The organism is Christiangramia portivictoriae DSM 23547, assembly GCF_000423045.1.
Taxonomy (GTDB): Bacteria; Bacteroidota; Bacteroidia; order Flavobacteriales; family Flavobacteriaceae; genus Christiangramia; species Christiangramia portivictoriae.
Map to the genome: position 1 here is coordinate 644,111 of NZ_KE383971.1, position 57,671 is coordinate 701,781.

The window sequence follows — 57,671 nt, forward strand, 5'->3', positions numbered from 1 at the left end:
CACTACAAGTTTTCCGGTCATAGCATACAGATGTTACAGTAATTAAAACGAAGTGAAAAGTATATAAATAACTGAAAAACAATTAACTAGTAAACCTGATTTTACAATGACCAATGATTTAACCGAAAACCTGTTTTCTTTGATCAAATCTTTATCTGCTTCAGAAAAAAGACAGTTTTCACTTTATGTTGGAAGAATTGGGGTGAATTCAGATTCAAAATTTCTGAATTTATACAAAGTGATTTCCAGGCAGAAAAAATATAATGAGGCTGAAATTCTTCAGAATACCAGCATTACCAAGCTGCAGCTATCCAATGTAAAAACACATCTCTATAAGCAGCTTTTGATTTCACTCAGGCTCAATCCTGCACACCAGAGTATTCCGGTTCAGATTCGTGAACAACTGGATTTCGCCTATATTCTGTATCATAAAGGACTATATAAGCAGAGTTTAAAATTGCTGGATAAAGTGAAGTCGCTGGCGCTGAATTTCGAGGAAAAAAACCTGGCTTACGAAGTGCTGGAACTTGAAAAGATCATAGAGTCACAGTACATCACGAGGAGTATGAATAACAGGGCTGAGATCCTTATTCGGGAAACCCGGGAGATAAGTGCACTTAACTCCTTATGGGGAGATCTTTCCAATCTCTCCCTCGAGCTTTATGCGATATTCCTGAAGCAGGGTTATTGCCGAACAGAAGAGGAGGCCATAGCTATCAAAAAATTTTTTAAAAATCAGCTTCCGGAATATACCATTTCGGCATTAGGGTTCAGAGAAAAATTATGGGTGTACAAATCTCATTTATGGTATAGTTTTCTAATTCAGGACTTTTTGGGCTGTTACCGGTATTCCATGAAATGGAAGGAGCTTTTTGTGGAATATGATCAAATGATCACCGTGCATCCCGTTTCCTACCTCAAAGGCAATCATTATCTGCTGGAATCCCTGTTTTATTTGAATCATACAGATCTTTTCGAAAAGACCCTGATACAGCTGGAAAGTTCATTAAGAGATGCGCAGATCCCGCACAATGATAACATAGCTGCACTATCCTTTCTATATGTGTATTCCAATAAACTGAACTTAAGGTTTATGAAAGGCGAATTTGGAAATAACCAGGAGCTGGTCAAAAAAATTACAGATAAGATCGCCAAATTCAAAGGCAGGCTTGATGAGCATCATGTCATGGTATTTTATTATAAAATCGCCTGTTTGTATTTTGGTGATGGAGATCACAAAAAGTGTATCGCATTTCTCAAGAAGATCATCTCCAATAAATCACTGGCCATGAGGGAGGATCTTATGTGCTTTTCCCGAATTCTCAATCTGGTAGCGCATTATGAGGCCGGGCTCGATTATCATCTGGATCATCTGATCAAGTCAACCTATAAATTCCTTATCAGAATGGACGATCTGCACGAAGTTCAGAAGGAAATGATCAAATTTTTGAGAAAGCTACCCGATGTTTCACCATTGGATATCAGGGATGAATTTAAAAAATTGCATGCTGTACTCAAAGTTTTCGAGCAGCATCCCTATGAAAGAAGGGCTTTTTTATACCTTGACATCATAAGCTGGCTGGAAAGTAATATTGAGAATGTTCCGGTTCAAACGATCATTCAGCAGAAAACAGCCGCATCCTCACGTTAATTCCAACTATGAGTTCACCAAAATCTGGTAATATTTCGAATATTCTTATGCTCAACCTGGCCGTGCTGCTTATTAGTACATCAGGAGCCTTAGGTCGTTACATCACTCTGGATCCCATAATCACCATTTTCTACCGCTGTGTGCTGGCCGCTATGATTTTTTATGGCTACTGTAAGTGGCAGGGCATAAGCCTGAAGATTAGCTCCAAAAAAGATAAACTTAAAGTGATTTCTGGCGGAGTTCTCATGGGGGCACACTGGGTGACCTATTTCTATTCCCTTCAATATTCCAGCGTAGCCATAGCTTTGTTATCTTTATTCACATACCCGGTAATCACTGCATTTCTGGAGCCACTATTGTTTAAAATCCGATTTAATAAGATTCATGTAGGTCTGGGTTTTTTAGTGTTGTTCGGGGTGTATTTTCTAAGTCCCGATTTCGATCTTCAGAATAACTCATTCATCGCTGTACTCTTCGGAATAGCATCTGCTGTGTTTTATGCTCTTCGGAATTTGCTAATGAAAAAGGAGATCGAGCGTTATGATGGTTCCACATTGATGTTCTACCAGATCTTGGTGGTCGCTTTAGTGCTATCTCCCGCACTGTTTTATTCTGAAATTGCCAATATCCTGGAACAGTGGAAACCACTTCTTACGCTGGCCTTACTCACAACCTGTATTGGGCATACCTTGTTTCTGAAGAGTTTTAAAAATTTCAGTATTACGGCCGCCAGTATTATGAGTAGCATACAGCCTGTTTATGGCATCGCGCTCGGTGCTATCTTTCTAAATGAAATACCATCAGCAAAAACCATGATTGGTGGTTCATTGATCATAGGTGCCGTGATTGTGGAAAGCCTGAGTTCTTTGAGAACTTCAAAGAAATAACAGCGCATAAAAAAGCCACCAATAAAGGTGGCTTCGATATGACTTGGTTGCAGTTAGTTTAAAACTTCTTTGAAAGTATCTCCCTGTCTAATGTCTCCGGTTCTGTATCCTCGCATGAACCAGGATTTACGTTGCTCTGAAGTTCCATGCGTAAACGAATCTGGATTCACCCGTCCACTGGTTCGTTTCTGGATGGCGTCATCACCCACAGCGTTTGCTGCACTTAGTGCTTCCTCGATATCTCCTTCACTCAAATACTGCTGATTCTCCTTGGTCCAAACACCTGCATAAAAGTCGGCTTGGAGCTCAAGTGCTACAGATAATTCATTAGCTTCGGTCTGACTTGATTGTCGCTGGAGATTTCGAACTTTTCCGGCCGTTCCCATTAAATGTTGGACATGGTGACCTACTTCATGAGCCATTACATAGGCAACTGCGTAGTCACCACCTTTGGCACCAAATCTTTGTCTCAATTGATCGAAGAAGGTAAGGTCCATATAGATTTTCTGATCTGCAGGACAGTAAAAAGGGCCGCTGGCAGAGGATGCACCACCGCAGGCAGTTTGAACAGCATCACTAAAAAGAACCAGACCTGGTTCCTGGTAATTTATATTATTCTCGGCAAAAATATCATTCCATACATCTTCAGTATCAGCAAGAACGGTAGCAACAAAGTCACCCATCTCCTTTTCTTCCGCAGTAAGTTCACGCGATTCAGTCTGGGAACTGCCAGAACCTTCCAGTTGTTGTAAAACTGAAACATCGCCATCACTTAGAATAAATTGAGCGATCACGAAAATAACACCAATAATTCCTCCACCGGCAATTAATTTACCTTTACCTGAGGAACCTCTGCGATCCTCTACATTCCCGCTTTGTCTACGACCTTGCCATTTCATATTTAGATATTTTGGTTAAAAATAGTAAAAAGGCAGAATGTAAATTCTAATTATATCATAATTGCATCCCAGATGGGATCTTTTGGGGGAGGAGCGGTGATGTGGATTTCTTCTTTTTTTACAGGATGGATAAACCTCAATTCTCTTGAATGAAGATGTATGCTTGCATCGCGGTTACTCCTGTCAAATCCATATTTAAGATCTCCTTTTATAGGACATCCAATGGCCGATAACTGGCTCCTGATTTGATGATGTCTGCCGGTATGAAGGTCGATTTCCAGAACATAGTACCTGTCAAGTTCTTTGATTAGTTGGTAGTCAAGGATCGCCTTTTTCGAGTCTGGAACTTCATTCTTATGAGCATAGGATTTATTCTGCTTGGAGTTCCTTTTCATGAAGTGAATAAGTTCACCACTTTGTTTTGGCGGTTTCTCCTTAACCACGGCCCAATAGGTTTTTTTCGCGTCTTTATTCTGAAATAATTTATTAAGTCTTGGCAGCGCTTTTGATGTCTTCGAAAACAATACGATCCCGCTGGTAGGCCTGTCGAGCCTGTGTACCACGCCTAGATACACATTTCCTGGTTTATTATATTTTTCCTTGATATAACTTTTCACCACTTCAGAAAGCGGTTTGTCCCCGGTTTTATCTCCCTGAACAATATCGCCTGGTCTTTTGTTAACGATAATGATATGATTATCCTCATGCAGCACCTGCAGATTGTCCTTCGTGGAAATAATTTTATCTGAAGCCAAAATTTAAATATTGTTGAAAACGTAAAAGCTCAATTGATGGTTCTGGATTAGTACTGTTCCTCATCTGAAGGGAATGCACTGCTTTTTACATCATCTCTGTAATTTTGAAAAGCTTTGGTCATTTCTCCGTGAAGATCTGCATAACGTCTTAAAAATCTTGGATTGAATTCGTGAGTCATACCAAGCATATCATGCACAACGAGTACCTGCCCATCTACGCCATTACCAGCTCCAATACCAATGACCGGGATGGTAAGACTTGCGGCAACTTCTTTGGCCAGTTTAGCAGGCACTTTCTCCAGAACAATAGCAAAACAACCTATTTTTTCAAGCATCAGGGCATCAGCCTTTAGTTTTTCTGCTTCCTGCTCTTCTTTTGCACGAACTGTATATGTTCCAAATTTATAGATGGATTGTGGTGTAAGTCCAAGATGTCCCATGACCGGAATTCCCGCATGCATAATCCTTTTGATACTCTCCTTCACCTCTTTTCCTCCTTCAAGCTTAACGGCATGACCACCGCTTTCCTTCATGATCCGGATAGCAGATCTTAAAGCTTCCTTAGGATCACTCTGGTAACTTCCGAAGGGTAAATCAACGACTACAAGAGCGCGATTGATTGCTCTTACAACACTGGTAGCGTGATAGATCATCTGGTCCAGTGTAATTGGAAGTGTGGTTTCATGACCTGCCATGACATTACTTGCAGAATCACCTACCAAAATCACGTCTATACCGGCGCCATCCACGATCTGAGCCATAGTGAAATCGTATGCTGTAAGCATGCTGATCTTCTCACCGTTCGACTTCATATCTACCAGTGATTTTGTTGTAATTCTTTTGTACTGTTTTTTGGCAACCGACATTCGTGTAAAATTTAATTTCAGTAAAAGTAGTAAATTCGTAGAGCACTGTCAATATAACCAGCCTTATGAAAAATTTTATCTTCTTCGCATGTCTAATATTTTGTTTACATATCCAGGCACAATCTGATGATCCAAAACAACTTGTAGTAGATTTTTTCGAGGCGTTTCATGAGCAGGATACTGTAAAGCTTCAAGCTCTCGCTACTGAATCGCTTCAGTTGAAATCTGTAAGTGCTGATTCTGAAGGTGAAACAACGATAAGTACTACTGCTTACCCGGAATTTATAAAAAACATCGCCTCCATTCCGAAGCAAATGGATTTTGAAGAAAAAATATTAGATTATAAAGTAGAAGAAAACGGACTGCTGGCAACCGTAACCACACCTTATATTTTCTATTACAACGGGAATAAATCACACTGCGGCACAAATGTCTTCAATTTAGCGAAGATCGATGGAAGCTGGAAGATCCTGTTCTTAATGGATTCCCGAAGCAGAGAGGAGTGCGATTAAATATCCTTCACACACCGAAAACCAGTATGCTCCAGGCCAGTATCTGGCACCGAACTCATTCTTGCTGAGACACGATAGCCACTGCAATAACTTTCAGCACATAAGAAAGAACCACCGCGAATTACTTTTTCCTGCTCCATATTATAGTAATGCTTGAAATATCCGTCTTTCATTTCAGTAGTTCTGGAGTAGGCATCAGCATGATAGGTGTCCAGGCACCATTCCCAGACATTTCCAGTGGTTTCGTACAAACCAAAATCATTCGCAGGAAAACTTTTTACGGGAGCCATTTTTTCAAATTGATCCTCTGCGGAATTCTTCTTTGGAAAATCTCCCTGGAAAAAATTTGCATGCTGCACGGCGATGTCCAAATCATTTCCCCAGTGGTATGTTAGGGAATCGCGACCTGCACTATTAAAATATTCAAATTCAGCTTCAGTAGGAAGTCTTTTGCCTGCCCACTTAGCATAGGCCATTGCATCATACCAGGAAACCTGAACCACAGGATAATCCTCCATGCCTTCAATGGACGAGCCGGGACCCTGGGGATGTCGCCAGTTCGCGCCTTTAACGAATTTCCACCACCATTCTGGATTATATGGATCAAAAACCAGGGCTCCGGGTTCATAAGTTTTCCCATTCAGCTCAAAGCTTCTTTCCGCAGTGGTCACATAGCCGGTGGCTTCTACAAACTCTGCAAATTCAGCATTGGTAACTTCAGTTTGGTCAACATAGATTGGTTTGATCTCTACTTTATGAACGGGTAATTCATTTTCTTTCGACTGGTTTGATTTGCCACCCATCAAATAAGAACCGCCTCCAAGTTTGATCATATTATCGGTAGAGGAGGAGTCGGCTCTGGTTTTGATATAGGAAATCTCCTTAAGATATTGCTTGTGGTAATCTGAAACCTGCCGGGTCTCCACAGGTTCGATCGCCTGGATGGGGCCATTTGATTTTTCGTCTTTACAAGAGGTGAGCAATAGGCTCGATACTATGAATAAGAAGATGAATTTTTTCACGATATACCTGATGAATGAACCTCAAATATAAACATAAAAAAACCGGAAAATAAATCCTTTTACTTTCCGGTTTTAGGACTGATCTCTATTATTACATCTTTAGAACTACTCTAAACCTTGCCTTGTTATTCATCATTTGTTGAAAGGCTTCAGAAACATCATCGAGTTCATATTCTTCGATCATGGGTTTTGTGCCGGTCATAGCACTAAACTTCAGCGTATCTTCGGAATCTATAGCTGTTCCGCTGGGCCAGCCAGCGGCAGACTTTCTTCCCATAAGCAGTTGCATTGGAGAAACTTCGATAGGCTCTCCGGTCGCGGCAACCATTAAAAGTTTTCCATCTATTCCCAAGCCATCTACAATTGAGGTAATGGCATCGCTATGTGGAGCGGTTGCAAGAATTAATTTCGCTCCTCCTAGTTTCTGAAGTTCCTCTGCACCATCCTTTTCACTGGTATTTATAAATTCGTGAGCACCCAATTTGGAGGCAAGCTCTTTTTTCTCGTTACTATGAGATACTGCGACCGTGCGCATTCCCATTTTCGCCGCATATTGAATAGCTAAATGTCCCAGGCCTCCAATTCCCTGAACGGCCACAATATCTCCCGCTCTAATTCCCGAATTCCTTAGAGCATTGAAAACGGTGATTCCCGCACACAATAAGGGCGCAGCTTCAGCTGAAGTAAGCTCGTCTGGAATATTCGCCACGGCTTCCTGTGGTGCTGTCATGTACTCTGCATATCCGCCATCGTATGATATACCGCTTACCCTGGCGTTCTCACAACTTATAAAATCGCCGCGTCGACAGGGTTCACATTCAAAACAATGTCCACCATGCCAACCTACTCCTACACGTTGCCCTTTCTCCCACTGGACTACATTCTCTCCAACTTCTTCAATGATTCCCACAACCTCATGACCAGGAATTCGAGGATATTCAAGGCCTGGGAAACCGCCTTCTTTTACAAAATTATCGCTGTGGCAAATGCCACAGGCTTCCACTTTAATTAAAATTTCATTCGATGATGGACTGGGTTTATCTACTTCCTTAACGACAAAATCTCCTCCCGCTTCTTCAATGACTGCTGCTTTCATAACTTTTTTTTTTGGATTCAGAAGTTACAAAATGTGTAAAGAAATTTTTTAAAGGCTTTGTTAATTTGAAAGACTCAAAGGAAGGATAAAAAGCAACACCATGGAATTGTTCATGCTATGCATTAATATTGGCCAGATCAATCCGTGATTTTCCAGTTTTATTTTTCCGAAGAAAAAGCCCGCGATGATCCTGGGAAAGATCATCAGAAACAAGACCAGGTCTATCTGGAAACTGTCCACATAATTGAAAATATGTACAAAACCGAAAATGACAGCCCCAAGAATCCAGTTGATCAAATAGTAGCGATGTAGCCAGTAACAGATTTTTCTAAAGATATTTTCCGGGATCAATTCCCCCAGGGCATAAAAAGCAAGCAGCAGCGTTCCCGCAAGTACGCCAAACTTCAAACTCCAATGCGCTTCTTCAGGAATTACAGCCATACCTATCATAAACAAAATACAGCATACGAAGAACCTGAGGCTGAAGTTCGTAGGTTTGAGAAGACTTCGGAAAACGCCTTCCTCCATGACCGGAGCGAAAATAGCTGCCATAAAAGCAAATTTCCATGGTTCTGCTTTCAGCAATTCGAAGATTTTGGTTTGCTGATATTGATTGTAATCGAATGATGGAAAAGTAGATTGCAGAATGGCCAGTAGCATAAAAAACAGAAAATAGCAACCAAGCATTTTTCCAAAATTGGTAAACAGGTTAAAAATCTTAGACCTCAGGCTGACTTCTGCAGGCATTTATAGTAGCATTTGAAAGTGCAATATAAGAAGAGGAACTGCGTATTTAAACTTTCTAATTTGGAAATCTTAGTTGGACAAAATTTACTTTATAAAACTTTATGAATAGATTAAGGCTCAACAAAAAGCTGAAATTTTCGTGTTTTTTATCTTTAATAAAAATAGGATTATGAAGTTTTTTATAAATGAGGCAGACGAGGTTGTAAACGAAGGAATAGAAGGATTACTCACTAATCCCAGGCTTACCCGGCTGAATAATTTTCCAGAAGTTCGAGTGGTACTGCGTAAGGACTGGGACAAATCGAAAGTAGCCATTATTTCTGGCGGAGGATCTGGTCATGAACCAACTCATGCGGGATTTGTTGGAAAAGGCATGCTTACCGCAGCGGTATGTGGAGATATTTTCGCTTCTCCTTCTGTAGATGCGGTACTTTCAGCAATCATAGCCACGGCCGGCGACAAGGGCTGTCTACTTGTCATCAAGAATTATACAGGAGACAGGCTTAATTTTGGTCTGGCAGCAGAGCAAGCCAGGGAAATGGGCTACAAAGTTGAAACCATCATCGTGGGTGATGATATCGCTTTGGGAGAGGAAACTGAGCAAAGAGGGCTGGCCGGAACACTTTTCGTACATAAGACCGCAGGATTTTTATCTGAAGAAGGAAAGTCTCTGCAGGAAATTTTAGATCAAACAAAGAAAGTTGCTCAAAATTCTTATTCCATAGGTCTTTCGCTGGAGGAAGGACAGAAGTTCCAAGGTAAAGAAGAATCTCGCCTGAGTGAATCTGAAGCTGAACTTGGTCTGGGAATTCACGGCGAACCGGGTGTTGAGAAAATAGCTGTAGGAAAAGCTGATGAGCTTATGGAAACAGCTGTGGAGAAATTACAGGAATATACCAGCGGAACGGAGTATGCCCTTATTCTGAATAATTTGGGCAGTGTAACGCCGGTTGAAATGAACGTATTACTGAACTCCTTCAGCAAAACTTCCTTAGCGAAGAAGACAAAACTTCTCGTAGGTCCCGGTAGTTTTATGACCTCATTAAATATGAAAGGTTTTTCTCTTTCTGTGCTGGAACTGGATAAAGAAATCAAAAATGCTTTGCTGGCGGCTTGTGAACCTGCTTCCTGGTTTATTACTGAATATGGGGAATCAAGCTCTATCGAAAGTCCGAAGCTGCCGGAAACCCTTCCTTTTAATGCTTCGGAAAATTCTGAAACAAGAAAATGGATCAAGCAAATTTCAGAAGAACTGGTCAATATAAAGGATGAGATCAATGCGCTGGATGAAAAAGTGGGGGATGGTGATGCTGGATCTACCTTTGCCAGCGCAGGAAAGAACATGCTGGAAGTGATAGACAGCTTGCCTTATGCTAAAAACTCGGAACTATTTATAAGTATAGGACGAATTTTTTCCAGAGAGATCGGGGGTTCCAGCGGGGTACTTTTTTCTCTGCTATTTACAGGAGCTGGAAACGCGCTGAAAGAAAATGATGATCTTGGAAAAGCTTTATTAAGCGGACTGGATAAAATGAAGGATTACGGTGGCGCCAAACAAGGGGAGCGCACGATGATAGATGCTCTGCAACCTGCATTCGAAGCGATTGCCAATGGCGACACCATGGCTAAAATTGCACAGGCTGCAAGAAAAGGCGCAGATGCTACCAAAGAAATTACCAATACCAAATTTGGAAGGTCTTCGTACCTTTCAGAAGATAGTTTGAAAAATGTGCCAGATCCAGGGGCAGAAGTTGTTGCCAGGGTGTTTGAAAAACTGGAGGAGATTCAATAATCGAAGATAAACTTGAAACCCACCTGGAAATATAATCAAATCTCGGTGGGTTTTACTTTATATGTTAGCAGTCACTAAGACTTACTTTGACTGCCAGTCCACCTTCAGAAGTTTCTTTATACTTTTTATTCATGTCTTTTGCCGTTTCCCACATAGTCTCAATAACTTTGTCCAGTGGCACTTTAGCACGGCTGGCATCGCTTTCCATGGCAATTTCAGCAGCATTGATCGCCTTGATCGCTCCCATGGCATTTCTTTCGATACATGGAACCTGCACTAATCCTGCAATTGGATCACAGGTTAATCCAAGATGATGTTCCATGGCTATTTCACTGGCCATTAGCACCTGTTCTGGTGTGCCTCCCAAAAGTTCGGTAAGTCCGCCAGCCGCCATGGCTGAGGAGACTCCAATTTCTGCCTGGCAACCGCCCATGGCTGCAGAAATGGTAGCACCTTTTTTGAAAAGGCTTCCTACTTCACCGGCAACCAGCATAAATCTTTTGATATCCTCGTAAGTAGCGTGGTGATTTTCGATACAGAGATAGTACATGAGGACCGCAGGTACAGTTCCCGCGCTTCCGTTTGTAGGAGCCGTAACGACTCTTCCCAAAGATGCATTTACTTCATTGACACTTAAAGCAAAGCAGGTAACCCATTTAAGGATCTGGCGAAATTTTACTTCGGTTTGTCGAATTGCAGGAATCCAGTCTTCTTTGCAACTATAAGAAGTGTCACCAATCAAACGCTGATGCATTTCAAATGCGCGTCTCTTTACATTGAGACCTCCTGGAAGTGTCCCTTCTGTATGACATCCAATATACATGGATTCCAGCATCACATCCCAGATCTGTTTAAAATTGGCATCGATTTCGGCATCGGTTCGTAGAGAACGCTCGTTTTCCAAAACAATTTCAGAAATGGTTTTATTTTCCATTTTGCAAAATGCCAGTAGTTCAGTCGCTTTTTCAATGGAGAATGGGAAATTCTGAAAATTCTTCATTTTCTTGCTGGCGTTCTTACGCTCTTTCTTCACCACGAAGCCGCCTCCAATGGAATAGAACGAAGAAGAAGTCTTTCTTCCAGTAAACATACGAGCTCTGAAGGTCATTCCATTTGGATGAAATTCCAGGAATTTTCTATTGAATTTTATGTCATTGGTTATTGAAAATGCTATATCCCGTTCACCATTCAGCATTAATCTACCGCTTTCGCGAACCTGATGGATCACAGCCTCCAGGTTTTCTATGTTCATAGTGACTGGATCATGGCCTAATAGTCCAAGTATGGTAGCGATATCTGTGGCGTGACCTTTACCGGTTAGACTTAGAGACCCATATAGATCTACATGGATCTTCTCCACCTGATCGAACTTTTCTTTAGACTTTAATTCTGCGATCCAGCGTTGCGCAGCCCGCCATGGTCCAAGAGTATGAGAACTGGATGGGCCCACACCCACCTTCAGCATATCAAAAACACTAATGCATTCGATTTTTCGCATTCAGATAATATTATTTGAGGACAAAAATAAGGATTTGCCAATGCTGCCCATGTATAATTACGAAAATAATATTCCGAAGAAAAACAGCAGGCAGACTGGATAATGACATGATCAAACTAGGGGAAATGACAGTCTGTCATAACAAAAGCGCTGGCATAATGATTGACTTCAACTGAGTGTAAAATTGATAATCTAACAAAAACAAGTTATATAGTTATGAGTAAAATAATTGGAATTGACTTGGGTACCACTAACTCCTGCGTTGCCGTAATGGAAGGTAGTGAGCCAACAGTGATACCTAATGCTGAAGGAAAAAGAACAACGCCATCTGTGATCGCATTCGTAGAAGGTGGAGAAATAAAAGTTGGTGACCCTGCAAAAAGACAGGCAGTAACCAATCCAACCAAAACGGTTGCTTCCATCAAAAGATTTATGGGAAATAAATTCTCAGAATCTGAGAAGGAAGCCGGAAGAGTACCTTATAAAGTGACTAAAGGTGATAACGATACTCCACGTGTGGATATTGATGGTCGTCTTTATACTCCGCAGGAACTTTCTGCTATGGTACTTCAAAAAATGAAGAAAACTGCTGAAGACTATTTAGGACAGGATGTAACCGAAGCGGTTATTACTGTACCTGCGTATTTTAATGATTCTCAACGTCACGCTACCAAAGAGGCGGGTGAGATCGCTGGTCTTAAAGTAAGAAGAATTATAAACGAGCCAACTGCAGCTGCACTGGCTTACGGATTGGACAAAAAATCCCAGGACCAGAAGATCGCTGTGTATGACCTTGGTGGTGGTACCTTTGATATTTCGATTCTTGAACTGGGAGACGGAGTATTCGAAGTACTTTCTACGAATGGTGATACTCACCTTGGTGGAGATGATTTTGATGAAGTATTGATCGATTACCTGGCTGATAACTTTCAGAAAGCAGAAGATATCGACCTGAGAAAAGATCCTATGGCACTTCAGCGTTTGAAGGAAGCTGCTGAGAAGGCGAAGATCGAATTATCATCTTCTACTCAAACAGAGATCAACCTTCCATACGTAACTGCTACTTCCAGTGGACCAAAACACCTTGTGGAAACAATCACGAGATCGAAGTTCGAGCAATTAGCGTCTGAACTGGTAACCAGATCTATGGAGCCTGTGAAAAAGGCACTTAGTGATGCAGGTCTTTCTAAGAGTGATATTGACGAGGTAATTCTTGTTGGTGGATCAACCCGTATTCCTAAGATCCAGGAAGAAGTAGAATCTTTCTTTGGAAAAAAACCTTCTAAAGGTGTGAATCCAGATGAGGTTGTTGCAATTGGTGCAGCGATTCAGGGTGGTGTACTTACAGGAGATGTAAAAGATGTATTGCTTCTTGATGTAACTCCACTTTCTCTAGGTATTGAAACCATGGGAGGAGTGAACACAAAACTAATTGAGTCGAATACTACAATCCCAACCAAAAAGTCACAGACTTTCTCTACTGCGGCAGATAACCAACCTTCCGTAGAAATTCATGTACTTCAGGGAGAGCGTCCAATGGCGGCAGATAACAAGACCATTGGTAGATTCCATTTAGATGGTATTCCGCCAGCACAAAGAGGAACTCCGCAAATTGAGGTTACTTTCGATATTGATGCCAACGGTATCATTAAAGTAAGTGCTACAGATAAGGCAACTGGTAAATCTCAGGATATTCGTATCGAGGCTTCTTCAGGATTGACGGAAGAGGAAATCGAGAAAATGAAGAAAGAAGCTGAAGCGAATGCAGAAAGCGATAAGCAGGCCAAAGAAAAGGTTGATAAGCTTAATGAAGCAGACAGCATGATCTTCCAGACAGAGAAGCAACTAAATGAATTTGGTGATAAGCTTTCTGAAGATAAGAAGAAGCCGGTTGAAGAAGCTTTGGAAGAATTGAAAAAAGCTTACGAAACCAAGGAGATCGAACAAATTTCTCCAGCTCTGGACAAATTGAACGAGGCATGGAAAACTGCTTCAGAAGAAATGTACAAAGCTCAGGCAGAAGCTCAGGGCGGTCAGCCAGGTGGACCACAACAAGGCGCTACTGGCGCTGAAGGTGGAGCCGCTAACGGTGGAGCACAGGGAGCAGATGATGTTGAAGATGTAGATTTTGAAGAAGTGAAGTAATTCACATCCAATATACTTTAGAAAAACCTCGCAGCAATGCGGGGTTTTTTGTTTTAAACCAGTCATAAATCAAAAGGAGGCATCATACGTAAAATATCAAATAAGTGCTTTATGATGATTATCTCAAAATACCATATCAAATTTTGAAGTAAAACAGGTTTCCTGAATGTGAACTTTCAATCTTTTAAAACAAACTTAACTCGGTAACATAAGCGTGATTTTAAATTAATTTAAGTACTACAGTAGCTTAACATCCTGGCTGAGTTCAAACTGTATTTTTATCACAACTAAAAACTTAAATTATTTTCCAATGAACAGAATTACAAATTTTATGGGTCAGATTTTTATTCTGGCCGCACTGGCATCTGCGATTAGCGGTTGTGAAGCTGAAGACGGCGTTGATGGCAGGGATGGGATCGATGGCCAGGACGGGATCGACGGTGTGGATGGAGTAGATGGTGAGGATGGTGAGGATTTTACGCCATCACCGCTACTTTTCGAAAACAAAAGTGCGGTAGATCCGCTGGTAGCAATGGCACCGCAATTTAGCTTCGTGCAGGCTTATTCCCTATTAAGTACACCAGATGTGGTAGGAGAAGATTTTCAACTTGCAGGTTCTGCTGATGGTGCAGGTTTTCTAAAAGATGGTGATGGGTATATGTATGTAGTGAACTGCGAAGACAGCTATGCTGTGGCAAGAATCAGATTCGACCAGTATATGAACCCGGTTAGTGGTGATTATTTACTGAATTCGGGCGTATCAGACTATGCGCGCCAATGTTCTGCAACTATGTGGGAAGCTAGTATTCATGGAGGCTCAAAAGATCTTTTTCTTTCAGCATCAGAAAGTATCAATTACGACGTGAAAGGAATTGACCCATGGGTTGAAAATCCAACTCCGCAGGCTGATTTTGGTCTGGATGCTCTTGGTGAATTTTCATGGGAGAATGCGGTACCGCTTCCGAAGGATACCTACTCCGGAAAGACTGTGATCATAGGTGGAGATGATGACTCCTCTGGATCTGAAGGACAGGTTGTGCTTTATTATTCTGAAAATGCTGATGATGACCTCGAAAACGGGAAGATCTATGTGCTTCGTGCCAAGGAAGTTTCAGATGGTATGGATGGTAAAAAAGAGGTTGACTCTGATGTAGTATATAACGAATCAAGCTTCGATCTTAAATCTACTTACGAAGTAGAATTCGTTGAGATCGAGAATGGTAAGAATCTTACCAAGGATGAAATGGAAACTGCCAGCACCAATGTACTTGCCACACAGTTTATGAGGGTTGAGGATGTAGATTACCAGAAGGGTTCTAATGCGAATGCCAGAAATGTTTATTTCGCGGTTACTGGTAGAGGTCCGGGTAGAGGTACTTATAATGACTGGGGTACTGTTTACAAACTGGAACTGGATGAAGATTCTCCACTTACGGGGAAATTAACCCAGATCGTAAGTGGAAATACCGATACCAATAATATGGATGGTAATTTAGGTGCTTTACAAAGCCCGGATAATATTTGTGTTACTGAAAACTTCGTGTACATCCAGGAAGATCCAAACAGTTTTAGCAGAGGGCATTCAGCATATATCTACCAGTCTGATCTTAACGGAAATAATATTCAGCATGTACTGGAATTGATCGTTAGACAGGATCTGGATCCAAACAATTCTACAGGATTTAGCGGAGAGTTTGGTTCATTGATCGATGTTTCAGACAAAGTTGGGGAGCCAGGGACTTTTCTGCTGGCTGTACAACCTCACTATTGGGAAAACAGTGACTACATGAACCTGGACGGTCATACCAATGCCGATTATGAGGATGACCAGGCCTCACAAATAGTTTTATTACGAGGATTACCTAGATAATTCCAATTTTAGTTTCTACAGGTCTTCGTAGGTTCGGAGACCTGTTTTTATATTATGATATGTGTAAAAAAATTCTACTGGTCATTATTCTTATCACTCAGTTTTCCTGTAAGCAGGAATCAGAATATATGGCTATTAATTCTGAAACAGGCACAAGCTGGGATCAGGCTCACAAATTTTACGAAAATTCACTGCGGCATAGCATTGAGTTTTTAGCTGAAGTAAAATCCAATGGGTTGAAGGATCCTTCCAATAAAGAACTTTTCAGACAAGCGAGACAGGAATGGAAAAAAGCCGAACCATTTGCGGCTTATTTAAATTCTCCGGTCGGTCACCGCGTAAATGGGCCGGCACTTCCGGTGTTTCTGGAAGATAATTCACGTTTTATGCCGGCGGTTGGGCTGCAAAAAATAGAAGAAAGTATTTACGATGGCGAAGCTACAGAAAGCGAATTTCAGGAAGAGCTCAAGGTCACGCTTGGTCTTATGGGAAATCTTCTCAAGAACATTCAAAAAAGAGAGCTTACTACCGAGCGTTTTTTCATCGCCACACAACATCAATTACTCAGGATCCTGAGTCATAGCATTACAGGCTTTGACACCCCTGTAAGCCATCTGGGAATAGAAGAAGCTGCGATCTCTCTTGAGGCACTAAGAGATATTTATACACTTACGCTTCAAAACGATATACGACAGAAGGATAAAGATCTGGATCAGAGATTTCTGCGGAAGCTAAAAATTTCTACCGGGTATCTGCAACAGAACTCAGATTTCAACACTTTTGACAGGTATGAATTTATCCGAGAGCATTTAAACGATATCACCAGCCTATGGGCGCAGATCAGTAATACTTCAGGCCTTTGGGAGGGCACAGCCAATCAACCATTCAATTTCGATGCACCAACGTTTTTTGAAGAGAATTCTTTTAAGCCTGAGTATTTTATGCAGACTATAAACAGAAAGAATTCTGAAACGAAGATAGCACTTGGCGAGAAATTATTTTTTGAGAAAAAGCTTTCGAAAAATGGGTGTATGGCCTGCGCCACCTGTCATCTTCCGGGCAAAGCCTATGCAGATAGGTTAACTTTCAGTAGAGATAATCAGGGAATTGCGCTTGATAGAAATACACCTACTCTTATTAATTCGATTTATCAGCGCGGATTCTTTTGGGATGGCAGATCTGAAGGTTTGATGGAGCAGATTTCTTCAGTATTTACAAATAAACAGGAATTTGATTCCGGAGTACATGAATTTTCCGAAGCGATCTTACAGGATCCCACTTATCAGGAATTTTTCGAGCAGGCATTTGGCGATATTCCGAAGTCCAATACCGAGCTCATCAAGGCATTATCAGCCTATATAGCTACGCTTAATGGAATGAATAGCAAATTTGACAGGAATATTTCTGGCAAGGAAAACACCTTTACAAGTCAGGAAAAACGAGGTTTCAATTTATTCGCGGGCAAAGCGCTTTGCGCGACCTGTCACTTTTTGCCGCTAACCAATGGGACGGTTCCACCATTTTATACTGAAACCGAAAAGGAAGTTATTGGAGTGCCAGAAACTGCGGAGAACAAAAAGCTGGATGGTGATACCGGCTTTTACTGGAGTTATAATGTCGAGCAGCACAAGGGAATGTTTAAAACACCGGGAGTACGCAATATCGCTTTAACTGCTCCGTACATGCACAATGGAGTTTATAAGAATCTGGTGCAGGTTATAGACTTTTATAACAAGGGAGGAGGAGGCGGATTAGGTTTCGATCTGCCCCACCAAACCCTGCCGTTTGATAACCTGGAACTTGATGACGAAGAACAGGCTGCCCTAGTAGCTTATCTAAAAACGCTAACAGATACTCAGGTGACTGGTCCAAAAAAAGGATCTATCAATTTAGCAAGGTATAGATATACACGAAATTGAACAGAACCAGCACCGCAAGGCAGCATAAACTGAGAATTCGGTACTGCTTACCGGGCTGGTCTTCTTTTTTCATAACACTGCTGGTTACGAGTTTATAATTGAACCAGGCCAGCAGAGGAGCCGATAGAAATGATAAGGCTGTGGCGAAATCTATCAGAGCCGTGAAAGTCATGCTGAATTTAGAGAGGATCACCAGCGCAACAGCAGGGATGATAAAAATTGCCAGTCGGTAGAAATTCCATTTATTAGATGCCTTTGCCTCAGGTTTTTCAAGGATGTATATTTCTGAAAGTACTCTTGGGAAGGCATCGGTTACCGCAAGTGTTGTGGAAAGCATGGCAATAAACGCAGCAATGGCCACCAGGGTTTCGCTCCAGGGACCCAGAGTGGCACCATACAGGGCCACCAGTTGACTTGAGAACTGCACCGCATTTCCAGAAAATTCTATGTTCGAACCAAATATCATAAGGGCTCCCATTAGAAAGAACAGCAAACCAATAATCGCAGCTGCAAGGTAACCCACATTGAAATCTACGAATGCATCCTGAGTACTTATTTTCCCGGTGGTTACCGACTTTTCTCTAGTCCAGATCGAGTGCCATACAGCGGCATCTAAGGGAATTGGCATCCAACCCATAAATGCAATGATAAAGGCTATGCTCGCGGTATTCCAGATATCTGGTGATATAGTGGATAGCGAACGATCCAGTCTACCATCACCGAAGGCTAGTACCACTGTTATCAAGGTAGCGATACCTAGTAAGCTAACTATGAATTTCATGGATTTGTCCAGTGCCGGGTATCTGCCAATAAGCAGCAGAGCAATGCAAATACCTGAAATAACAAGACTCCAGTTAAAGGTTCCCCAGGATATTCCAAATAATAACTCAGCTAGACCGGCAGTTACGATCGTCACCGCTGCCTGAATAATGAACATGCTTCCTACCGTAATAAATATAAATAGCGCATAGGGCCATTTACCAAGGCGCCTGTAACCCTGGATAAGATGTTCTCCTGTGGAAGCAGCATACCTTGGACCAAATTCCAGAAACGGATATTTGGTAATGCAAGCTAGTACTAAGATCCAGATGAGAAAAAAACCATAATCTGCACCAGCCCTGGTGGCCTGTACCAGGTGTGACACACCAATGGCAGCACCGGCCAACAATAAGCCTGGTCCCAACGATCTCAATAAGGATCTGCGTGCTGGCATCAACTCATTTTAGCAATTTTCTGGATAATCTCCTGGTTGGGTTCGTGACCTCCTTCGAAAGTATGAATCTGGATCTGATCACCAAATATGTCCTTTAGCCTGGATTCTTCAACTTTGATGATACCTTCCTTAAGATATTCATCCTCTGTACCGTAAATAAAATGAAAATTGGTTTCATTCAAAAATTTAAAATCTGAATGATCCAGTTCCTGAGGCACTTTTCCGGAGTGCATTATAAGATTAGTACATTTAATCCTGCGCCTGGCCACAAACCTGGTCGCGATAGAAACCCCCTGGGAATATCCAAGAATATTCAGGTTCTCGACATTCGATAAATCTTCAGCATCAAAAACAGCGTCGAGGTACTCCAGCACGTTTTCTATCTCAGCTTCAAGATTTTCCCGGGTAAGCCAGGACGCACCCATATGCCTGTATTCACCATTGAGATAATATTTGGACTGAGCCTGTGGCGCAATGATATAATTTTCAGGATCCAGATGGTTGAAATGCCTTATAAAATACCTGCTTAAATATCCAATCCCATGTAGTACCAACCAGACCGTTTTGGTATTTTCAGAATGATCATTCAAGGTTGAATAGGTGTTGCTAATCGTATAAGAAAGCCTTTTCTCCTTACTCATGGTTGTCGCAGGTTTTGTATTTTTACAAATAAACCAATCTTTTAAAAGATGACGAAGGAAGAAGTGCTGCAACTTTCGAAAAAGGTCTGTAAGAATACACTTATGGAAACCCTTGAAATAGAGTTTTCTGAAATTGGGGAAGATTACCTGATCGCTAAAATGCCGGTGAATTCAAGAGTTCATCAACCCGATGGAGTATTACATGGAGGTGCGACGGTAGCCCTGGCAGAAAGCGTTGGAAGTATGGCAAGTTATGTTTTTCTGGATACCGACAACTTTTTTATTCGAGGAATTGAGATTGCGGCAAATCATCTTAAAAGTGTAAAAGATGGCTGGGTATATGCGAAAGCGACGTTTATACATAAAGGCCGAACCACACAGCTATTCGAAATTAGGGTCACAGATGAGGAAGATCGCCTGATCTCCCTGGTAAAGTTAACGACCATCGCTCTTCCAAAAGAATCCAAATGATCACACAAGAAGAATTATTTGCAGCTGTAAGAAAGCAGGTAGACAAGCAATTCCCATTCGTCGCCTATCGCAAGCCTGGTGAAAATACTGTAAAACTAATCTGTCAAACTTCTGCGGAAAGCCACTCTGGTGAAAATCTTGACACCTCGGGTTTTGTATTCGCTGCTTTTGATTCGCTACGTAGTTCTCTGCTTATTCCTATTGCTGAAGCTGAAATTTTCGAATGTAGGTACGAAAAGCGGGAAGTAAAAGCATCTGAAATACCAAAGCCAGAACAACCTATATCTTCCGGAAACTCCAAGGATCAGATCAGGCACGAACAATTAGTGCAATCTGGTATCGAGAAGATTAGGAATAGCAATATGGATAAGATCGTTCTGGCAAGGGCTGAAAAAGTACAATTGCAGGACCCTGATCCCCTTCCGGTTTTTAGACAACTGCTGGACCGGTATGAAGATGCCTTTGTTTACTACTGGTTTCACCCTGAATCCGGAACCTGGATGGGTGCTACTCCGGAATCCCTTTTGCATACAGAGCGCAATAGATTTAAGACTATGGCACTTGCCGGGACGCAGGTTTATGAAGAGGATGCGGAAATTACATGGCGTAAAAAAGAAATTGAAGAGCAGGCTATTGTAACTGGTTATATAGATAAAGAGTTACAAAAGATTTCAGAAGTAAAAGAACTGAAGATCGGAGAGCCATATAATGTAAAGGCAGGAGACCTGTTGCATATTAGAACCGACATCCAGGGGTCTTTTGATTCCAGTTCTGCACTTTCGAGAATCGTGACCGCGCTTCATCCCACACCGGCGATCTGCGGCATTCCAAAAGCTGAAGCACTTCAATTTATCCTTCAAAATGAAGAAATGGACAGAGGATACTATAGCGGCTACCTCGGGGAAGTACTGCTCCCCAGGGAAGTGAAGAGGAATTCGAATCAACGAAATCAGGAAAATCAGCAATTTGCGTCTATTTCCCGGGTGTCCAATTTATATGTGAATCTTCGGTGCATGAAACTGCAGCAGGATATTGCCACCATTTACGTGGGAGGAGGTATTACTAAAGATTCGAATGCTGCAGAAGAATGGTATGAGACCGTCAATAAATCTGTCACCATGCACAAGGTTCTTGTTAAATAAGCTTCAAAAACCCGTTCCAGCTTAGAGGTAAATACTAATTTTGGGAGTCTATGAAATATTCAAAAATTCCGGTAGCCAGATCTGTCGTAGCGCTCTGCGTAGCCAAGAATATAAAGCATGTCGTGATTTCGCCAGGTTCGAGAAATGCGCCTCTTACGATCGGGTTTACCCATCACGATGAGATTACAGCATACAGTATTGTAGACGAGCGTTGTGCAGCATTCTTTGCCCTGGGTATCGCTCAGCAAAATAAAACTCCCGTCGCATTGGTCTGTACTTCAGGTTCAGCCCTGTTAAATTATTATCCAGCGATCGCTGAAGCATTTTACAGTGACATTCCACTGGTGGTGATTTCCGCAGATCGACCCATTGAGCGTATCGACATTGGCGATGGACAAACCATCAGGCAGAAGAATATCTTCGAGAATCACATTTTGTATTCTGCCAATCTCCATTCTGAACTGGTACTGGAACAGGAATCTGAAGACGCCAAGCTTCAGCAAAAACAATTTGAAGCCAGGAAGCATAATGAACGGGAAATTAACCTGGCGCTGAACAAGGCGATCGAAGAAAAAGGACCTGTGCACATAAATGTTCCTTTTTATGAACCGCTTTATGATACAGTAGAAGATATTGAAGTTGAACCTTTACAGATCCTTCCCGAGTTTATCGAGCGACATTATACTGCTGCGCAGTTAAGCACTTTTGCTCAGCAATGGAATAGCGCTCAACGTAAGATGGTGATCGTGGGAGTGGCTCAACCAAACCTAATAGAGCAACAGTTTCTGGATATGCTGGCCAGGGATCCAAGCGTGATTGTGTTTACTGAAACCACGTCTAATGTAGATCACCCGGAATTTTTTACCAGGATCGATACACTCATAGGACCAATTGAAAAAGAAGAGAATAAGGAGGAATTATTCAGAAAATTGCAACCTGAAATTTTGCTTACTTTCGGAGGAATGATCGTGTCTAAAAAGATCAAGAACTTTCTGCGGAACTACAACCCGAAGCACCACTGGCATGTGGACTCTAAAAAGGCCTACAACACCTTTTTTTGTCTGAATAAGCATTTTGAGACAGAAGTAAATGACTTTTTCCAGTCGTTTATGCCCCTTACAAACACTGTAAGCAGTGATTATGGGCAATTCTGGAAGGATGTCAAATCAAAAAGGCAACTTCGCCATGAAAAATATATGTCTGAAATTCCATACTCAGACCTTAAAGCAATGCAGTTGATCGTTCCAGAGGTGCCAGATCACAGTATAGTGCATTTTGCGAATAGCTCCACTATTAGATACGCACAGTTATTTGAATGGGACCAGAGTCTCAACACGTTTTGTAATAGAGGAACCAGCGGGATCGATGGCAGTACTTCAACTTCTGTTGGAGCTGCGGTAGCATCCAACAAACCTGTTCTGTTTATTACCGGAGATCTAAGCTTTTTCTACGACAGCAATGCATTATGGAACGACCATATTCCAGCGAACTACCGGATCATAATTTTGAATAATAGTGGTGGAGGAATTTTCAGAATTTTACCGGGTAATAAGGATTCAGAGAATTTTGATACCTATTTTGAAACCACACATGAGTTGCAGGCTAAACCTATTTGTGAACTATATGGTTTTGGGTATTCGAAAGCTTCGAATGAACAGGAGATCGCGCAGGAACTACAGAATTTCTTTAATATTTCAGACAAACCAAAATTACTGGAGATTTTTACTCCGCGTAAGATGAATGACAGGGTTTTACTCGAATATTTCAGTTTTATGAAATCTTAACCGGCGGCTCCGGGCTTATAATTTTCTTTTTTATTAACTTACCTGAGCTAAAACTTAAAATTTAGATCATGAGTAAACTTGATGAAAAAGTAGGTCAGTATATCGATGACCTTAAGACCAAAGTAGGGGAGGATAATCCTGATGTGGATCTTCTACGGAAACTGGCCAAGTCCATGGGGCCAAGCATTTATAATGCCGATGCTGAAACTGTTGCTGCTTCAAGTAAATCTGAAGTTGAAACGGTTAAGAAAAATTTCGTGATGAAAAAACTTGGGGTGACCGATGAAGCTGAAGCAGACGAAGCGATTAACCAGGTAATGGAGAAATATGGAAAATCCAATCGTAATAAATATAGAGTGGTAATTTATTACCTTCTTACTAAGCATTTTGGTAAAGAAAGCATGTATAAATAAGTTACTGTAAACATATATAGATCCGTTTATGTGATTATCACGTAAACGGATTTTTTTATTGCTGATTAACAGTATCTTTGTATGCTAAATTTTAGACTATGATCAGGTTAGGAGAATACCATGAGTTAAGTATTATTAGAGAAAGCGATCACGGTGTGTATCTTGAAAACGATGCCGGTGATGAGGTGCTGTTACCTAATAAATACGTTCCTGAAACCTGGATGGTCTATGACAAGATCAAGGTTTTTGTCTACCTGGATCATTCAGAAAGACCGGTCGCAACCACTCTGGAGCCTAAGATCAAATTAGATCAGTTTGCGAATTTAACCTGTGTTGAGGTTAGCAAATTTGGGGCATTTTTAGATTGGGGCCTTGAAAAGCATTTATTCGTACCGTTTAAGGAGCAGGTCATCCCGATGCAAAAAGGAGAGCGTTACCTGGTATTTTGTTACCTGGACTTGGAAACCGAAAGACTTACGGCATCCTCTAAAGTTCATGCATTCCTGGATAACTCAGAGCTTACCGTGGAGCCATTTGAAGAGGTGGATCTTATTGTGAGCAACGAAACCGAGCTGGGTTTTAACGTGATCATCAATCAGCTGCATTTAGGATTGATCTATCATGATGAGGTCTTCAAAAAATTGCGAATTGGTGATTCCCTTAAAGGTTTTATCAAGAAAATTAGAACCGATAATAAGATCGATATCATGTTGCAAAGACCTGGATATCGAAGTATCGAGCCTAATGCACAGAAAATCCTGGACAAATTGCAGTCTTCCGGTGGTTTTATAGATTTAACAGATAAGTCTGATCCTGCAGATATTAAATCGAGGTTACAAATGAGTAAGAAGAGCTTTAAGAGAGCGATTGGTAGCCTTTATAAAAACAGGCAGATAGAATTGAATGAAGACGGAATCTCTTTAAAGGAAGAAACCAAGGATCAATAAATATAGCGATAAGGTGTATTATATCTCCTAACCCCGTAGCTACGCTGATTATAGTTATTTAGAAATGGATTGTAGAACGGGTTACTAAAGGAGTCATTCCTGTCTCTGGTCTGGATACTTCCTGTAACTTCAAAAGTTTTCTTTTCCCTGCTTCTCTGCGGAAGTGGAGATCCAAGGTCTATTTCGCGAGTGATCTTGTTTCTATTCGATTTGTCTATGATCGCCAGCATATCGATCTGGTCCTTCTGAATATCATTTCGAAGATGCATAAAGGATCCATCAGAAATATTGAATTCTGAAGGCTGTTGCCAGTTAAAGCTGAAATCTTTCCAGTCGTTTTGAATACCCCGATTGCCAATTTCAAAATCCTCTCGATCCCAGTACCCGAATTCCTGGGCAGAAGTAGTAAAACCTGCCAGCAGATATAGAAGGATAAGTAGAATTCTCATGATCAGTTTTTTCCGAAGGATATCAAAAATGGTGCAAAAACATTAATTATATTCCAATTCTTTTAAAAATTATCGAAGCAGTTTTCTAAAAACGATTATTTTCACTCCAAATTATAAAATCGAACGCAAATATGAAAAAATTAATATTAAGTATTGGAGTTGCCTTTATTGGTTTTACTTCTATGGCGCAAGAGCAAATGACTTCGGAAGAGACTAAAGCGATCAAGCTTATAGAGCTTACATCAGGTCAACAGTTTGATATCATGACCGAGCCTATCGTTAAAATGGTTGCTGAAGATAAAAGGGAAGAATTTAAAAAAGAACTTTCTGCCAGCACCCAGGAACTATACAAGAAAATGGCAGTAATCTATACTGAGAAGTTTACAGAAGAAGAACTTGATGATATTCTTGCATTCTATGCTACACCGGTAGGTGAGAAGATGGTGGAACTTACGCCAGAAATCACGAAAAAAGCTATGGAAATTGGCCAGGCCTGGGGAATGGAATTACAACCTATGATGGCGAAATATATGCAATAACAGGTCGCGGGATCTGTATTAAACCTGTTCCATGGAACAGGTTTTTTTATCAACTTTCTCAAGTTAACATAAAACTTTAATTTTACTGAAAACTATTTCTATGGCTAGCATAAACTGGAAAACAGTACGTGAATACGAGGATATAACTTATAAAAAGGCAGACGGGGTTGCGAGAATTGCTTTTAACCGTCCCGATGTTCGGAACGCCTTTAGACCAAAAACAACTTCAGAGCTGCTGCATGCTTTTCAGGACGCGCATGAAGATACTTCGATTGGTGCGGTCCTACTTTCTGCAGAGGGACCTTCTTCAAAGGATGGAATCTGGGCATTTTGCAGTGGAGGAGATCAAAAAGCAAGAGGTCACCAGGGATATGTTGGTGAAGATGGTTATCATCGCCTTAATATTCTGGAAGTACAACGCTTGATTAGATTTATGCCTAAGGCAGTGATCTGTGTGGTTCCAGGATGGGCAGTAGGTGGAGGTCACAGCCTGCATGTGGTATGTGATCTAACGCTGGCTTCCAAAGAACATGCGATTTTTAAACAGACCGATGCAGACGTAACGAGTTTTGATGCCGGCTACGGTTCTGCGTACCTGGCGAAAATGGTTGGACAGAAGAAAGCCCGGGAAATCTTCTTTCTTGGAAGAAACTATTCTGCACAGGAAGCTTTTGAAATGGGGATGGTGAACGCCGTGATCCCACATGAAGAATTGGAAACTACTGCCTTTGAATGGGCTCAGGAAATTTTAGAAAAATCACCGACTTCTATTAAAATGCTGAAGTTTGCGATGAATCTTACCGATGATGGGATGGTAGGTCAGCAGGTATTCGCTGGAGAAGTCACCAGGCTGGCTTATATGACAGACGAAGCTAAAGAAGGTCGAGATGCATTTCTAGAAAAAAGAAAGCCGAATTTCGAGAAAAAGTGGATTCCATAGAGAATTCACGCAACCATTTCAGGAAAAGAACGTCTTTGTAGTAGAACTAAATTATAGATGATTATGGGATTCCCAAAAATAGTATATAGATTCTTTGTCCTGTTTCTAACAGTTGTAAGCTTTAGCTCATGTAGTGGCGATGACAATTCTGATAATGAAAACGAATTCGTTGGTGAAAGTGGCATCAATTCTTCAGAAAGCAAAGATCTATGGCTTTCATTGAAAAGTACTAATAAGGATAGTTATGAGTATACTATAGAAACAGCATCCTGGACAGGCTTCGCTACTTCAACTACAATTAAGGTTGAAAATGGGGATGTGGTAAGTAGGGAATTTATCTCTACCCAGCCCCAGCAAGAGAATCCATCCGAAACTGAAATTGTAGAGGAATATATAGAAACAGAATCTGATCTTGGAACTCATGAGAGCGGCGCAGATATTCTGACCATAGATGAACTATATAGCGTTTGTTTTGCAGAGTATCTCACTGTAGATACTGATTCCAACCTTATATATTTTAATACTACAACTGAAGGAGTTATAAATACCTGTGGTTATGTAAATAAGAATTGTGCAGATGATTGTTTTGTTGGTTTTAAGCTGACTGACTTTAACTGGTTATAGGATTATTCAAAGCAAGATGATTAAGTGTAATTTCACGGTCTCGTGTAAAAACTATATTTTTAATCAGACTTAAAACTTCAATATGAAAAAGCTGCTTATTCTGATGTTTGTACTCCTGATTTTTGCGTGTTCCGAAGATTCGGATTCGGGAATTCTCGATCAGGAAGTTCTAAAAGAGAAACCTGAATTGGTGGAACAAGAGTCAGAAACCGAAGCCGAAAGCGAAACCGAAACAGAAACTGATTCAAATACAGATGGGGAGGATGAAGAGCAAGGGACTGTTATCGATGTCGATCTACCACAAAACTGGCAACTCTATAAAGCCAGATGTTGTGGAAATATAGAAGAAATGGCCGAAGATCTTGAATATTACCATGAGTTTGTATTTGGCGAAGATCTTAAATTCGAAAAAACGGTGATTCATGGGAATGATACGTTAAAGTATTACGGAGAATTTCAGGTTGTTGAGACAAGCAGTCAGGATACCTTATACAGGCTTACTCATAACAATGAAATAGTACCGGTAAGTTGCGTAAGTGGTAATCAGGAAGTTCTTACGCTTACTTTTGAGGATGATAAACCACTCCTATTCAATAAAATGTCACCATGTGATGGCCCCGATCTTTACTACGAAGAAGTGAATTGACATGTAAGACGAGCTCTGAATTTTTGAAATAGTCTATTGATGATAAAGAACAGTGCCGTGTGAAATTTACACGGCACTTATATTTAGTGCGTTTAAAGATCGATATGTCCTTTTAATAAAATCATCAATTTTTTCAGCAATTTCTGCATACACCTCTTCCTGTAGAAAATGTCTGGAAGGAAGCGAATGAACTTCCCGACAATCGGTTAATTTCTCCAGTTCTTTGCTGAAATGTTCGTAGGTTAGAGCCGGGTCATCCTCGCCCCAAACTGCCTGTATGGGATAATCTACATTTTTCAATGCAGTCTGTACTACATTCTGAAATTCTTCAGTTTGGTTGAAATTTCTCATAAGATTCAGAAAAGCTTTTCCATCATCTCTTCTTTTCAGAAGATCGACGTAAGCTTTAATTTCCGCAGAAGAAGAGCAGGATGCATCGTTGACGCCCATATGAGAAAACATAACTGGCCAGGTAGCGTGAGTGATCAAAATTAATTCGGGTTCAACTAAAACTTTTTTCTCGAATGGTCGCATCACCGGTGGCTTCTTGAAATTCTGAATATCGATCATGGTATTCAGATTAGTAATCGATTGTACTTTTTACAGATTCTTTGCAGCCAGTGCGAACCCTACAGGACCTCCAATATCATGCACTACTAAGTGAAACTTCTCAATTCTTAATTCCTGAAGACAGTCTGTAAGAAAGTCGGCGAAATTATTAAATACATAGTCAAAATCTTCCGGCCTGTCCGTAAGACCAAGTCCGGGAAGATCTACAGAGACACCACGACGATGTTTTTCAGCTAGTGAATCTATAACCTTTCTATATAGAAAAGAGGAAGTAGGCACTCTAGGAACACAAAGTACCACTTCACCACTTCCTCTGTCCAGAGCGAAGGTTTTGATATCATTATAGTTAAAATATTTTCCTTCCCGTTCGTGATCTTGAATCACTTCTTCAATTTCCTTACTCATAACCGTTTTGTTTGAATAGCCATAAAGCTACGATCTTGGAAACAAGTCTTTCGAAAGCACCTTTTAAAGTCTGATAAACGAAAACAAAAAAGCCGCGAATGAATCGCGGCTTGTATAAAGAAAGATAGATTTACTATCGTAGTTTTGGATATTTATTAGGATTGGTTTCATGCATGATAGCGTACACTTTTTCAAAAATATCTTCGGCTGAAGGTTTCGAAAAATAATCACCGTCTGTACCGTAAGCTGGCCTGTGTTCTTTAGCACTTAAAGTTTGCGGTTTGCTGTCCAGGTATCTGTAAGCATTCTGTTCATCGAGAACTTTCTGCAGGATATAGGCAGAGGCTCCTCCTGGAACATCTTCATCTATCACCAGCAAACGGTTTGTTTTCTGAACACTTTTTACAATGTCATGGTTTATATCAAAAGGTAAAAGCGACTGTACATCGATTACTTCAGCGTCAATATCCACCTGAGCTAATTCCTTCGCTACTTCTTCCACAATTCGAAGGGTGGAACCGTAAGATACCAGTGTGATATCGGTACCTTCCCGTAAAGTTTCAGTAACCCCAATCGGCGTTTTTATGTCTTTCAGGTTTGTAGGTAGCTTTTCTTTGAGTCTGTATCCATTAAGACATTCAATCACAAGGGACGGAGTATCTAATTCCAGTAAATGATTGTAGAAACCAGCGGCTTTGGTCATGTTTCTGGGTACAAGAACATACATTCCTCTAACCAGGTTAAGAATTCCCGCCATTTGAGAACCACTGTGCCAGATCCCTTCCAGTCGATGTCCTCTGGTTCTAACGATTAAAGGTGCCTTTTGCATTCCTTTTGTTCTATAATGCAGTGTAGCCAGATCGTCGCTCATTCCCTGAAGACAATATAATACATAATCGAGATATTGAATTTCCGCAATTGGACGCAAGCCTCTCATGGCCATTCCTATACCCTGACCCAGGATTGTCGCTTCCCGAATTCCAGCATCAGAAACTCTAAATTTTCCATATTTATTCTGAAGCCCTTCAAGACCCTGGTTTACATCTCCAATTTCGCCTGAATCTTCACCGAATATCAATGTATTTGCATGATTTTCAAAGATCTGATCGAAATTATCCCTCAGGATAATTCGTGCATCCACTTCCTCTGCTTCTTCATTATATTCAGGTAAAACCTCTGTTAGCGTATCTTCATTGATATAAAGATGCGAACTGTATTCTCCCTTATTTTCTTCTCCATATTCATTCAACCAGTCCAGCAACTGCTCTTTTGCAGCAGAAGACTCACCTATAGTATACCTCAAAGTTTGTCTTGCTGCAGAGATAAGATCCTTTTTCAAAGGTTCCCTGTCTTTCGCAATATTTTCTTTAAGAGAAGTTATAAAATTACCGTTGGCACTATTCTTAGCAACTTTTCCCAGAATTTCTACTATCTGCTTTTTCCTGTCGAGGGTTGGCTTCAAATAATTGTTCCAGGCGTTGCTTTTAGCAGTTCTTACCTGTTTCTTGATCTCCTTCTCCATCACTTCAAGATCTTCAGCATTGGAGAAATTATTTTCGATAATCCATTCCCGGAACTTCACATTACAATCATGCTCCTTTTCCCAGTTCAATCGGTCTTCAGATTTGTACCTCTCGTGAGATCCTGAAGTTGAGTGGCCCTGAGGCTGAGTTAATTGCTGAACATGTATTAAAACAGGGCAATGTTCTACACGAGCGATAGAAGAGGCTTTTTCGTAGGCATCTACCAGAGCCGGATAATTCCAGCCTTCCACAACAATGATCTCATAGCCATCATTCTCCTCATCTCGCTGAAAACCTTTAAGGATTTCAGAAATATTCTCTTTGGTTGTTTGGTGTCTTGCGTGTACAGAAATTCCATACTCATCATCCCATACGCTCATCACCATTGGTACCTGCAAAACACCAGCGGCGTTAATGGTTTCCCAGAAATGACCTTCACTTGTACTGGCATTTCCAATGGTTCCCCATGCTACCTCGTTTCCATTATCTGTAAATTTCTCAGCAGAAATTCCCTCAACGTTTCTATAGATCTTAGAAGCCTGCGCAAGACCAAGAAGTCTGGGCATCTGCCCGGCAGTAGGAGAAATATCTGAACTGGAATTCTTTTGTTCCATCAAATTTTTCCATTCTCCATTTTGGTCCAGACTGTGAGTCATAAAATGACCACCCATTTGCCTTCCGGCAGACATGGGTTCATTTTCCAGATTCGTATCTGCATATAGACCAGCAAATAATTGCTCTGGCGTAAGCGCACCTATAGCCATCATAAAGGTTTGATCGCGGTAATAACCCGACCTGAAATCACCATTCCTGAAAGCTTTGGCCATAGCCAGTTGTGGAACTTCCTTTCCATCTCCAAATATTCCGAATTTCGCCTTCCCGGTAAGCACTTCACGTCTACCTAAAAGACTACATTCTCTGCTGGTGACAGCAATCCTGTAATCTTCAAGTACCTGAGACTTGAATTCATCAAATGAAATTGAATTTTCAGTTTGTGTTTCGCTTTGCATGAACATAAATTTGAATAGGAGCAAATGTAGCGAAAATCAAAATTATATACAATTCAAATTTTTACGGTAAAACTGATAATAATTTAATTTTAACCTTTATTTATTATTTATTTCAAAAATAATAGGCGTAAGATTCAGAATTTGTTGATAAATGTGAAATTGTTCCAATTATAGCGAGGCTGATCATTTTAGTACCAGCGTCTTGTGAAAAGTTTAATGATCGTTCCAAGATCCAGCGATACGATAAACCTGATCTTCTCATCATAATTTTCCTGGGCAACTTCCCACCCCAGATTGGAATAGACGGGAAGAAACAGTTCGAAATAGTCCTGTACCAGGCTCATTCGAACACCAGAATCATATAAGAGCTTCCCATTTTCATGTCGATTTTTAACGATCCCAACATCAGCATAGGCATAGATCCATTTCCAGATATTGGTGCTGGCGTTGATTGTAGTAATCCATTCATTGGCATACTCGGGCTGGAGCTGAGATTTGAAGCCACCTTCAGCAACAATGATCTGTTGACTGAATAAACCGCTTCCCTGGCTTCTTCCGTAGTAATTATAATCAAATAGATAATCTGTAGGACGGTCCAGCGCAAAACTGAAGTAATCATTATTGCGTGAATCATTATATAGAAATGTCCCGCCAAAAAATCTTAAGTTAATCTGCCTGTTATTGGTAAACAATTTTCTGTATTCTGCAGTCACGGCTATTTTACTAAACTTATCTGAGAGTTGATAATCGAAGGAGGCGGTAAGGTGCTTTAAAAAATTTGGATTGCTGTAGCTGTACTTCACATTAAGCACATTATAATTTGGCTGAAGCAAGGGTTCCTCTGGATTCTGATCTCTGTGAACGTTGATGTTCCGTATAAGCAAACGTTGGCTCTCATTGCTTCGCAGGTAGGAATTTCTAAAGGCAAAGACCAGAAACGGACTGTATTTCTGGTAAAACAGATCATAGCCATAGGAATACCTGGAACCACCAACTCCATAGTAAATCAGGTACAAATCATTGTTCTCGAATTGATGTGCATTATAAAAGGAAGCTGAACCTACAAGAGTTTCACTTCCAAAGCCATATTTAGGAGACATTGAGAAATTAAAAGTTTTGCTGAGAACAGTCTTGTTATACAGCTTGGGCCCAATGGAAATGCCATCGTATAGGTTGTAATCGAATTCAGGCATAAAAAAGATCTGGTTATACCTTGGATCTTCTATGTCCTGAAGCAGCCTGAACTGCACGGGCTTATTCAACAGTGTGGTTACCCTTTTATAATTATTTCTTTGGTTGAATTCCGGGATTTCTGCTTCATAATTTAAGGCAAGTCTTTCGATTTCCATTCGTGGGATGGTAACAGTTTTAGTATCCCGAACGTTCTCTACCCAGGTTTTATAGATCGATTTTCCATCTTTGAGTCCGTAGAGGCTAATAGGCATCTCATTTTGCCTCAGGTTCCTAATTTGAACATCCAGTGAATCATCCTTCCTTTTTGTAACCTTCTGAATCTTAAAATCAATTTTGGTATTGCTTCCCACATAGTCCTCGAAAAACCAGGAAATATCTTTCTCTGCATTCTTCTGAAGTATTTCGGCGAATCGATCATCTGTCGTGGATTGAAGTCGATATTGCTGGTAAAATTCACGAATAGACTCCGAAACTGTTGAATCCCCAAGGAATTCTTCCAGGTATTTGATCCCAACGCCCGCCTTGTATGCATTGGCGATATTTTTGTTGAATTTTACCAGTGAATCCTGGCTGGTGTTTAGTGACTGATCTATATTCATTCTAGCCACATTCATATACAGGAACTGGTATTGATCATTGAACTCCAGATCTGCAGCATGGAACCAGCGAATCCCAATGATATCACTTAAATTCCCAATTAGCTTCATATTTGGGTAATACGTATCTACATAATCGATCATTAGAGAAACCTGGATGGCATCCGTCACCCATTTTTCGGTTCTGGGATTCACAAATATAGAGTTCTGGAGATAGTAGTTCGTGATGGATTTAAATAGTTTCAAATCGTATTGAAAACCATCAGGAAATGGTCTTATGAATCCGGGTAGTTGGTTCAAACCGTAAATAGGACTGTTTTTATAATCTTCCTGAGTAATAAAAATATTCTTGTTGGGGTAGCTTCCCAGCCTGTCTTCAAGAAAGCTGAAAGTACGCGAAAGCAATCTCGTTTTGTTCTCCAGGTCCACATCCTCATCCCGGATATTGGTTATGATCTTGTTTGAATTTGCGGGAAGGGACTCAAAAATATAAGTTTTGGTTAGATACATTTTGCTGTCAACGCGATGATCTCCGCTAAAATGAATGGTCTTAAAGCCTTTTCTGGTTTGGGTACGGGTAAGGTCTAAAGCTGATGCTGCATAATATTCAGTAGGAATATCAATATCGATTTCAATGCTGTACGGGCTTACGTATTGCGTTCCCAGATCTTTATGACTATAGAGCTTCCAGCCATTATCCAGCGGTGCAGGAGTCATATACCAGTATCGCAATTTGTAGTTGCCATCATTGTCCCGACCAAATCTGGTAAATTTATCATCAGGAATCTTCAGTTCGTACTGAAGATTTATGGTAATGGAATCTCCGGAATCAAGTGGTTCTGGTAGAAACACTCGTACAAGGTCCTCAATATTGCCTGGTCGGTCCCATTCCAGGCCAGTACCTTCCGTAGAAATTATAGATTCAATGGCTGTATGACCACGTTCTTCCTCTTTAGCGAAATGAAAACGGCGGGCAAAATCTTCAGCAAATCTTTTAGCGAGAGGGGAGGTTTTGGAGCTGAATGCGTTGTTCCAGTCATTCAGGTATATACTAACCAGTTCTCTATCTTCAGTATTCACAAAGGTAATTTGCTGGTCAACTTCAATGGTATGAAGACTGTCAACCAGGCGGGCGTTCACCTTTATAGCGTTTTGTGCTGAAAGCCAAAAGGGGAGTAGTAGAACGATAAAGAAACACTGAAGGTATTTCAACGAAGTTTAAGTTTAAAGCTGACAAAAATCAGATCTAAATATAAACAAAGTTTGATACCTTCAGCAGTTGATAATATTAGAAATTCGGGCTTAAGTTATATTCATCATAGAATTTATCCAGGATGTCTATTACTTCGTCTTCAGTATCTACAACCTGCACCAGATCAATATCGGCAGGACTAATGTTCTGAAAACTATCAAGAAGAGTGGTTTTGATCCATTCCACAAGACCTCCCCAGAATTCAGTCCCTACAAGAATAATAGGAAATTTATCGATCTTATGGGTTTGGATTAGAGTAATTGCTTCGAACAATTCATCAAGCGTACCAAAACCGCCGGGCATTACCACGAAGCCCTGTGAATACTTGACGAACATTACCTTTCTCACGAAGAAATAGTCAAAATCCAGGCTTTTATCGTTGTCTATATATGGATTATCGTGTTGCTCGAAAGGCAGATCGATATTAAGTCCAACAGAAGTACCGCCGGCAAGGTGAGCTCCTTTATTTCCGGCCTCCATGATCCCGGGACCTCCACCTGTAATCACTCCATAACCGTGATCTACGATCTTTTTTGCCACTTTTTCGGCAAGTCCGTAATACTTCATGTCCGGTTTCGTTCGTGCCGATCCAAATATGGAAACACAGGGACCAATCTGGCTTAATTTTTCGTAGCCGTTCACGAATTCCCCCATTATCTTAAAGATCGCCCAGGAATCATTTGTTCTTATCTCGTTCCAGGCCTTATTGCTATTTGCTGCTTTCATATGATTGGTTTAGCTCATTTCCTTTTTCAGGAAGCGAGCAGTGTAACTTTTAGTGTTTTTAATAATTTCTTCCGGGGTACCGGTGGCAACAACTTCACCACCACCTTTACCGCCTTCGTAACCTATGTCGATAATGTGATCTGCCATTTTGATCACATCCATATTATGTTCAATAATAAGGACCGTATTACCTTTGTTTGTTAGTGAATTCAGGACATCCATGAGTACCCTGATATCTTCAAAATGAAGCCCGGTGGTTGGTTCATCCAGGATATAGAACGTATTTCCGGTATCTCTTTTCGAGAGCTCAGTCGCCAGTTTTATCCTCTGGGCTTCTCCTCCAGAAAGTGTTGTGGATTGCTGTCCTAAACTAATATAACCCAGTCCCACATCCTGGATCGTCTTTAATTTTCTGTAAATCTTCGGAATGTTCTCAAAGAACGGTGTTGCTTCATTGATGGTCATTTCCAGCACATCAGCAATGGACTTTCCTTTGTATCGTATTTCCAAGGTTTCGCGATTGAATCGTTTTCCCTGGCAGGTTTCACATTCTACGTAAACATCTGGCAGGAAGTTCATTTCGATAACCCGTAGTCCGCCGCCTTTACAGGTTTCACATCTTCCGCCTTTCACATTAAAGCTGAATCTTCCTGGTTTATATCCCCGAATAAGAGATTCAGGAGTTTTGGCAAAAAGATTACGCACTTCAGAAAAAACACCGGTATAAGTTGCGGGATTCGAACGCGGGGTTCGCCCAATCGGACTTTGATTGATGTCGATCACTTTGTCTATATGATCCAGCCCCTTGATGGTTTTATAAGGTTTAGGAACCTTTACTCCATTAAAATAATGAGCATTCATGATAGGGTAGAGGGTCTCATTGATCAACGTAGACTTTCCACTTCCAGAGACACCAGTTACGGCAATCATTTTTCCCAACGGAAGTTTTATGCTCACATTTTTTAAGTTATTTCCCGTAGCACCTTTCAATTCGATCGACTTACCGTTTCCTTTTCTTCTTTTCTCCGGAATGGCGATGGCCTTCTTCCCACTTAAATAATCTGCGGTGAGCGTGGAATGATTCATTAGATCTGCCGGTGGACCTTCGCTAATGATCTCGCCACCGTGTTTCCCGGCACGCGGACCAATATCGATCACGTGATCTGCTCTTTCGATCATATCCTTGTCGTGCTCCACCACGATTACCGTATTTCCAATATCTCTTAAAGATTCAAGAGAATTGATCAATTTTTCGTTATCGCGTTGATGCAGCCCGATACTCGGTTCATCAAGAATGTATAATACACCAACCAGTTGAGATCCAATCTGTGTTGCCAGCCGTATACGCTGTGCTTCACCGCCAGAAAGCGACTTGGAACCACGATTCAGGTTGAGGTAGGTAAGACCTACATCTACCAGGAAGGCTATACGGGCACGAATTTCTTTTACGACCTCTTCACCAATCTGTAATTGTTTAGCGGAAAGCTTTTCTTCTATATTGTTGAACCAGTCTGCGAGATCTGAAATATCCAGATTGGCCAGTTCAGCTATGTTTTTATCATGAATTCTGAAGTATAGCGCCTCCTTTTTTAATCGGGAACCTTCACATTCAGGGCATATTACTTTATCCATGTATTCTTTGGCCCATCTGCGCAAAGAAGTGGAATCATTGTTTTTAAAGGTAGTTTCAATAAAGCTGGCGACACCCTCGAAATCGATCTTAAAGTCTCTGGTAATTCCCAGAGCTTTAGATTCCTTGGAGAATTTTTCTTTCCCTCCGTACAGGATCATATCCATTGCTTCCTTCGGAATCTTATTTATGGGGTCGTTCAAGCTGAATTCGAAGCGTTCAGCGATGAGTTCCAGTTGAGAGAATACCCAGTTCTTCTTTTGCGGGCCGTGTGGTTCCAAACCTCCATTTTTGATGGACTTTTTAGGATCCGGGATGATTTTGTCGATGTTCACCTGGTATAAGGTTCCTATCCCATTACAATTAGGGCAGGCTCCTTTTGGCGAATTGAAAGAGAAGCTGTTGGGTTCTGGATTAGGATAGCTAATTCCGGTAGTAGGACACATTAGATTTCTACTGAAGTACCGAATCTCGCCACTTTCCTGGTCCAGGATCATCAAAGTATCCTCCCCGTGATACATGGCTGTTTTAATACTCTCGTCCAGCCGTTTATCGGCCTCCGGCTTTTCTTCAATCTTTAAGCGGTCTACAACAATTTCAATATCATGCGTTTTGTATCGATCTAGCTTCATGCCTTTCTCGATATCAACCACCTTCTCATCTGCCCGTACCTTGATGAATCCCTGCTTGGCAATAGATTCAAATAATTCTCGGTAATGACCTTTTCTACTTCTTATAACTGGTGCAAGAATATTTACTTTTCTACCCTTGAAATCCTGTAATATCAGTTCTTTAATCTGTGAGTCTGTATAACTCACCATTTTTTCTCCTGTCTTATAACTGTACGCATCTCCCGCTCTTGCGAACAGTAATCTCAGGAAATCATAAATTTCAGTAATCGTTCCAACAGTACTTCTGGGGTTTTTACTGGTTGTTTTTTGTTCTATGGCGATCACTGGAGAAAGACCATCAATTTTATCCACATCAGGACGTTCAAGACTTCCCAGAAACTGGCGAGCATATGCAGAAAATGTCTCAATATACCTGCGCTGTCCTTCAGCATAGATGGTATCAAAAGCGAGTGAAGACTTTCCAGATCCAGAAAGTCCTGTTATTACAACAAGCTTTTCTCTGGGAATGGAAACATCTATATTCTTAAGATTGTGAACTCTAGCTCCTAATACCTCAATACTGTCGTCAAATTTCTCCATACATTTTTTCAAGATGGCAAAGTTACTTATTGTAGCGGTATTAAGAAAGCCGAAGACAAAGTACTCTTGTTAAGATAGCTGTAAATTTTTATTGTAGGAACTTATACAGATTACCACTGTTAACGTTTTCAAAAAAACGAGTGGTTTCATGATGATTTTATCGCTAAACTGAGTTAAAGTTATTAAATAATGTTAAAGGATTACTTTGTAAATTACTAGTTGTCAGAGTAATATTACTGTAAAAATTTTATCTCTGGATTTACAGCCACTATATTTGGTTATCCCTAAAAATGTTCCCGATCTGTTCATGATCTATTTGAAGTGTAACTTTTATCCCACTTAGTTACAATTGGAGCTTGTTTATATTTATTTAAAGTTTGAGATAAAATGCAAAAGAAACAATTACTTATTGTAAGTAAGAATGAATTGCTTATCCAGGAACTTGTTCAGGGTTTGAGCACTATGTTTGATGTTTCCATAGAAGGACCTATTCACGTAGCTTATCACAGGGTTCTCAATTTATTACCAGATACGATTGTTTTCGACAAAACTTCCTATCGTAAACCTTCAGATTTTAAGAATCTGAAAAACTTTAAAGCAACCCACTTTCTAAAAAGAGCACATCTTGCAATCTATGGTAGTCCTTTGGAAATCAAGATGATGGCAAAACGATACAAAGATCTTGTAGATGAGTACCATTCTACTGCTACAGGTTTAGAGCAATTGGTTTCTAGAATTGCTCGCACTGCAGAACAACACAAACTTAATTACTGGCATGAATGCTTTATGGGTCTTTTTCACCTGATGAATCAACCCGTGCTGCTTCTGGAGAAAGACCAGATAGTTAATATGAATGATGTCGCAATAAATACATTCAGGACCAGTGGGGAAATGCTGGATATTACAGACATCGTGAGACCGGATGCTAAAAATACAATACGTGAATGTTTACGCAAATTTGCAAAAGGTAAGCATATGCATGCTACAACTGAAACCACTCTCAGGATCACGAGTCAGAAACTTAGGAATGCACGTATCACGCTTTCAAAACTAACTCCGAAAATTCAGGATACCTATATAATGCTGATTGATTTTATGGGTGATGAATATTGTCTTCGAGATAACGTGGGGTCTACTGCTACAGAAGTTGAAAATTCTCTTTCAATGGTTAAATGTATGGAAGAGGAGAATTTCACGAGAAGAGAAAAAGAGATCATTACCCTATTATGTAAAGGCTATAAGACCAAGGAGATTTCAGAAGCACTATTTATAAGCCCTAAAACAATAGAGAAGCACAGATCAAGCATTATAAAAAGAACGAATTCAGATACGATCCTTGAAAGCATTATTTACGCTATCAATCACAACCTGGTAGAAATACCAAAATCTTAAAGCATTGTTAAAGAGTTGTTTTAAGATAAATAATAGGGGATTTCCCCTATAAAAATGAGGAATACAATAACATATATTTACATAGATTTCCAAAAGAGGTTGCCCCCATCTTCACAAAAATCTTTCCTACACTAAGATCGCCCCCGATCCTTACTTAATAAATTGAAAAGAATCATCTCATTTGAGATAACTAATATTATTTATTAACCATTCGAAAATTTATTAACCAAAACTCTGTAATTATGAAGTAGATAGTCACTCCCACCTGGTTCAATCTGAACCGGAAAACTCGTAAGATCAAATCTTAAGAATCTTTATCCACGAACATATATCGTTCCTTGGACCAGACATTTATTAACCATTCTCAAAATTTTAACCAAAACTTTTTAATCATGAAAAAATTTAATTTATACCTCGCTATTTTCTCGATGTGTGCTTTAGTGCTCACCGGATGTAGCAAAGATGAAAACGAAAAAATGAATCCGGGCGAAGATTCAGCTTTTGTTGAGATCACTTTTGGAGCATCACTTGACGAACTCGTAAACCGGGCCGTACAGGTTAATAAGGACCATTTTAATCAGATACCAACCTGTTCAGATGCTACACCTGCTGTAGCAAGAATCGAATTTTCCTATGGAGGGCAGAATTATTCGACAGATGTAGATATTCTGTTTGATGGAACTGCATACTTTACAGATTACTCTGAAGCACTAAAGATCCCAGTAGCAAATAATGGTACGACTACCGTTACTTTAACTGGTTTTATGGTGTATGATGGAGATCCTAATTCAGATGGTGATATCATATGGATCGCGCCTAAATCATCTGAAGAAGGTCAGTTTGATGGTTATGTAGATAATCCTCTACCATTCGATTTTGATGTTCGAGACGGTACGAAACCATACATTGATATTGAAGTTTTGTGTTATGATCGACGTATGGTCAATGAATATGGATATGTATTCTTTGAACTTGAAAATACTGAACTAATCAACTTCTGTATTTTTGGAAACTTCTGTCCTCCATCCGGTAGACACTACCTGGCTTCTTATAGCGTGAATGTATGGACAGTGGATGAAAACGGTAATAATCTTGTAGATCTTTATGATGGAGGTATAGAAAATATGATCGTTGAAGAAGACGGACAGTATTCTGCAGACCCATTATGTATCGTATTACCAGATAGATTAGACGAAACCGATAGATATCGTATTGAAATTAGAATTCAAGATGGTCCTGATTATGACGCTAATGAAGGTGAATTAATTAGAACTGCAATTCTAACTGATCTGGAAATTAGAACATTTTTTGATGGCGATGATAACCTGGAATACTACCACTTCTTTGAAGGTTGTGGAGAGTCTGATGATCCACAAATCTTTGATGATCCTCGTGACGACACCATGGTTTATAAGACTTGTGCTAAAGAATTAAATGATTCTGGTGTTATAGCCTTGGCTTCTGTTGCAAAAACAGGAAATAAATTTGATGTAACCGTACTTGCTACTAATACTACTGCAGGAATGAGTCACCTACAGCACATACATGGATTTGCTCCTGTACAGGGAGTTCAACAGGATGCGACCTGTCCAACTATGGACGCTGCTGGTGCTGATGGTATTCTAACCCTCGCAGAAGGTGAGCCATTCTACGGTCCTGTTCAATTGGGTCTATCTGTTTCTGGAGATCAATATCCTGTCGCAGATGCAAATGGAAATTATATTTACGAAAGAGTTTTCACACTCTCAGCCGACGAAATGGAAAATCTCACATCTCTTGATAAGAACGTGATCGTAATTCATGGTCTTGATGGCAATGCTACTTTACCAGTAGCTTGTGGAGAACTTTCTTTGGTTCAATAATATTGAGGGGGACACTTGAAGTAAGTGTCCCTTTTTTTTAATCAACTTAAAACACAATATAAATGAAACATTTTAAAATTTGCTTGGGATTATTAGCAATGTTAGCGTTGCTGGTGATGTCTTGTAGCCAGGAAGATCAATCTTCCTCTGAAACCGGCACAGATATTCAGTCTGTAGACTTACAATTTGGAGCTTTATTAAATGACCTGGCAAATCGTGCCATGAGCGTGAACAAGGATCATTTTAACCAAATTCCTGATTGTTCAGATGCACTTCCAGCAGTAGCAAGTATTTCCTTCAGCTATGGAGGTAATGATTATGATGTAGATGTAGACATCCTGAATGACGGATCAGATTTTTTTACAGCATATTCAGATGATCTTAAAATACCAGTAGCGAACAACAGCTCTGTAACTGTGACTTTGAATGGTTTTCGTGTTTATGATGGAGATCCCGATGATGATGGTGAGTTAATATGGGTAGCACCCATTGAAGCTACACCCGGACAGTTTGATGGATATGTGGACAATGCGCTTCCTTTTACATTCGAAGTACGAGATGGAACAAAACCCTATATAGATGTTGAAGTTTTATGTTTTGATCGTAGAATGGTCAATGAGTATGGATATCCTTTCTTTGATCTTGTTCCCGGCAAACTTTATCCATTGTGCTTTTTTGCGAATTACTGTACCGAAAGTGGTCGTCATTATGTAGGGAACTATAGTATAGATCTATATTACGATAATGGAGACGAACGTATCAGGCTTTATTCTACCTCTCAAACTCCAACAACAGGAGAAAATAATGGTCAATATTTCGCAGATCCACTTTGTTTAGTAGTACCAGAATCTCCCTTTGAAGATGCAACAAGAGACTACCTGTTCTATACCGTTACTCCATTAGATTGGACTGGATCATATGGTGATATAGATAATACACCGATGGCAGAAGTAGGACTGGACTGGAACGATGTTGATGCATTATTGAGTGCCGATGGCGAATCTGTAGATTACATACACCTCTTAATTGGATGTGAGCCACCAATAGGGGATTGTCCTGGTGTACCTACTGAAGGGGATATGGATGGTGATTGTGTGCCAGATGTTGATGATGAATGTCCAGAAGTTCCAGGTACCGTTGAAAATTTTGGTTGTCCAGATGATGAATGTCCTGGTGAAGACCTGGATAACGATGGATTGTTCGGTGAGTGTGATCAATGTCCCGATGAAGCTGGAACAGCTGATAATTTCGGTTGTCCAGTAGATGATTGTACTACAGATACAGATAATGATGGGGTAGTAGATTGTGAAGATGCATGTCCAGATACACAGGGTTCTGCAGATAACGATGGCTGTCCGGAAGATGATGGAGGTGATACCTGTGAAACAGCGTTTATGTTTGGAGATACTCAAATTAATGAGATTTCAAATGGCAACCGTTGGGGATGGGCTGAAAACTTTGATACCACGATTGATGGCAACAGTAAAACATTCAATTTCTGGGCCGGAGCTGGTCAAAATGATACTAGCAAAGGAGAACTTGTAGGTACTGTGACGATTACTGTTGATGGAGACGAGGTTAATTTTGATATAGATCTTGAATCTGGAGTTAGCCTGGATGATCTTCACGTTTACTTAAGCGAGGATAACCCTGGAAATATCGCTAAAAGTCCAGGTCAGTATAACCGAAATGACGAAGTAAGTACAGGCGTTCTAGATTTCACTTTAGATCGTAGCAGCAGCGATTCCAGTTTTTGGATAATTGTTCACGGAGTAGCTTGCTATTAATTGGAAATAAATCCATCCTGGAATTTGCATAGACTTCAGGATGGGATTTTTCAGAAATAATAATAACTAAAAATAGACATGATGAAGTTTATAAATAAATATATAGCATTAATAGCCCTAGGCGCTATGATGTTTACATCCTGTAGTAAGGATGAAAGTTCTGAGGTAGTAGACGACGCAGAACTTCAGGCAGTAGAAATTACTTTTGGAGCTTCTCTTAATGATCTGGTAAATCGTGCGGCTCAAAGTCTTAGCAAAGATCATTTTAATACGATTCCTGATTGTTCTGAAGCTGCACCTGCGGTTGCTAGAATAGAATACAGTTATGGTGGGTCCAGTTACCAAACCGATGTAGCGATATTAAATGATGGCGATGATTATTTTACCGATTATTCCGAAGATCTTAAAATTTTGGTCCCTAATAATGGACAGGTTACTATAAGCCTGGATGGTTTTATGGTCTACGACGGCGATCCGGATACTACTGGAAACTTGATTTGGGTGGCCCCGAAGGAATCTGATGGATCATTTGATGGGTATGTGGATCAAGCACTGCCATTTGACTTTACAGTAGAAGATGGTACTAAACCATACATAGAAGTAGAAGTTCTATGTTTTGATAGAAGAATGGTAAACGAATATGGATATGTATTTTTTGATATTCTTCCTGAAGTTATCTATCCTCTATGCCTGTTTGTAAACTACTGTGATGAAGATGGAAGACATTATGTAGCAGATTATAGTATTGATCTTTATTTCGGAGAGGATGCGTCTGGTATTCAACTTTATGATCATAACGAAAGTTCAGCAATGGCTACTACCGGAGATTATGGATCTGGACAGTATTATGCAGATCCACTATGTCTTGTAGTATCAGGTCCACCTGCCAATCTTGGTGACAACGAACCATACTTGTATATGGTATTGTACCCGCAGGATTGGGATGGAACAGGCGATATTGATAACTCACCAATCCAGGGAATCACATTATCGTGGAACATGGTTAAGTCCCTTCTGAATGGTGATGGAACGACCAACGAATACTATCACCTGCTTATTGGTGAATGTGAAGGTGCCTTGACCGGAGATGGTTCTGATGGAGGAGATACCGGAAATAACGACCTTGATGGAGATGGTGTTACTAATGATATAGACCAGTGTGCTAATACACCAGCCGGAGCAGTAGTAAATGCAGTTGGATGTCCAGATTCAGACGGAGATGAAGTTTTTGACAACAAAGATTTGTGTCCTGGAACTCCAACGGGAACTACAGTAGATGAAGACGGTTGTCCTGTAGATATAGGAGGACCTGATTGTGGAACTGCAACCTGGGGACGCGAAGATCTAATCGAAGGTTTTGGTCTTGTACTACCTGCTGACTTTACTTTACCTATAAGGATCTTTGCTGAAGCATCCACTTTAGATGATTTAAATGAAGATTTGGAAATCGGTTCAATTCAGTTAAGTCCTGTAGAGGGGGGTGTAGCAGTTGCAATCAATTTGGAGCAGGGCTCTCCATACGAGGTTAATAGCTTTACTATTTCAGCAAGTATAAACGCAGACGGAAGTAATCCCGTAGTCATTTCGGGAACAGAACTCAATCCTGGTGAAACTGTAAATGAGAATTTAATTTTGACTGGTTATACTGGAACTAATCTTTACCTGAAAGTTGAATTCGATATATGTGAAGTTTCTGTGAATTAATTCTTTAAAAAATCCGCATGATTAATTAACCGGGGGGTGACTAATTTGCGGGTTTTTTACCCACTCCTGTGGAGTGTGTGTAAGGCTGTCTGGAGCAATCCAGACAGTTTTTTTTGTTTTATAAGAAAAAATGTTTTTATGTTACTACTTGATTATCAATATCATGGATGACAGAAAACACTTACTTGGTTTCTGAAAACCATTAGTTTTATTGGGCTTTAAGTAGATTAATGTTCTGATTTTTAGGTCAACTAGCTTCCTGAAAAGAACAATAGCCATAGAGCTTAGAGCACAGACTGTAAGAATAATATTGTTAAAAAATTAACTAAAATATACGTTAATTTTTATGGAACAGGAATTGCTAAACCCAGAGTGTATTATTAACTATAAATTTTAAAAAAAGACCTACTTATGACAAAATTAAAGAGTGTCTTCCTACTATCAGCTTTTGCGATGTTTAGCTGTAGTGAGGATCCTGCTTCAGAAATTGTAACTGCTGAAAATGAAACCCAAATCACTTCAACAGAACCTAAGGATGACATTACCGAGATCGCATTCCCAGATTCTAAAGGGACTGCTACAGACGTTTATTACACTGGTATTAAAATGGCTGTAGAAAATGTGAATGGTAATTATATTTTCGAAGGTGATATTATTATTCCTAAAGAAAAGACGTCCAAAAGTCCTGTAAATTTAGTTTTAGAGAAAGGTGATGAGGTATCTCAAACAAAAAGCGTTGGAAGAACTAAAGCTTACTGGGAAGATAATACTGTTTACTACGAAATAGATTCAAGGTTATCCAATCAGGATCGCGTTTTCGATGCGATTAGCCATTGGGAAGCAAACACCAATCTGGAATTTGTGAAAAGATCTGGACAATCAGATTACATTTATTTCACTCCGGGCTCTGGATGTTCTTCTTATGTTGGAAAAGTTGGAGGAAAGCAGAATATTACTTTGGCAGATGCTTGTTCTACCGGTAATACTATCCATGAAATTGGTCACGCAATTGGACTATGGCACGAACAAAGCCGTGTGGATAGAGACAGCCATATAACTATCAACTTTGAGAATATTCAGACTGGAAGGGAATATAATTTTCAGACTTACCAGGAAAATAACTTTGATGGAGAGGAGTTTACTACCAATCTCGACTTTGGCTCCATCATGATGTATAGCCCCTACGCATTTTCCAAAAACGGTCAGCCAACGATTACAAGGAAAGATGGCAGTATTTATAATGTTCAAAGATCGCAATTATCAAATGGGGACGTAACAGGAATTAACGCAATGTACCCTTCATCTAATGGTGGCGAGGAGAATCCAAACCCGACTTATATCAATGGAGAGTATTACACAATTGCCGGACTTACCGTCCTGAGATATTATGATCAATGGTACTATAATATGGGCTGGTACGGTTGGAAACGAGTTGAGCTTATAGATGGGGTATGGTACTTCGCTTAATTTGTACTACTTCTAAAAATTAACTTGAATCATCGAAAGTTCAACAATTTGAACTTTCGATGATTTTCTATGAAATAACTTTTCAGATTTCTGAATGAAACCAAATCGAATTCAGACTCATACACTTACTAATAATCCTACTTATGAAAAACCTTAAATTTATTTTAGCTGTTCCGTTATTGGCTCTAACAAGTTGTAGCGAAGAGAACTTTGATGATTCTAAAACTTTGCCAAGCGAAGCGGGTTCTTTCCTGAATGATGAATTTACAGAAATCGCATTCCCTAGCGAATCTGGAAATGTTTCCGATATTTATTTTGCTGGCAGAAAACTTCCAGTAGAGGAATTAAATGGAAAGTATGTATACCAGGGAGATATTTTTCTTTCAGAAGAGAATATTTCTAAAATACCGCTAGACCTGGTTTTAGATGCTGATGAAGATGTACTTATCACTGATAAAAGTGTTGGCCGTACAAAATTCTTCTGGCCTGAGAATGTAGTATATTACAGTATAGATCCTGCATTGCCTAACCAGCAGAGAGTTGTAGATGCAATCGCGCATTGGGAAAGCAACACTGCTGTGCAATTCGTTCAACGATCTTCAGAATCCAACTACGTATATTTCACTCCAGGAGGAGGGTGTTCTTCTTACGTGGGTATGGTAGGCGGTAGACAACCCATTACTCTTGCTGATGGCTGTTCAACTGGAAATACGATACATGAGATTGGTCATGCCGTTGGATTATGGCATGAACAGAGCAGAGCAGATAGAGATCAAACTATTACAGTAAATTTTAATAATATCCTTTCAGGTAGAGAGCATAACTTTTACACGTATATAGAATCCGGTTATGATGGTGCAGATTATACTGCCGGACTGGATCTTGGATCAATTATGATGTATAGTCCGTACTCATTTTCTGCCAATGGACAGCCTACAATCACCAGAAAAGATGGCTCTCTTTATAATGTCCAGCGCTCTGCTCTTTCTAACGGAGATATCGAAGGAATCGCGGTCATGTATCCTGGCGGAAACGAACCTGAACCAACCGAACCAGAACCTACAGAGCCAGAACCTACAGAGCCGGAACCAACGAATCCTGAGCCGGAGTATATCAATGGCGAGTGGTATGTTATCGAAGGTGTGATGGTACTTCGACAAGACAATAAATGGTATGTTGAAAAAGGTAAAAATTTGAGGGAAGTGGAACTTGTAAACGGTCGATGGAGATTTGTTAAGTAAGTAGAAAACAGCTAAAAAAAAGGCCCGATATCGTTCGGGTCTTTTATTTTTCAGTAATAATCTGCTCCAATTTCTGTTCTGCAAAACGCTGTACGTCTTCAAAGAATTGACGGAATTCATGTTCGAATTCGCTATAATGCAACTTCAAATCCTCTGTAGCCCGATCCATTCCTGACTTGAGTTTGGTTCTTCTATTCATGCCATTCAGCACGCTCTGTATTCCATCTGTAGAAGCGTAACTCAAAAGCCAGTTTTGTTCGATCATATACGGTAGAAAGTTCTTAACATTTGAAGGGAGAACCTCATAGTTCAGCTTCAGCAACTCATAAAACCGGATGGTGTATTCTTCCAGGGGTTGATCGCAATAGTCTGTCCAGTTAGATGCTAAGAAGTGATCGTAAAAGATGTCTACTATAATGCCGCTGTAATGCCGGTATCTATCAGATAATCGATGGCTACTTTCCTTAAATATCGGGTGGGTATCTGTATAAAAGTCGATCGCCCGATGGAGGATAATGCCAGTTTGAATCCGGTTTTCATACTTGCGATATTTCTTACCCTTAATGGAATCTGCCATGAAGTTCCCAATTTTAACCAGATCATCATTACCAGAAAGATATATATGCGCAAGAAAGTTCATGCGGAAATATACGAATTAAACAGGGCCAGGGTTAATATTTGTTAAGTTTTGGAAAGTACCGGCTCACACAATTATATTTGTTAAAATTTCTTACAGGTCATCTATCGACCTATAAATAACTAATAATGACTTTAATAAAATCAATTTCAGGGATTAGAGGAACCATTGGGGGAAACACCGGTGATAACCTAACTCCTTTAGATACTGTAAAATTTGCCGCAGCATACGGCACATGGTTAAAAAATAACTCTACCAGTAAAGAGCTGAAAGTGGCAGTAGGAAGAGATGCGAGAATTAGTGGGAAGATGATACAGGAACTCACGATGAATACCCTAACCGGATTGGGGATCAATGTGATCGACCTGGGACTGTCTACCACTCCAACGGTAGAAGTCGCCGTGCCTCTGGAAAAAGCTGATGGTGGAATCATTCTTACCGCAAGTCATAATCCAAAGCAATGGAATGCTTTAAAATTATTAAACAGCAGGGGCGAATTTCTTGATGGTGAAGCAGGAGCCGTGATTCTTGAAATAGCAGAACAGGAAAATTTTGATTTTGCCGAAGTAGACGACCTCGGTACCATCACAGTGATCGATGATTATATCGAAAGGCATATTGAAGAAGTTCTAAAACTGAAACTGGTAGATGCCGATAAAGTCTCCGCTGCAAAATTTAAAGTTGCTGTAGATGCTGTAAATTCTACTGGCGGGATTGCCATACCTGCTCTTTTAAAAAAGATGGGAGTGGAGGTAATCGAATTATACTGCGAGCCAAACGGACATTTCCCACACAACCCAGAACCTTTAAAAGAGCACTTAACCGACATCTGTGACTTGATGAAAAAAGAGAAGGCAGATCTTGGAATCGTGGTAGATCCCGATGTAGATCGTCTTGCGTTTATAGATGAGAACGGGGAAATGTTTGGGGAAGAGTATACATTGGTAGCTTGTGCAGATTATGTTTTGTCTAAAACTGCCGGGAACACTGTAAGTAATCTGAGTTCCTCCAGAGCTTTAAGAGATATTACAGAAAAGCATGGTGGTCAATACAATGCCAGTGCCGTAGGTGAAGTGAATGTAGTTCAGCTAATGAAAGATAAAAACGCGATCATAGGTGGTGAAGGTAATGGCGGTATCATCTATCCTGAAGCTCATTATGGCAGAGATAGTCTGGTGGGAACAGCGTTATTCCTTACGTATCTTGCAGAGAAGAAGATGTCTGTGTCTTCGATCAGAGATAGCTATCCATCATATTATATGAGTAAAAATAAAATTCAATTAACTCCAGATCTGGATGTGGACGGAGTGTTGAAAGCAGTTGAAAAGAGACATTCTTCAGAAGAAATATCAACTGTGGACGGAGTTAAGATCGATTTTCCGGAGAATTGGGTTCACTTGAGAAAATCTAATACAGAGCCGATCATCAGGATCTATACGGAAGCAAAATCTCAACAGGAAGCAGATGAGCTGGCGCAAAAGATGATTTCTGAAATTGAACAGATCATAGCTTAACTGACTCTGGTAGCTCCTTCTGGGACAGGTTCATTTTTATGTTTCCAGCGCTTATGCGTCCATAGATAGTACTCTGGTTTCTCACGAATTTGCTTTTCAAGAAGTTCAAAAAACTTTTGAGTAATAAAATGCTCCGGTTCTTCCGGGGCATTTTCAGTAATGGGAACCAGAGTAGCTTCATAAAACCCTCTACCAGTCTTTTCCACATGCAGGTAGATCACATTTAAATCCAGGCCACGCGCGAGCTTTTCAGAGCCTTCAAAGACGGGGACAGATATTCCCATGAATTTCATCCATAAGTTTGACCGCTGTAGTCTGGGAGATTGGTCGGCGATCATGGCGTAATTACCGCGTAATCCTTCCCGCTCATTCTGAATAATTCTCTTCGTCGCTTTGTGCGTATCCACCAGTTCACCGTCGAACTTGCTACGAATATTTCGAACCATATCATCAAAATACCTGTTTCGTATCTTCTTGTAGATTCCGAAGGACTTATATTTGAGTCCGTAGAGCTGCAAGGCGATAATCCATTCATAACTGGCATAATGTGCACACATCAGAACAATGCTTTTGTTTCTGCTCTCAATATTTCTCAAAACTTCAAGATTAGTAAATTTGAAGCGTTTTTGAAGTTCCTCATTACTAATGGAGATGCTTTTAATCATTTCCAGGAACATGTCACACATATGGCAGTAAAAAGCCTTTTCGATATGTTTTAATTCTTCGGAAGTTTTCTTAGGAAATACCAGTTTTAAATTTTTTTGAACTGTTTTCCGGCGATATCCAATAACTCTGAAGACCAGGAAATAAATAAGATCCGAGAATTTGTAGAAAACAGGAAACGGAAGAATGGAAATAAGCCAGAGAAGAGGATAAACAAGCCAGAAAACTAATCCTTGCATAAAAAAACTTTCCGCAAATATATGGTATATTTGAAATTAAACTTCAGTAAAAATGGGAGAATTGAGCCTGGTGACCCTGGTGATCATAGCGGCAAATGCATTGATTTCTTTTAAGGGTTTTAGCGATGAAAGCTTTTTTAACAAATACAAATTCAGTACTTCCGATATTAAAAAGGGTTCAATATTTCAAATATTGACATCGGGTTTTCTTCATGTAGATACCAGCCATCTTTTTGTAAATATGCTAACACTGTACTTCTTTGCCAACGTAGTGATCTGGCAGCTGGGATCTGCCGCTTTCCTAATTATTTACCTTGGTAGTTTATTATTGGGAAATCTCCTGTCTTACTATTTTCATAAAGATGACCCATATTTTACTGCGGTAGGGGCAAGCGGTGCGGTCATGGGCATCCTTTATTCTGCGATATTGCTTCAGCCAGATATGACGCTCGGCCTGTTCTTTATCATTCCCGTTCCTGCTTATATCTTCGGAATTGGATATTTATTGTACACGATCTATGGAATGAAGCGCAGAACAGATAATATTGGTCATGATGCACACTTTGGAGGAGCAACAGGGGGATATATTTTAACGATGATCCTGGCCCCTTGGGTACTGCAAAGTCATTTGCTAATGGTTATTTTACTTGCAGTTCCAATCGTGATTTTATTTTTTCTTCAAAGAACCGGTTATCTATCCAGGTAGGAGAAGTTAGTTAAGTAATTCACCAATCTTCTCAGCCAAAGCATCCCCACGAAGATTTTTCGCGACAATGACCCCGTCTTTATCGAGAATAAAGGTTGCGGGAATCGCTGAAATCCCATACAATCTTGCAACGGGATCCTGCCAGAACTGAAGATTGGAAACGTGATCCCATTGTTCCAGGTTGTCATCTTTAATAGCCTGTATCCATCGATCTTTCTGGCCCGGGCGGTCAAGACTTACGCTAATGATATTTAAACCTTTGTCTTTGTATTTATTATAGGTATTCACCAAATTCGGATTTTCTACCCTACACGGCTTGCACCAGGCGGCCCAGAAATCCACTACAGTCACCTTACCCATATTGTCTGAAAGTGCCAGCATATCACCATCTGGTGTAGGAGCTTCAAAATCTGGCGCTCTGGAACCTGTTTCAGCATTTTTCATTTTATCCAGCTCTTTCTTCAGGTCCTTCGCCATATCTGTTTGTTTGATACGATCTGAAACCTGGCCAAACATATCGCGAACTTCTTTCGAGCTATGACTTTTAGAGCTTAGCATATCGGCAAGTAATGTAACCGCTAGAAACGTATCTGTGTTTCTACTGAAGATCTCTTTCTTAACATTACGATCGTTGTCTTTGAGTTCTGTTTCGGTTGCCTGCAGACTTTTGAGCTTTGCCGTGTCTTTTTGAATCATGGCTGTCCTAGCTTCCTTCTGCATCTTCCCGATCTTCCGGTTCATCTCCTTCATATGATCAAGGTATTCGTATAGCGCTTCGTTTTCCTGTCCACCACTCACGCGTGAACTACGAATACTGTCTTTATTGATATTGAATTTTAATTTCTCATTTTCAGCAATAAAAACCAGATTACCATTAACACCATCTACGCGCAGGAAACTTAGTGCAGGAAGATCGATCTCTTCCATGTCCAGTTCAAACTTTTCGTCCTGAACAATTGCTGTGTCTTTTGGCTTTGGAGAACGCGTTTTTCCATCCAGTTCAGATATATAGATTTTAGTGCCATTTTCTACTCCCTTTACCTCACCGCTTAAAAAGTAACCTTTGTCTTCATTACATCCAGTAAACAGTAATAGTACAGCGCTGAATAAGAATAAGAATTTCTTCATTTTTTATATCTATTTCTGCAAAAATAATGAACTCACGTATCATTTATATGACGTTCTAATAAATAAATGTTAATTTCAGGTTGTTGCTCTTTCTAGGCTACATTTACATTTAATTTTACCTTAAATTATCAGGTTATGTTGCAGCAATTAAAAGATTTTCCATTCGATATTCAGATTAGCTTTCACAAAGTGATCGAAGAGTATCAAAAAGAGCTTGATGAGATAGAAAGTGAGATTTCCCGGGAGTATATGCAGAAAATGCTGGATCATGTGAGTCAGTTTCCCGAATTGGCAGAAGGGTTTTCCGACCCTAAATTATTGAAGAAATACCATGCTCCCATCAATATTTTACTGGATGACCTGTTTCCAAATATTTTGTCCAATAATGAAATCAAAGCTGCCGCCGTACCCTTCCATAATATTCTGTTCAATGTTTCCAAACGATTGAAAGGGATACTCAAAAATGCCGGAAAGGATTTTAAACTGATGTTCAGAAATATGGATGAAGAACTTATCTATATTTTTTCCAGTATCCAGATTTTAAAATCCTATGGTTATAAAATTGATATTTCAAGACCGCTATACTATGATATTCCTGATGAGGATGGTATAAAACGACATTACCGGATATCGATGAATGCCGATTTTGTTGATATTATCCGAAAGGAGGATGCACCGGAAATTACCCAGAAAGATGTGGATCTATTACTGCAAAATGTTGATAATATCGAACTCTGGAAGGAAAAAATTCCTCCGCACAGTTATATTTTTAAGGGTTTTACAATTGTAAATTTAACCGATGTTACTATAGATGATGCCATTTCAGAATTAAAGACCACTTTGCTTTTCGAAGAAGTGAATGAAGAGGAAGAATTGGCTAAACTTCAGGAGATATTCCGTTCGATTTATAATATATCAGACCTTAGAGTTGGTTTTACTGTTTTCAATAAAAAGGAAATGGTATTTGAAAGAATGGATAATAAGGAGGCCCAGAGCTTTATTCTGGACGAGGTTTTAATGAACGATTGCGAGTCGGGAATCTGTGAAAAAGGTTTTAAAGCGCTGATTGATGATAATGCGTATTTTACGATTTCAAACGTAGAATCCTATGCTCGCAAAAATGACAATCTTCTTTCCAAAAATCTTTTAAAGAACGATGTTAAAAGCTGTCTTCTGGCACCTGTTGCCAAGAATGGTAATCTATTGGGAATTCTGGAGCTGGCTTCAAGCCGAAAGAATGAACTGAATAGCATCAATGCGATCAAGCTGGATGATATCCTGCCTTATATCGTAACTACGGTAGAACGAAACCGGAACGACTTTGAAAACAGGATAAAAGCGGTTATTCAGAGCGAATGCACTTCCATTCATCCAAGTGTTTTATGGGTATTTGAGAGGGAAGCTAAAAAGTTTATAAGAGATCTGGATAAAGATGGTCTGGCTTCTTTCAAGGATATCACGTTTAAGGATGTCTTTCCATTGTACGGCCAGATCGACATTGTTGCATCTTCAGATGCACGGAATGATGCGATCAAACGTGACCTGATGGATCAACTGGAGATCATCATGAACATTATTGACAAGGCTTATAAAATTGAAGAATTACCTATCTATGACCAGGTTAAGTATCGCGTGGCAGATTTTAAAGAAGAACTACAGGATAGATTGAATGCCAGCAGTGAACAGAAAGTTTTTAATCTGCTGAAGAAAGAAGTAAACCCTTTGATGAGCCATCTAAAAAAGCAGTCTGAAGAAATCAGGGAGCTCGTTGAAGAGTATACCAGCATGCTGAATCCTGAAACTGGTTTAGTCTATAATCACCGAAAGAAATATGACGAGACAGTACAACAAATAAACCGCACCATGTCGCGATATATCGATAAGCGACAGGTACAGGCGCAGAATATTTATCCGCATTACTTTGAGCGATATAAAACTGATGGTGTAGATCACAACATGTATATAGGCGCATCTATGGCTAACAAGCGGCCATTCAACAAAGTTTACTTATTCAACCTGAGATTGTGGCAGCTAAGTACGATGTGCGAAATGGAGAACAGGTTCTATCAATTACAGGAAAGAACTCCGGTGATGTTGGAAGCGGCTTCGTTAATCCTGGTTTTTAATAGCACAATGTCTATTAGATATAGAATGGATGAGAAAAAATTCGATGTGGATGGTACCTACAATGCTCGTTATGAGATCATCAAAAAACGTATCGACAAAGCGTTTGTGAAAGGTACAGAAGAGCGGGTAACCCAGAAAGGAAAGCTAACTATTGTGTATTCACAAGCGAGTGATGAGAGAGAGTATTTACAGTATATCAAATATTTACAGGCGAAAAATTACTTTGGGGACAATGTGGAATTGCTGGAACTGGAAGATGTTCAGGGTGTGGTAGGTCTGAAAGCAATAAGGGTGAACATACTATATTCACCCGATTCCAATCATCCAGAGAGAACGATCAATTATGAAGATCTCATGGAAGAATTACATTAGGTAAAAAGCCAGTATGAAGGCGATTACCGATATAATGATTCCCAACATGAATACGGTATAGGTCATTCTTAATAGGAAATACTTTCGGTGCAGCACCTTACCAAGTAAGTGCAGATCCAGCATCAGCATTTCATATACATAATCCTTATCCTTGATCAACTGGTTCATTCCCCATTTAAATTGATCGAAAGGCATCTTGTGGTAGTTTCCGAAGAACAGAAGATTTACATTCCGGTTTTTGACCTGCTCTTTGGTGAACTCTCCCGTGGTAACATTGGGCCGGGTGGAGAGGATCGATAAAATAATGGACGCCACACTAAAAAGTACCAGAATCAAACTTGGGATCAGCAAATGTTTATTGGACTCTGCTTCGAGTTTCGGGATGAGATTGGCCAGCGCAAGAGATATGATAATTGCGTTTACTGAGAGCAAAATGTTAGCTTTTGTATCTGCGATATCACTTAGCTTTATATGGTTTCTAAGCGTAACTCTGAATAACGTCTGGATGCTTCGCTCAGGGTTTTCATTCTTGTACTTAGCCTTCATCCGAGCTTTATGCTCTTCTTTTTTCAGCTTCTTTTCCTGTTTATTTTTGTCCTCTATAAGTTCCAGCAAGTTTTCCTCCTTTTTAGGATTCCATTCCTGTAAAGCATAATCGGTATAATAGGTGTGTTTTTCAGTAAATACATAAATGTTTTCCTCAAGCCATTCAGCATTCGTGAAATTCTTGATATTATGCATTTCGAGTTCCTGTCTCAAAAATTCACTGGTTTCCTCGAAATATTCCTTGCCAAAGTGAGAACTATCGGCATCGCGTATAATTTTTTCGCCTGGGGTTTTTGGAATATTACTGAAGTTGGTCACCAGGATATATTGCTTTACCAATTCTATAAGATCATCAGTAGCATTTTCCTTCCGAAGAAATTCTTCTGCGATCTCTGCGCTTTTATCTTCATGGCCCTTATAAGTATGAATATAACCGGTGTCGTGAAGCCATGCAGCCAGGAGTAAAGCCTCCTTGTCTTTAACATTAATTTCAGAATTCTCGATTAATTCTTTAGTACTTTTAACCACACGCTGAGTATGCTGGTAGTTATGATAAATAAAGGTGTTAGGTAACTTTTCTTTAAATAAATCTTCAACAAATTTTTCAGCTTTCTCAACGAGATTATTCATACATGAATTTTTTATTCCAAAGACCAAATTACAAAAAATATTGACCACAGTTTTCTATGAAAAAAGTTAAACTTTTCGCCGGTATCTTTGCTATTTTATTGGTTGTTTCCTGCGCCAGTCTGGAACCAAAATACAGGGATGGAGAGGCATCTTCAGATTTTGGTTATCCATCTTCAAAAGAAATCGAAAAATCCTTTTACCTGCTTGGTGATGGTGGATATTCACCTCCGGGAGGTTCTTCGCTGGGACTTCTGGCTTTCAAATCGTATCTGGATTCTGTCAAACAAACAGAGAATATTTCAATTTTCCTAGGTGATAATATCTATCCTGATGGAATGCCTGCGGAAGGTTCTTCGGAAAGAGAAGAGGCGGAGTATCGATTGGATGCACAACTGGATGCAATAGAAAATTATGAGGGAAAAGTAGTTTTTATACCTGGTAATCATGATTGGTATAACGAAAAGCTGGAAGGACTGGACAGGCAGAAGGAATATTTGAAAAATAAATTTGAAGATATCCTGGTTTGGAGCCCGGAAATTGGCTGTGGCATGGAATCTATAGAAATTTCTGAGAACATCCAGATGATTGTTATAGACTCACAATGGTACCTGGAAGACTGGGACGACAATCCTAAGATAAATGATAATTGTGAACAGATTAAGACCAGGGAAGCCATGTTTCTTGAGGTAGAATCTGAGATCAAGAAAAATCAGAATAAAACGATCCTAATCGCTTTACATCATCCAATCTATACGAACGGAGTTCACGGTGGTCAATATACTTTTGACAGGCATATTTACCCTTCGCAAAAGAAAATTCCGCTTCCAATATTAGGTTCGCTAGCAACACTTATTAGAACCACAGGTGGAGTTTCTATTCAGGATGCTCAAAATAACCGCTATAAATCGCTGGCGACGCGTTTAAGTACCATCGCTCAGGGTTCATCACGGGTAATCTTTGCTTCTGGACATGAGCACTCGCTGCAGTATATCGAGCATGATAGTGTGAAGCAGATCGTTTCTGGTTCTGGTTCCAAAGCCTCTTATGCAACATTAAGTAATGATGGCCTCTTCGCTTACCCGGGGCAGGGGTTTGCCGTACTGGATGTTTTTAAGGATGGGTCTTCATGGGTAAGTTTCTACGGAAACCAGGACAATAAACCGAAGTTGCTTTATCAAAAAGAAGTGTTGGAAACACCTGTTCCGTTTGAACTTCAGCAATATCCTGACGAATTTCCGCAGACATTTACCACATCCATCTACCGTGAAGAAGAGACCGAAAAAAGTCCTGTTCATGAGACGCTTTGGGGTGAGAGATACCGTGAACTTTATGGTACAGAAATTACATTGCGAACTGCAGATCTGGATACTCTTTATGGTGGTCTTGAAGTTGTTCGCGAAGGTGGTGGCCATCAAACTGTATCACTTAGAGTTAAGGATAAGCAGGGAAGAGAATATAATATTCGAAGAGTGCGTAAGGATGCGCTACGATTTCTACAGAGCGTGGCTTTTAAGAATCAGCCTGTAGAAAATAAGCTGGAGAACACGGTTGCTGAAAATTTACTGACAGATTTCTATACTGCCGCTCATCCGTTTGGATTTATGGCAATTCCAGAACTTAGTAAGGCTGCAGGAGTATACCATACCAACCCCGAGATCTTTTACCTGCCTAAACAGGAAGCGCTTGGGAAATACAATTCGGTGCATGGCGATGATATTTATATGATCGTTGAAAGGCCGGAGGAAGGCTGGACAGGTTACGAAGCCTTTGGTAGTCCAGACCATGATATTGTAAGTACTTCAGATATGCTGGAAAGGCTGCGTAGAGATGAAAAGTATGTGCTCGACGAGTCCATTTATGTTCGTTCACGTTTATTCGATATGCTTATTGGTGACTGGGACAGGCATCAGGATCAATGGAGATGGGCAGAAATTGAAGAGGGGGACAAGCATATCTTTAAAGCAATCCCACGAGACAGGGATCAGGTTTTCAGCAATTTTGACGGAGCTTTTTTTGGCACCTTAAGAGCGATCACGGGATTTGCCAATCAATTTGCGGTTTATGGAGATGA

General features: G+C 40.2%; 46 protein-coding genes (1 of these 46 cut by a window edge). 26 read left to right on the forward strand and 20 right to left on the reverse strand.

Annotation, left to right across the window (positions count from 1 at the left end):
- The first annotated feature begins 106 nt into the window (after positions 1 to 106).
- Together G529_RS0111395 and G529_RS0111400 are read left to right on the forward strand one after the other, a co-directional pair.
- On the forward strand, positions 107 to 1,651 hold the full coding sequence (locus G529_RS0111395; protein WP_026915652.1) for a hypothetical protein: 1,545 nt from the start codon (positions 107 to 109) through the stop codon (positions 1,649 to 1,651).
- 8 nt (positions 1,652 to 1,659) lie between these two features.
- Positions 1,660 to 2,538, forward strand: a complete 879-nt coding sequence (locus tag G529_RS0111400; protein ID WP_026915653.1) for a DMT family transporter — start codon at positions 1,660 to 1,662, stop codon at positions 2,536 to 2,538.
- Positions 2,539 to 2,591: 53 nt separating this feature from the next.
- On the opposite strand, the gene ypfJ is transcribed toward G529_RS0111400, so the two are convergent.
- From ypfJ to panB, 3 genes are read right to left on the reverse strand one after another with little or no spacing between them, the layout of a single operon-like run.
- Positions 2,592 to 3,437: a KPN_02809 family neutral zinc metallopeptidase gene (ypfJ, locus tag G529_RS0111405; protein ID WP_026915654.1), complete on the reverse strand. Its 846-nt coding sequence runs from the start codon at positions 3,435 to 3,437 to the stop codon at positions 2,592 to 2,594.
- A gap of 50 nt (positions 3,438 to 3,487) precedes the next feature.
- Complete coding sequence (locus tag G529_RS0111410; RefSeq protein WP_026915655.1) at positions 3,488 to 4,192, reverse strand: RluA family pseudouridine synthase; 705 nt, start codon at positions 4,190 to 4,192, stop codon at positions 3,488 to 3,490.
- Positions 4,193 to 4,239: 47 nt separating this feature from the next.
- Positions 4,240 to 5,058 carry a 3-methyl-2-oxobutanoate hydroxymethyltransferase gene (gene panB / locus G529_RS0111415; RefSeq protein ID WP_026915656.1) on the reverse strand — a complete coding sequence of 273 codons (819 nt, stop codon included), beginning with the start codon at positions 5,056 to 5,058 and terminating at the stop codon, positions 4,240 to 4,242.
- Between the two features lie 65 nt (positions 5,059 to 5,123).
- Here panB and G529_RS0111420 point away from each other — a divergent pair, with 65 nt between their 5' ends.
- Complete coding sequence (locus tag G529_RS0111420; protein ID WP_026915657.1) at positions 5,124 to 5,570, forward strand: nuclear transport factor 2 family protein; 447 nt, start codon at positions 5,124 to 5,126, stop codon at positions 5,568 to 5,570.
- On the opposite strand, the gene G529_RS0111425 is transcribed toward G529_RS0111420, so the two are convergent.
- The 3 genes from G529_RS0111425 to G529_RS0111435 all read right to left on the reverse strand — a co-directional run bounded on the left by G529_RS0111425 (position 5,567) and on the right by G529_RS0111435 (position 8,435).
- Positions 5,567 to 6,592: a formylglycine-generating enzyme family protein gene (locus G529_RS0111425; protein WP_026915658.1), complete on the reverse strand. Its 1,026-nt coding sequence runs from the start codon at positions 6,590 to 6,592 to the stop codon at positions 5,567 to 5,569. The two genes, G529_RS0111420 and G529_RS0111425, sit on opposite strands and share 4 nt — an antisense overlap.
- A gap of 91 nt (positions 6,593 to 6,683) precedes the next feature.
- Positions 6,684 to 7,688, reverse strand: a complete 1,005-nt coding sequence (locus G529_RS0111430) for an alcohol dehydrogenase (RefSeq protein ID WP_026915659.1) — start codon at positions 7,686 to 7,688, stop codon at positions 6,684 to 6,686.
- A 60-nt stretch (positions 7,689 to 7,748) separates the two neighbouring features.
- A complete protein-coding gene (locus G529_RS0111435; RefSeq protein WP_245566914.1) occupies positions 7,749 to 8,435 on the reverse strand; it encodes a CPBP family glutamic-type intramembrane protease in 687 nt (228 codons plus the stop codon).
- A 169-nt stretch (positions 8,436 to 8,604) separates the two neighbouring features.
- On the opposite strand from G529_RS0111435, the gene G529_RS0111440 reads away from it, so the two are divergent.
- Positions 8,605 to 10,227 (forward strand): dihydroxyacetone kinase subunit DhaK, encoded by a 1,623-nt coding sequence (locus G529_RS0111440; RefSeq protein ID WP_051201419.1) that lies wholly within the window; start codon positions 8,605 to 8,607, stop codon positions 10,225 to 10,227.
- A 64-nt stretch (positions 10,228 to 10,291) separates the two neighbouring features.
- Here the strand turns inward: G529_RS0111440 and G529_RS0111445 are convergent, their stop codons facing one another.
- Entirely contained in the window at positions 10,292 to 11,725 is a 1,434-nt protein-coding gene (locus tag G529_RS0111445) for an L-serine ammonia-lyase (RefSeq protein WP_026915662.1), read from the reverse strand.
- 216 nt (positions 11,726 to 11,941) lie between these two features.
- Between G529_RS0111445 and dnaK the strand changes: the two genes are divergently transcribed.
- The 3 genes from dnaK (at position 11,942) to G529_RS15780 (ending at position 17,659) form a co-directional block, all read left to right on the forward strand.
- Positions 11,942 to 13,870, forward strand: coding sequence for a molecular chaperone DnaK (dnaK, locus tag G529_RS0111450; protein WP_026915663.1), 1,929 nt, complete (start codon positions 11,942 to 11,944; stop codon positions 13,868 to 13,870).
- Positions 13,871 to 14,180: 310 nt separating this feature from the next.
- On the forward strand, positions 14,181 to 15,740 hold the full coding sequence (locus G529_RS0111455) for a PhoX family protein (RefSeq protein ID WP_026915664.1): 1,560 nt from the start codon (positions 14,181 to 14,183) through the stop codon (positions 15,738 to 15,740).
- Between the two features lie 59 nt (positions 15,741 to 15,799).
- Complete coding sequence (locus G529_RS15780; RefSeq protein WP_051201420.1) at positions 15,800 to 17,659, forward strand: cytochrome c peroxidase; 1,860 nt, start codon at positions 15,800 to 15,802, stop codon at positions 17,657 to 17,659.
- On the opposite strand, the gene G529_RS0111465 is transcribed toward G529_RS15780, so the two are convergent.
- Together G529_RS0111465 and G529_RS0111470 are read right to left on the reverse strand one after the other, a co-directional pair.
- Complete coding sequence (locus G529_RS0111465) at positions 17,625 to 18,872, reverse strand: Nramp family divalent metal transporter (RefSeq protein ID WP_035695960.1); 1,248 nt, start codon at positions 18,870 to 18,872, stop codon at positions 17,625 to 17,627. The genes G529_RS15780 and G529_RS0111465 overlap by 35 nt on opposite strands.
- Positions 18,872 to 19,513, reverse strand: coding sequence for an alpha/beta hydrolase (locus G529_RS0111470; protein WP_026915666.1), 642 nt, complete (start codon positions 19,511 to 19,513; stop codon positions 18,872 to 18,874). The genes G529_RS0111465 and G529_RS0111470 overlap by 1 nt, the downstream gene beginning before the upstream one ends.
- Before the next feature lie 48 nt (positions 19,514 to 19,561).
- Here G529_RS0111470 and G529_RS0111475 point away from each other — a divergent pair, with 48 nt between their 5' ends.
- The 5 genes from G529_RS0111475 (at position 19,562) to G529_RS0111495 (ending at position 24,270) form a co-directional block, all read left to right on the forward strand.
- Positions 19,562 to 19,984: a PaaI family thioesterase gene (locus G529_RS0111475; protein WP_026915667.1), complete on the forward strand. Its 423-nt coding sequence runs from the start codon at positions 19,562 to 19,564 to the stop codon at positions 19,982 to 19,984.
- A complete protein-coding gene (locus G529_RS0111480) occupies positions 19,981 to 21,126 on the forward strand; it encodes a chorismate-binding protein (protein WP_026915668.1) in 1,146 nt (381 codons plus the stop codon). Before G529_RS0111475 ends, G529_RS0111480 begins: the two co-directional genes overlap by 4 nt.
- Before the next feature lie 50 nt (positions 21,127 to 21,176).
- A complete protein-coding gene (gene menD / locus G529_RS0111485) occupies positions 21,177 to 22,910 on the forward strand; it encodes a 2-succinyl-5-enolpyruvyl-6-hydroxy-3-cyclohexene-1-carboxylic-acid synthase (protein ID WP_026915669.1) in 1,734 nt (577 codons plus the stop codon).
- 68 nt (positions 22,911 to 22,978) lie between these two features.
- Positions 22,979 to 23,323, forward strand: coding sequence for a DUF2853 family protein (locus G529_RS0111490; protein WP_026915670.1), 345 nt, complete (start codon positions 22,979 to 22,981; stop codon positions 23,321 to 23,323).
- Positions 23,324 to 23,421: 98 nt separating this feature from the next.
- On the forward strand, positions 23,422 to 24,270 hold the full coding sequence (locus tag G529_RS0111495; RefSeq protein WP_026915671.1) for a CvfB family protein: 849 nt from the start codon (positions 23,422 to 23,424) through the stop codon (positions 24,268 to 24,270).
- On the opposite strand, the gene G529_RS0111500 is transcribed toward G529_RS0111495, so the two are convergent.
- Positions 24,264 to 24,719: a hypothetical protein gene (locus G529_RS0111500; protein WP_026915672.1), complete on the reverse strand. Its 456-nt coding sequence runs from the start codon at positions 24,717 to 24,719 to the stop codon at positions 24,264 to 24,266. The two genes, G529_RS0111495 and G529_RS0111500, sit on opposite strands and share 7 nt — an antisense overlap.
- A gap of 131 nt (positions 24,720 to 24,850) precedes the next feature.
- Here G529_RS0111500 and G529_RS0111505 point away from each other — a divergent pair, with 131 nt between their 5' ends.
- The 4 genes from G529_RS0111505 (at position 24,851) to G529_RS0111520 (ending at position 27,468) form a co-directional block, all read left to right on the forward strand.
- Positions 24,851 to 25,258, forward strand: a complete 408-nt coding sequence (locus G529_RS0111505) for a DUF2059 domain-containing protein (RefSeq protein WP_026915673.1) — start codon at positions 24,851 to 24,853, stop codon at positions 25,256 to 25,258.
- Between the two features lie 100 nt (positions 25,259 to 25,358).
- Positions 25,359 to 26,198, forward strand: a complete 840-nt coding sequence (locus tag G529_RS0111510) for a 1,4-dihydroxy-2-naphthoyl-CoA synthase (protein WP_026915674.1) — start codon at positions 25,359 to 25,361, stop codon at positions 26,196 to 26,198.
- A 63-nt stretch (positions 26,199 to 26,261) separates the two neighbouring features.
- Entirely contained in the window at positions 26,262 to 26,822 is a 561-nt protein-coding gene (locus G529_RS0111515) for a hypothetical protein (RefSeq protein WP_157514618.1), read from the forward strand.
- A gap of 82 nt (positions 26,823 to 26,904) precedes the next feature.
- The gene (locus G529_RS0111520) at positions 26,905 to 27,468 is read left to right on the forward strand and encodes a hypothetical protein (protein WP_026915676.1); all 564 of its coding nucleotides are present in this window, start codon (positions 26,905 to 26,907) and stop codon (positions 27,466 to 27,468) included.
- Positions 27,469 to 27,534: 66 nt separating this feature from the next.
- On the opposite strand, the gene G529_RS16725 is transcribed toward G529_RS0111520, so the two are convergent.
- The 6 genes from G529_RS16725 to uvrA all read right to left on the reverse strand — a co-directional run bounded on the left by G529_RS16725 (position 27,535) and on the right by uvrA (position 37,585).
- Positions 27,535 to 28,038 (reverse strand): alpha/beta fold hydrolase, encoded by a 504-nt coding sequence (locus G529_RS16725; RefSeq protein WP_245566915.1) that lies wholly within the window; start codon positions 28,036 to 28,038, stop codon positions 27,535 to 27,537.
- Positions 28,039 to 28,068: 30 nt separating this feature from the next.
- Positions 28,069 to 28,443, reverse strand: a complete 375-nt coding sequence (locus G529_RS16730; RefSeq protein WP_245566916.1) for an alpha/beta fold hydrolase — start codon at positions 28,441 to 28,443, stop codon at positions 28,069 to 28,071.
- A gap of 133 nt (positions 28,444 to 28,576) precedes the next feature.
- Positions 28,577 to 30,976, reverse strand: a complete 2,400-nt coding sequence (locus G529_RS0111530) for an alpha-ketoacid dehydrogenase subunit alpha/beta (RefSeq protein WP_026915677.1) — start codon at positions 30,974 to 30,976, stop codon at positions 28,577 to 28,579.
- Positions 30,977 to 31,164: 188 nt separating this feature from the next.
- The gene (locus G529_RS0111535; RefSeq protein WP_245566917.1) at positions 31,165 to 33,906 is read right to left on the reverse strand and encodes a gluzincin family metallopeptidase; all 2,742 of its coding nucleotides are present in this window, start codon (positions 33,904 to 33,906) and stop codon (positions 31,165 to 31,167) included.
- Between the two features lie 148 nt (positions 33,907 to 34,054).
- Positions 34,055 to 34,744: an LOG family protein gene (locus G529_RS0111540; protein WP_026915679.1), complete on the reverse strand. Its 690-nt coding sequence runs from the start codon at positions 34,742 to 34,744 to the stop codon at positions 34,055 to 34,057.
- 9 nt (positions 34,745 to 34,753) lie between these two features.
- Complete coding sequence (gene uvrA, locus G529_RS0111545; RefSeq protein WP_026915680.1) at positions 34,754 to 37,585, reverse strand: excinuclease ABC subunit UvrA; 2,832 nt, start codon at positions 37,583 to 37,585, stop codon at positions 34,754 to 34,756.
- Between the two features lie 387 nt (positions 37,586 to 37,972).
- Here uvrA and G529_RS15790 point away from each other — a divergent pair, with 387 nt between their 5' ends.
- The 6 genes from G529_RS15790 to G529_RS0111575 all read left to right on the forward strand — a co-directional run bounded on the left by G529_RS15790 (position 37,973) and on the right by G529_RS0111575 (position 47,038).
- Positions 37,973 to 38,977: a LuxR C-terminal-related transcriptional regulator gene (locus G529_RS15790; protein ID WP_051201421.1), complete on the forward strand. Its 1,005-nt coding sequence runs from the start codon at positions 37,973 to 37,975 to the stop codon at positions 38,975 to 38,977.
- A gap of 392 nt (positions 38,978 to 39,369) precedes the next feature.
- Positions 39,370 to 40,839 (forward strand): hypothetical protein, encoded by a 1,470-nt coding sequence (locus G529_RS16210; protein ID WP_157514620.1) that lies wholly within the window; start codon positions 39,370 to 39,372, stop codon positions 40,837 to 40,839.
- A 62-nt stretch (positions 40,840 to 40,901) separates the two neighbouring features.
- Positions 40,902 to 42,626, forward strand: a complete 1,725-nt coding sequence (locus G529_RS0111560; protein ID WP_157514622.1) for a hypothetical protein — start codon at positions 40,902 to 40,904, stop codon at positions 42,624 to 42,626.
- A gap of 78 nt (positions 42,627 to 42,704) precedes the next feature.
- Complete coding sequence (locus tag G529_RS16215; RefSeq protein WP_157514624.1) at positions 42,705 to 44,330, forward strand: hypothetical protein; 1,626 nt, start codon at positions 42,705 to 42,707, stop codon at positions 44,328 to 44,330.
- 411 nt (positions 44,331 to 44,741) lie between these two features.
- Complete coding sequence (locus G529_RS0111570; protein WP_026915684.1) at positions 44,742 to 45,797, forward strand: M12 family metallopeptidase; 1,056 nt, start codon at positions 44,742 to 44,744, stop codon at positions 45,795 to 45,797.
- Positions 45,798 to 45,940: 143 nt separating this feature from the next.
- On the forward strand, positions 45,941 to 47,038 hold the full coding sequence (locus G529_RS0111575) for a M12 family metallopeptidase (protein ID WP_026915685.1): 1,098 nt from the start codon (positions 45,941 to 45,943) through the stop codon (positions 47,036 to 47,038).
- Between the two features lie 43 nt (positions 47,039 to 47,081).
- Here G529_RS0111575 and G529_RS0111580 read toward each other — a convergent pair whose 3' ends face one another.
- The gene (locus G529_RS0111580; RefSeq protein WP_026915686.1) at positions 47,082 to 47,678 is read right to left on the reverse strand and encodes an acyl carrier protein phosphodiesterase; all 597 of its coding nucleotides are present in this window, start codon (positions 47,676 to 47,678) and stop codon (positions 47,082 to 47,084) included.
- A gap of 125 nt (positions 47,679 to 47,803) precedes the next feature.
- Here G529_RS0111580 and glmM point away from each other — a divergent pair, with 125 nt between their 5' ends.
- Positions 47,804 to 49,189, forward strand: coding sequence for a phosphoglucosamine mutase (glmM, locus tag G529_RS0111585; RefSeq protein ID WP_026915687.1), 1,386 nt, complete (start codon positions 47,804 to 47,806; stop codon positions 49,187 to 49,189).
- Here glmM and G529_RS0111590 read toward each other — a convergent pair.
- Positions 49,186 to 50,091 (reverse strand): lysophospholipid acyltransferase family protein, encoded by a 906-nt coding sequence (locus G529_RS0111590; RefSeq protein ID WP_026915688.1) that lies wholly within the window; start codon positions 50,089 to 50,091, stop codon positions 49,186 to 49,188. The genes glmM and G529_RS0111590 overlap by 4 nt on opposite strands.
- 52 nt (positions 50,092 to 50,143) lie before the next feature.
- On the opposite strand from G529_RS0111590, the gene G529_RS0111595 reads away from it, so the two are divergent.
- A complete protein-coding gene (locus tag G529_RS0111595) occupies positions 50,144 to 50,797 on the forward strand; it encodes a rhomboid family intramembrane serine protease (protein ID WP_026915689.1) in 654 nt (217 codons plus the stop codon).
- A gap of 6 nt (positions 50,798 to 50,803) precedes the next feature.
- Here the strand turns inward: G529_RS0111595 and G529_RS0111600 are convergent, their stop codons facing one another.
- A complete protein-coding gene (locus tag G529_RS0111600) occupies positions 50,804 to 51,925 on the reverse strand; it encodes a TlpA disulfide reductase family protein (protein ID WP_026915690.1) in 1,122 nt (373 codons plus the stop codon).
- A 135-nt stretch (positions 51,926 to 52,060) separates the two neighbouring features.
- Between G529_RS0111600 and G529_RS0111605 the strand changes: the two genes are divergently transcribed.
- Positions 52,061 to 54,424 carry a cell surface protein gene (locus tag G529_RS0111605; protein ID WP_026915691.1) on the forward strand — a complete coding sequence of 788 codons (2,364 nt, stop codon included), beginning with the start codon at positions 52,061 to 52,063 and terminating at the stop codon, positions 54,422 to 54,424.
- Here the strand turns inward: G529_RS0111605 and G529_RS0111610 are convergent.
- Positions 54,416 to 55,600, reverse strand: a complete 1,185-nt coding sequence (locus G529_RS0111610) for a Pycsar system effector family protein (protein ID WP_026915692.1) — start codon at positions 55,598 to 55,600, stop codon at positions 54,416 to 54,418. The two genes, G529_RS0111605 and G529_RS0111610, sit on opposite strands and share 9 nt — an antisense overlap.
- Positions 55,601 to 55,656: 56 nt before the next feature.
- Here G529_RS0111610 and G529_RS0111615 point away from each other — a divergent pair, with 56 nt between their 5' ends.
- On the forward strand, positions 55,657 to 57,671 hold the 5' portion of the coding sequence (locus tag G529_RS0111615; RefSeq protein ID WP_026915693.1) for a metallophosphoesterase. The gene runs 1,702 nt beyond the window's last position; only the first 2,015 of its 3,717 coding nucleotides appear in the window; the start codon lies at positions 55,657 to 55,659; its stop codon lies off the right edge, out of view.

What these genes read in the sequence shown, in the direction of transcription:
- G529_RS0111500 (WP_026915672.1), bottom strand. Translation starts at nt 24,719, where the DNA reads ATGAGAATTCTACTTATCCTTCTATATCTGCTGGCAGGTTTTACTACT.
- G529_RS0111600 (WP_026915690.1), bottom strand. Translation starts at nt 51,925, where the DNA reads ATGAAGAAATTCTTATTCTTATTCAGCGCTGTACTATTACTGTTTACT.
- G529_RS0111420 (WP_026915657.1), top strand. Translation starts at nt 5,124, where the DNA reads ATGAAAAATTTTATCTTCTTCGCATGTCTAATATTTTGTTTACATATC.
- G529_RS0111395 (WP_026915652.1), top strand. Translation starts at nt 107, where the DNA reads ATGACCAATGATTTAACCGAAAACCTGTTTTCTTTGATCAAATCTTTA.
- G529_RS16215 (WP_157514624.1), top strand. Translation starts at nt 42,705, where the DNA reads ATGATGAAGTTTATAAATAAATATATAGCATTAATAGCCCTAGGCGCT.
- G529_RS0111470 (WP_026915666.1), bottom strand. Translation starts at nt 19,513, where the DNA reads ATGAGTAAGGAGAAAAGGCTTTCTTATACGATTAGCAACACCTATTCA.
- G529_RS0111560 (WP_157514622.1), top strand. Translation starts at nt 40,902, where the DNA reads ATGAAACATTTTAAAATTTGCTTGGGATTATTAGCAATGTTAGCGTTG.
- G529_RS0111505 (WP_026915673.1), top strand. Translation starts at nt 24,851, where the DNA reads ATGAAAAAATTAATATTAAGTATTGGAGTTGCCTTTATTGGTTTTACT.
- G529_RS0111575 (WP_026915685.1), top strand. Translation starts at nt 45,941, where the DNA reads ATGAAAAACCTTAAATTTATTTTAGCTGTTCCGTTATTGGCTCTAACA.
- G529_RS0111445 (WP_026915662.1), bottom strand. Translation starts at nt 11,725, where the DNA reads ATGCGAAAAATCGAATGCATTAGTGTTTTTGATATGCTGAAGGTGGGT.
- G529_RS0111605 (WP_026915691.1), top strand. Translation starts at nt 52,061, where the DNA reads ATGTTGCAGCAATTAAAAGATTTTCCATTCGATATTCAGATTAGCTTT.
- G529_RS0111510 (WP_026915674.1), top strand. Translation starts at nt 25,359, where the DNA reads ATGGCTAGCATAAACTGGAAAACAGTACGTGAATACGAGGATATAACT.
- G529_RS0111495 (WP_026915671.1), top strand. Translation starts at nt 23,422, where the DNA reads ATGATCAGGTTAGGAGAATACCATGAGTTAAGTATTATTAGAGAAAGC.
- G529_RS16725 (WP_245566915.1), bottom strand. Translation starts at nt 28,038, where the DNA reads ATGATCGATATTCAGAATTTCAAGAAGCCACCGGTGATGCGACCATTC.
- G529_RS0111515 (WP_157514618.1), top strand. Translation starts at nt 26,262, where the DNA reads ATGGGATTCCCAAAAATAGTATATAGATTCTTTGTCCTGTTTCTAACA.
- G529_RS0111400 (WP_026915653.1), top strand. Translation starts at nt 1,660, where the DNA reads ATGAGTTCACCAAAATCTGGTAATATTTCGAATATTCTTATGCTCAAC.
- menD (WP_026915669.1), top strand. Translation starts at nt 21,177, where the DNA reads ATGAAATATTCAAAAATTCCGGTAGCCAGATCTGTCGTAGCGCTCTGC.
- G529_RS0111530 (WP_026915677.1), bottom strand. Translation starts at nt 30,976, where the DNA reads ATGCAAAGCGAAACACAAACTGAAAATTCAATTTCATTTGATGAATTC.
- G529_RS0111465 (WP_035695960.1), bottom strand. Translation starts at nt 18,872, where the DNA reads ATGCCAGCACGCAGATCCTTATTGAGATCGTTGGGACCAGGCTTATTG.
- panB (WP_026915656.1), bottom strand. Translation starts at nt 5,058, where the DNA reads ATGTCGGTTGCCAAAAAACAGTACAAAAGAATTACAACAAAATCACTG.
- G529_RS0111520 (WP_026915676.1), top strand. Translation starts at nt 26,905, where the DNA reads ATGAAAAAGCTGCTTATTCTGATGTTTGTACTCCTGATTTTTGCGTGT.
- G529_RS0111610 (WP_026915692.1), bottom strand. Translation starts at nt 55,600, where the DNA reads ATGAATAATCTCGTTGAGAAAGCTGAAAAATTTGTTGAAGATTTATTT.
- G529_RS0111480 (WP_026915668.1), top strand. Translation starts at nt 19,981, where the DNA reads ATGATCACACAAGAAGAATTATTTGCAGCTGTAAGAAAGCAGGTAGAC.
- G529_RS16210 (WP_157514620.1), top strand. Translation starts at nt 39,370, where the DNA reads ATGAAAAAATTTAATTTATACCTCGCTATTTTCTCGATGTGTGCTTTA.
- G529_RS0111570 (WP_026915684.1), top strand. Translation starts at nt 44,742, where the DNA reads ATGACAAAATTAAAGAGTGTCTTCCTACTATCAGCTTTTGCGATGTTT.
- G529_RS0111455 (WP_026915664.1), top strand. Translation starts at nt 14,181, where the DNA reads ATGAACAGAATTACAAATTTTATGGGTCAGATTTTTATTCTGGCCGCA.
- G529_RS0111580 (WP_026915686.1), bottom strand. Translation starts at nt 47,678, where the DNA reads ATGAACTTTCTTGCGCATATATATCTTTCTGGTAATGATGATCTGGTT.
- G529_RS0111590 (WP_026915688.1), bottom strand. Translation starts at nt 50,091, where the DNA reads ATGCAAGGATTAGTTTTCTGGCTTGTTTATCCTCTTCTCTGGCTTATT.
- G529_RS0111595 (WP_026915689.1), top strand. Translation starts at nt 50,144, where the DNA reads ATGGGAGAATTGAGCCTGGTGACCCTGGTGATCATAGCGGCAAATGCA.
- G529_RS0111475 (WP_026915667.1), top strand. Translation starts at nt 19,562, where the DNA reads ATGACGAAGGAAGAAGTGCTGCAACTTTCGAAAAAGGTCTGTAAGAAT.
- G529_RS0111430 (WP_026915659.1), bottom strand. Translation starts at nt 7,688, where the DNA reads ATGAAAGCAGCAGTCATTGAAGAAGCGGGAGGAGATTTTGTCGTTAAG.
- G529_RS0111540 (WP_026915679.1), bottom strand. Translation starts at nt 34,744, where the DNA reads ATGAAAGCAGCAAATAGCAATAAGGCCTGGAACGAGATAAGAACAAAT.
- glmM (WP_026915687.1), top strand. Translation starts at nt 47,804, where the DNA reads ATGACTTTAATAAAATCAATTTCAGGGATTAGAGGAACCATTGGGGGA.
- G529_RS0111440 (WP_051201419.1), top strand. Translation starts at nt 8,605, where the DNA reads ATGAAGTTTTTTATAAATGAGGCAGACGAGGTTGTAAACGAAGGAATA.
- G529_RS15780 (WP_051201420.1), top strand. Translation starts at nt 15,800, where the DNA reads ATGTGTAAAAAAATTCTACTGGTCATTATTCTTATCACTCAGTTTTCC.
- G529_RS16730 (WP_245566916.1), bottom strand. Translation starts at nt 28,443, where the DNA reads ATGAGTAAGGAAATTGAAGAAGTGATTCAAGATCACGAACGGGAAGGA.
- G529_RS0111490 (WP_026915670.1), top strand. Translation starts at nt 22,979, where the DNA reads ATGAGTAAACTTGATGAAAAAGTAGGTCAGTATATCGATGACCTTAAG.
- dnaK (WP_026915663.1), top strand. Translation starts at nt 11,942, where the DNA reads ATGAGTAAAATAATTGGAATTGACTTGGGTACCACTAACTCCTGCGTT.
- G529_RS15790 (WP_051201421.1), top strand. Translation starts at nt 37,973, where the DNA reads ATGCAAAAGAAACAATTACTTATTGTAAGTAAGAATGAATTGCTTATC.
- uvrA (WP_026915680.1), bottom strand. Translation starts at nt 37,585, where the DNA reads ATGGAGAAATTTGACGACAGTATTGAGGTATTAGGAGCTAGAGTTCAC.
- G529_RS0111435 (WP_245566914.1), bottom strand. Translation starts at nt 8,435, where the DNA reads ATGCCTGCAGAAGTCAGCCTGAGGTCTAAGATTTTTAACCTGTTTACC.
- ypfJ (WP_026915654.1), bottom strand. Translation starts at nt 3,437, where the DNA reads ATGAAATGGCAAGGTCGTAGACAAAGCGGGAATGTAGAGGATCGCAGA.